The 42,105-nt window shown below is 65.4% G+C and carries 44 protein-coding genes, 4 tRNA genes and 1 pseudogene; 20 read left to right on the top strand and 29 right to left on the bottom strand.

The features are described 5' to 3' along the window. The 6 genes and pseudogenes from CH289_RS14960 to rplJ form a co-directional block, all read right to left on the bottom strand. Positions 1 to 204 (bottom strand): annotated as a pseudogene (locus CH289_RS14960) (MCE family protein); the annotation flags it as partial. After that, positions 201 to 1,061 carry an MlaE family ABC transporter permease gene (locus tag CH289_RS14955; RefSeq protein ID WP_019666423.1) on the bottom strand — a complete coding sequence of 287 codons (861 nt, stop codon included), beginning with the start codon at positions 1,059 to 1,061 and terminating at the stop codon, positions 201 to 203. The pseudogene CH289_RS14960 and the gene CH289_RS14955, both read right to left, overlap by 4 nt. A gap of 6 nt (positions 1,062 to 1,067) precedes the next feature. Continuing rightward, entirely contained in the window at positions 1,068 to 1,862 is a 795-nt protein-coding gene (locus CH289_RS14950; protein ID WP_019666424.1) for an MlaE family ABC transporter permease, read from the bottom strand. Positions 1,863 to 1,867: 5 nt separating this feature from the next. Then, positions 1,868 to 3,061, bottom strand: coding sequence for an ABC transporter ATP-binding protein (locus CH289_RS14945; protein ID WP_176458781.1), 1,194 nt, complete (start codon positions 3,059 to 3,061; stop codon positions 1,868 to 1,870). Positions 3,062 to 3,377: 316 nt separating this feature from the next. Next, positions 3,378 to 3,767 (bottom strand): 50S ribosomal protein L7/L12, encoded by a 390-nt coding sequence (gene rplL / locus CH289_RS14940; protein ID WP_019666426.1) that lies wholly within the window; start codon positions 3,765 to 3,767, stop codon positions 3,378 to 3,380. Positions 3,768 to 3,845: 78 nt separating this feature from the next. Next, complete coding sequence (rplJ, locus tag CH289_RS14935; protein ID WP_019666427.1) at positions 3,846 to 4,430, bottom strand: 50S ribosomal protein L10; 585 nt, start codon at positions 4,428 to 4,430, stop codon at positions 3,846 to 3,848. Between the two features lie 413 nt (positions 4,431 to 4,843). On the opposite strand from rplJ, the gene CH289_RS14930 reads away from it, so the two are divergent. Continuing rightward, a complete protein-coding gene (locus CH289_RS14930) occupies positions 4,844 to 6,811 on the top strand; it encodes a CocE/NonD family hydrolase (RefSeq protein ID WP_094728098.1) in 1,968 nt (655 codons plus the stop codon). A gap of 10 nt (positions 6,812 to 6,821) precedes the next feature. After that, positions 6,822 to 7,724: an alpha/beta fold hydrolase gene (locus CH289_RS14925; protein WP_019666429.1), complete on the top strand. Its 903-nt coding sequence runs from the start codon at positions 6,822 to 6,824 to the stop codon at positions 7,722 to 7,724. A 75-nt stretch (positions 7,725 to 7,799) separates the two neighbouring features. Here CH289_RS14925 and rplA read toward each other — a convergent pair whose 3' ends face one another. From rplA to CH289_RS14870, 11 genes are all read right to left on the bottom strand, one after another. Continuing rightward, positions 7,800 to 8,519 carry a 50S ribosomal protein L1 gene (rplA, locus tag CH289_RS14920; RefSeq protein ID WP_019666430.1) on the bottom strand — a complete coding sequence of 240 codons (720 nt, stop codon included), beginning with the start codon at positions 8,517 to 8,519 and terminating at the stop codon, positions 7,800 to 7,802. 86 nt (positions 8,520 to 8,605) lie between these two features. Further along, positions 8,606 to 9,040, bottom strand: a complete 435-nt coding sequence (gene rplK / locus CH289_RS14915) for a 50S ribosomal protein L11 (RefSeq protein ID WP_019666431.1) — start codon at positions 9,038 to 9,040, stop codon at positions 8,606 to 8,608. A gap of 78 nt (positions 9,041 to 9,118) precedes the next feature. After that, entirely contained in the window at positions 9,119 to 9,937 is an 819-nt protein-coding gene (gene nusG / locus CH289_RS14910; protein WP_019666432.1) for a transcription termination/antitermination protein NusG, read from the bottom strand. 67 nt (positions 9,938 to 10,004) lie between these two features. Then, on the bottom strand, positions 10,005 to 10,466 hold the full coding sequence (gene secE, locus CH289_RS14905; protein ID WP_019666433.1) for a preprotein translocase subunit SecE: 462 nt from the start codon (positions 10,464 to 10,466) through the stop codon (positions 10,005 to 10,007). A gap of 69 nt (positions 10,467 to 10,535) precedes the next feature. Then, a tRNA-Trp gene (locus tag CH289_RS14900) sits at positions 10,536 to 10,608 on the bottom strand. 157 nt (positions 10,609 to 10,765) lie between these two features. Continuing rightward, positions 10,766 to 11,191, bottom strand: a complete 426-nt coding sequence (gene hadB / locus CH289_RS14895) for a (3R)-hydroxyacyl-ACP dehydratase subunit HadB (protein WP_026348024.1) — start codon at positions 11,189 to 11,191, stop codon at positions 10,766 to 10,768. Further along, positions 11,178 to 11,663, bottom strand: coding sequence for a (3R)-hydroxyacyl-ACP dehydratase subunit HadA (hadA, locus tag CH289_RS14890; protein WP_196248810.1), 486 nt, complete (start codon positions 11,661 to 11,663; stop codon positions 11,178 to 11,180). Before hadA ends, hadB begins: the two co-directional genes overlap by 14 nt. A gap of 170 nt (positions 11,664 to 11,833) precedes the next feature. Then, complete coding sequence (gene rpmG, locus CH289_RS14885) at positions 11,834 to 12,001, bottom strand: 50S ribosomal protein L33 (RefSeq protein WP_019666436.1); 168 nt, start codon at positions 11,999 to 12,001, stop codon at positions 11,834 to 11,836. 60 nt (positions 12,002 to 12,061) lie between these two features. Further along, positions 12,062 to 12,134 (bottom strand) — tRNA-Met (locus tag CH289_RS14880). A 64-nt stretch (positions 12,135 to 12,198) separates the two neighbouring features. Continuing rightward, positions 12,199 to 12,271, bottom strand: a tRNA-Thr gene (locus CH289_RS14875). A 153-nt stretch (positions 12,272 to 12,424) separates the two neighbouring features. After that, a tRNA-Tyr gene (locus CH289_RS14870) sits at positions 12,425 to 12,507 on the bottom strand. 178 nt (positions 12,508 to 12,685) lie between these two features. Here CH289_RS14870 and CH289_RS14865 point away from each other — a divergent pair. Then, on the top strand, positions 12,686 to 13,186 hold the full coding sequence (locus CH289_RS14865; protein ID WP_019666437.1) for a YajQ family cyclic di-GMP-binding protein: 501 nt from the start codon (positions 12,686 to 12,688) through the stop codon (positions 13,184 to 13,186). 2 nt (positions 13,187 to 13,188) lie between these two features. On the opposite strand, the gene htpX is transcribed toward CH289_RS14865, so the two are convergent. Further along, on the bottom strand, positions 13,189 to 14,049 hold the full coding sequence (htpX, locus tag CH289_RS14860) for a zinc metalloprotease HtpX (RefSeq protein ID WP_019666438.1): 861 nt from the start codon (positions 14,047 to 14,049) through the stop codon (positions 13,189 to 13,191). A 100-nt stretch (positions 14,050 to 14,149) separates the two neighbouring features. After that, positions 14,150 to 15,169, bottom strand: a complete 1,020-nt coding sequence (locus CH289_RS14855; protein WP_019666439.1) for a polyprenyl synthetase family protein — start codon at positions 15,167 to 15,169, stop codon at positions 14,150 to 14,152. Between the two features lie 77 nt (positions 15,170 to 15,246). Here CH289_RS14855 and CH289_RS14850 point away from each other — a divergent pair, with 77 nt between their 5' ends. Next, the gene (locus CH289_RS14850; protein WP_141215427.1) at positions 15,247 to 16,545 is read left to right on the top strand and encodes a geranylgeranyl reductase family protein; all 1,299 of its coding nucleotides are present in this window, start codon (positions 15,247 to 15,249) and stop codon (positions 16,543 to 16,545) included. A 3-nt stretch (positions 16,546 to 16,548) separates the two neighbouring features. Here CH289_RS14850 and CH289_RS14845 read toward each other — a convergent pair whose 3' ends face one another. From CH289_RS14845 to CH289_RS14835, 3 genes are all read right to left on the bottom strand, one after another. After that, positions 16,549 to 17,241: a demethylmenaquinone methyltransferase gene (locus CH289_RS14845; RefSeq protein WP_026348028.1), complete on the bottom strand. Its 693-nt coding sequence runs from the start codon at positions 17,239 to 17,241 to the stop codon at positions 16,549 to 16,551. A 26-nt stretch (positions 17,242 to 17,267) separates the two neighbouring features. Continuing rightward, positions 17,268 to 18,404 carry a glycosyltransferase family 4 protein gene (locus CH289_RS14840; RefSeq protein ID WP_026348029.1) on the bottom strand — a complete coding sequence of 379 codons (1,137 nt, stop codon included), beginning with the start codon at positions 18,402 to 18,404 and terminating at the stop codon, positions 17,268 to 17,270. A gap of 247 nt (positions 18,405 to 18,651) precedes the next feature. After that, entirely contained in the window at positions 18,652 to 19,074 is a 423-nt protein-coding gene (locus CH289_RS14835) for a DUF3592 domain-containing protein (RefSeq protein ID WP_019666443.1), read from the bottom strand. A gap of 57 nt (positions 19,075 to 19,131) precedes the next feature. Here CH289_RS14835 and CH289_RS14830 point away from each other — a divergent pair, with 57 nt between their 5' ends. Then, on the top strand, positions 19,132 to 19,638 hold the full coding sequence (locus CH289_RS14830; RefSeq protein WP_019666444.1) for a DUF2505 domain-containing protein: 507 nt from the start codon (positions 19,132 to 19,134) through the stop codon (positions 19,636 to 19,638). A gap of 8 nt (positions 19,639 to 19,646) precedes the next feature. Here CH289_RS14830 and menD read toward each other — a convergent pair whose 3' ends face one another. After that, on the bottom strand, positions 19,647 to 21,323 hold the full coding sequence (menD, locus tag CH289_RS14825; protein WP_094728099.1) for a 2-succinyl-5-enolpyruvyl-6-hydroxy-3-cyclohexene-1-carboxylic-acid synthase: 1,677 nt from the start codon (positions 21,321 to 21,323) through the stop codon (positions 19,647 to 19,649). A gap of 73 nt (positions 21,324 to 21,396) precedes the next feature. On the opposite strand from menD, the gene CH289_RS14820 reads away from it, so the two are divergent. Beyond that, complete coding sequence (locus CH289_RS14820; protein WP_020112493.1) at positions 21,397 to 22,002, top strand: flavin reductase family protein; 606 nt, start codon at positions 21,397 to 21,399, stop codon at positions 22,000 to 22,002. Positions 22,003 to 22,026: 24 nt separating this feature from the next. Beyond that, positions 22,027 to 23,442 carry a DUF2252 domain-containing protein gene (locus tag CH289_RS14815; protein WP_179276809.1) on the top strand — a complete coding sequence of 472 codons (1,416 nt, stop codon included), beginning with the start codon at positions 22,027 to 22,029 and terminating at the stop codon, positions 23,440 to 23,442. Between the two features lie 92 nt (positions 23,443 to 23,534). On the opposite strand, the gene CH289_RS14810 is transcribed toward CH289_RS14815, so the two are convergent. The 3 genes from CH289_RS14810 to CH289_RS14800 are packed head-to-tail and all read right to left on the bottom strand — an operon-like array spanning position 23,535 to position 25,642. After that, complete coding sequence (locus tag CH289_RS14810) at positions 23,535 to 23,981, bottom strand: DUF6918 family protein (protein ID WP_019666448.1); 447 nt, start codon at positions 23,979 to 23,981, stop codon at positions 23,535 to 23,537. Between the two features lie 48 nt (positions 23,982 to 24,029). Beyond that, on the bottom strand, positions 24,030 to 25,016 hold the full coding sequence (locus CH289_RS14805; protein ID WP_094728096.1) for an o-succinylbenzoate synthase: 987 nt from the start codon (positions 25,014 to 25,016) through the stop codon (positions 24,030 to 24,032). Then, entirely contained in the window at positions 25,013 to 25,642 is a 630-nt protein-coding gene (locus tag CH289_RS14800; protein WP_026348031.1) for a PaaI family thioesterase, read from the bottom strand. Before CH289_RS14800 ends, CH289_RS14805 begins: the two co-directional genes overlap by 4 nt. Before the next feature lie 49 nt (positions 25,643 to 25,691). On the opposite strand from CH289_RS14800, the gene CH289_RS14795 reads away from it, so the two are divergent. The 4 genes from CH289_RS14795 to CH289_RS14780 all read left to right on the top strand — a co-directional run bounded on the left by CH289_RS14795 (position 25,692) and on the right by CH289_RS14780 (position 28,682). Next, on the top strand, positions 25,692 to 26,585 hold the full coding sequence (locus CH289_RS14795; protein WP_027498938.1) for a 1,4-dihydroxy-2-naphthoyl-CoA synthase: 894 nt from the start codon (positions 25,692 to 25,694) through the stop codon (positions 26,583 to 26,585). 7 nt (positions 26,586 to 26,592) lie between these two features. Continuing rightward, positions 26,593 to 27,729 (top strand): GGDEF domain-containing protein, encoded by a 1,137-nt coding sequence (locus CH289_RS14790; protein ID WP_256977232.1) that lies wholly within the window; start codon positions 26,593 to 26,595, stop codon positions 27,727 to 27,729. Positions 27,730 to 27,804: 75 nt separating this feature from the next. Next, entirely contained in the window at positions 27,805 to 28,242 is a 438-nt protein-coding gene (locus CH289_RS14785; RefSeq protein ID WP_019666453.1) for a hypothetical protein, read from the top strand. A 56-nt stretch (positions 28,243 to 28,298) separates the two neighbouring features. After that, positions 28,299 to 28,682, top strand: coding sequence for a VOC family protein (locus CH289_RS14780; RefSeq protein ID WP_019666454.1), 384 nt, complete (start codon positions 28,299 to 28,301; stop codon positions 28,680 to 28,682). Positions 28,683 to 28,703: 21 nt separating this feature from the next. On the opposite strand, the gene CH289_RS14775 is transcribed toward CH289_RS14780, so the two are convergent. Next, the gene (locus CH289_RS14775) at positions 28,704 to 29,984 is read right to left on the bottom strand and encodes a sensor domain-containing phosphodiesterase (protein ID WP_019666455.1); all 1,281 of its coding nucleotides are present in this window, start codon (positions 29,982 to 29,984) and stop codon (positions 28,704 to 28,706) included. Positions 29,985 to 30,092: 108 nt separating this feature from the next. Further along, entirely contained in the window at positions 30,093 to 31,382 is a 1,290-nt protein-coding gene (locus tag CH289_RS14770; protein WP_256977231.1) for a hypothetical protein, read from the bottom strand. A gap of 191 nt (positions 31,383 to 31,573) precedes the next feature. Here CH289_RS14770 and CH289_RS14765 point away from each other — a divergent pair, with 191 nt between their 5' ends. The 8 genes from CH289_RS14765 (at position 31,574) to CH289_RS14730 (ending at position 37,491) form a co-directional block, all read left to right on the top strand. Continuing rightward, positions 31,574 to 32,740 (top strand): inorganic phosphate transporter, encoded by a 1,167-nt coding sequence (locus tag CH289_RS14765; protein ID WP_019666457.1) that lies wholly within the window; start codon positions 31,574 to 31,576, stop codon positions 32,738 to 32,740. A 7-nt stretch (positions 32,741 to 32,747) separates the two neighbouring features. Beyond that, entirely contained in the window at positions 32,748 to 33,020 is a 273-nt protein-coding gene (locus tag CH289_RS14760) for a hypothetical protein (protein WP_019666458.1), read from the top strand. 11 nt (positions 33,021 to 33,031) lie between these two features. Beyond that, a complete protein-coding gene (locus CH289_RS14755) occupies positions 33,032 to 33,364 on the top strand; it encodes a DUF3349 domain-containing protein (RefSeq protein ID WP_179276808.1) in 333 nt (110 codons plus the stop codon). A gap of 16 nt (positions 33,365 to 33,380) precedes the next feature. After that, positions 33,381 to 33,683 (top strand): DUF3349 domain-containing protein, encoded by a 303-nt coding sequence (locus tag CH289_RS14750; RefSeq protein ID WP_019666460.1) that lies wholly within the window; start codon positions 33,381 to 33,383, stop codon positions 33,681 to 33,683. A gap of 10 nt (positions 33,684 to 33,693) precedes the next feature. Next, positions 33,694 to 34,845 carry an o-succinylbenzoate--CoA ligase gene (gene menE / locus CH289_RS14745; RefSeq protein WP_094728093.1) on the top strand — a complete coding sequence of 384 codons (1,152 nt, stop codon included), beginning with the start codon at positions 33,694 to 33,696 and terminating at the stop codon, positions 34,843 to 34,845. A gap of 40 nt (positions 34,846 to 34,885) precedes the next feature. Next, on the top strand, positions 34,886 to 35,659 hold the full coding sequence (locus CH289_RS14740; protein ID WP_020112499.1) for a PIG-L family deacetylase: 774 nt from the start codon (positions 34,886 to 34,888) through the stop codon (positions 35,657 to 35,659). 63 nt (positions 35,660 to 35,722) lie between these two features. Beyond that, on the top strand, positions 35,723 to 36,670 hold the full coding sequence (locus CH289_RS14735) for a daunorubicin resistance protein DrrA family ABC transporter ATP-binding protein (RefSeq protein ID WP_019666463.1): 948 nt from the start codon (positions 35,723 to 35,725) through the stop codon (positions 36,668 to 36,670). Continuing rightward, entirely contained in the window at positions 36,667 to 37,491 is an 825-nt protein-coding gene (locus tag CH289_RS14730) for an ABC transporter permease (protein WP_019666464.1), read from the top strand. Before CH289_RS14735 ends, CH289_RS14730 begins: the two co-directional genes overlap by 4 nt. Before the next feature lie 3 nt (positions 37,492 to 37,494). Here the strand turns inward: CH289_RS14730 and CH289_RS14725 are convergent, their stop codons facing one another. Next, entirely contained in the window at positions 37,495 to 40,755 is a 3,261-nt protein-coding gene (locus CH289_RS14725) for an ATP-binding protein (RefSeq protein ID WP_094728092.1), read from the bottom strand. A 142-nt stretch (positions 40,756 to 40,897) separates the two neighbouring features. On the opposite strand from CH289_RS14725, the gene CH289_RS14720 reads away from it, so the two are divergent. After that, a partial coding sequence (locus CH289_RS14720; protein ID WP_143545084.1) for an acetate and sugar kinases/Hsc70/actin family protein occupies positions 40,898 to 42,105 on the top strand: 1,208 nt, incomplete at its 3' end.

Raw genomic sequence — 42,105 nt, 5'->3', positions numbered from 1 at the left:
TTCACCGACGATCAAACCGCGAACCTTCACATCCGCGTTGCTGGGCAACGCATTACCCACCGAATCGGTCACCAGGTCGATACTGACGACTTTCTTGAAGGTCTTGTTGTACGAGGTGACCGACCATCCGAGGAAGAGGATCAACACCAGAAAGAACGCGAGGCCGAGCAGAAGTCGCTTCAGCCGCGACGGCGAGTCGATCATCCTGCAACCCTCACTGTCGTCGTGGTTCCCCAGATTGCGAGGCTGAGGAAGAAGTCCAGTACCGCCACCGTCACGATGGCCGTTCGCACGGCGCGGCCCACGGCTACCCCGACGCCTGCAGGTCCGCCCGATGCATGGAATCCGTAGTAGCAGTGGATCATGATCAGCACGAACGCGAAGATCAACACCTTGAGGAACGAATAGAGAACATCCTCGGGCGGTAGGAACAGATTGAAGTAGTGGTCGTACGACCCACCCGACTGCCCGTTGAATATCGTGCTGATTCCGCGTGATGCGATGTACGACGCCAGGAGTCCCACGATGTAGAGCGGGATGACGGCGACGAATCCGGCGATCATGCGTGTGGTGACGAGGAACGGAACGCTGGGCACCGCCATCACTTCGAGCGCGTCGATCTCCTCGGAGATTCTCATCGCGCCGAGCTGTGCCGTGAATCCGGCCCCGACCGTCGCGGACAGGGCGAGACCTGCGACGACAGGCGCGATTTCACGCGTGTTGACGTACGCGGAGAGGAAGCCGGTGAGGACCGAGCTTCCGAGCTGCTCGAGTGCGGCGTATCCCTGCAGACCCACGACCACACCGGTGGCACCGGACATCATGACGATGACGCCGATGGTGCCGCCGATGACCGCGAGGGCTCCCGAGCCGAAGGTGACCTCGGCGAGAAGTCGCAGAACTTCCTTCTTGTAGTGAACGAGCGTGCGCGGAATCCATCCGATGGCACGCACGTAGAACGACATCTGCTCGCCCGCGTTGTCCAACACGGTGAGCGGAGCACCGGCGATGCGCTTCGCGCGCATGAGAGTACGGTCGCCGCGACCTTTGGCGATGGTCATTGCGCGTCAGCTTCCCTTCGCCGGCACGACCTGGAGGTACACCAGGGTGAGAATGAGGTTGGCGAAGAACAGCAGCAGGAAGGTGATGACCACCGTCTGGTTCACTGCCTCGCCGACGCCCTTGGGGCCGGGGTTGGGATTGAGTCCCTTGTAGGAGGCGATGATGCCTGCGATCAGCCCGAAGATCGCTGCTTTCAGTTCGGCCACATACAGATCCGGCAGCTGCGCGAGCGCCGAGAACGAGGCGAGGTAAGCGCCGGGGGTACCGCCCTGCAGCACGACGTTGAAGAAGTAGCCGCCCGCGATTCCGACGACGGACACCAATCCGTTCAAGAGCAGCGCGACGAGGATCATGGCGAGCACGCGCGGTACGACCAGACGATGAATCGGGTCGATTCCGAGTACTCGCATCGCGTCGATCTCTTCACGAATGGTTCGCGAACCGAGGTCGGCGGTCACAGCCGACCCGGCAGCACCGGCGATCAGCAGCGCCGTCACGATCGGGCTGCCTTGCTGGATCACCGCCAGGACGCTCGCCGCGCCGGTGAACGACTCGGCGCCGAGCTGCTTGATCAGAGAACCCGTCTGCAGCGAGACGACCGCGCCGAACGGAATGGCGACGAGCGCCGTCGGCAGAATCGTGACGCTGGCGATGAACCAGGCCTGTTCGATGAACTCGCGAAACTGGAAGGGCCGTCTGAACGTGTTCCGAACGACGTCGACCAGTAGTTCTACGATGTTTCCGGCTTGCGCGAGTGCTGCGCCCGCCGGAGCAAGAGCGGACTTCTTCGATCCCCCCATGGTGCTTATTGTCCCCGCCCCTGCGCAGGACCGTGGCCCTGATCGCTACGTCCTGAAGTGTCATAGCCTGAATTGTCGTACCCGGATTGGTCGTAGCCGGAGTTGCCGTAGCCGGAGTTGTCGTACGCGGCGTTGTCGTAGCCGGCGTTGTCGTAACCGGTGTGGCCGTCGTTCTCGTACGTCTGGCTCCCCGCGTACGCGGGTGTCTGGCTGCCGGGGTCCGTGGTGTCGAGGCTTTCCTGAATGGCGACCTGAGCGCTCTGCGGAAGGGTGTGCATGATCTGACGCACCCGCTCCTGACGGCGACCGACTGCCTGCCGAACCGGCGTACCGGGAGTCGCTTTCATCTGCGGCACGATACCTTCCACGTCGTCGACACCACCAGCATGATGCCCGGCGTCGACAAGAGCTTGCTCGTGCGCCATCTGCGCCTCGTCCTTCTCCTCCGACATACCGATCGGCCCGATCATCGTGCCGTTCAGGAACTGCTTGACCACAGGTTCGTCGGAGGTCAGCAGCACCTCACGCGGACCGAACATGACCAACTGACGGCGGAACAGCATCCCGATGTTGTCCGGCACCGTCCGAGCCAGGTTGATGTTGTGCGACACGATCAGAATGGTCGCATCGATCTCGGCGTTGATGTCGATCAACGTCTGCGAAATGTAGGTCGTACGTACCGGATCCAACCCCGAGTCCGGCTCGTCGACCAGGATGATCTCCGGGTCCAACACCAACGCACGGGCCAAGCCGGCGCGCTTGCGCATACCTCCGGAGATCTCGCCGGGCAGCTTGTCCTCCGCGCCGATCAGGCCCGTCAGTTCGAGCTTCTCCATGACGATCTTGCGGATGTCGGACTCGGACTTCTTGGTGTGCTCACGCAGCGGGAACGCCACGTTGTCGTACAAGTTCATCGACCCGAAGAGAGCACCGTCCTGGAACAGCACTCCGAACAGCTTGCGGATCTCGTACAGCTCCCGCGAACTGCACTGCAGAATGTCGGTCCCGTCGATGAAAATCTTGCCCTGCTCGGGGCGAAGGAGACCGATCAGCGACTTCAGGAACACCGACTTACCGGTTCCCGACGGTCCCAGCAGTGCACTGACCTCGCCCGACGGCAACGTCAAAGTGACGTCCTGCCAAATCTTCTGGACACCGAAAGACTTGGTCAATCCCTCGACCGAAACCTCGACTCCCACGCTGACCTCCACAGTTCGTTCACATCGACCCGGATGTGGGTTGGGTCACTCTATCGCACACGAGTGTCCACACCGACACCGGAGCTTACTGCCCAGTAATAACTTCCCCGAGTCGGGCTGCGGTCCTTGCATCAGTGTGGCTCATCTCACCACGACACGCGTGCGACTCGCCCGATTTGTGATGAAACCCAACGGCACAGCGTTGTGAGAACGAACAGAACCGAGGCGAAGACATAGGTAACAGACCCGAACACGACACGACGAAGGGCCACCCCCGAGTGGGGATGGCCCTTCGTGTGTACGAGCTACGCCAGAATTACTTGACGGAGATCTTCGCGCCGGCTGCTTCCAGCTTCTCCTTGGCAGCCTCGGCTGCATCCTTGGCGACCTTCTCCAGGATTGCCTTCGGAGCGCTCTCGACGAGGTCCTTGGCTTCCTTCAGGCCGAGGCCGGAGACGACCTCACGAACGACCTTGATGACCTGGATCTTCTTGTCGCCGGCCGACTCGAGGACGACGTCGAACTCGTCCTGCTCCTCGGCAGCGTCAGCGCCACCGGCAGCCGGTGCGCCAGCAGCGGCGACGGCGACGGGAGCGGCTGCGGTGACCTCGAAGGTCTCCTCGAATGCCTTCACGAACTCGCTGAGCTCGAGGAGGGTGAGCTCCTTGAACTGGTCGAGCAATTCTTCGGTGCTGAGCTTCGCCATGGTGGCGGTCCTTCCTTTAGTACCGAGTCGCTGATCCGCGACACAGGTTGGTTGTGTAGCTGTCGCTGTGAGTGCGGATCAGCTTTCGGCGGGAGCTTCTGCTTCTGCCGGTGCCTCGGCTGCAGCAGCTGCGGGAGCTGCAGAACCTTCGGTGGCCTTCTTGTCTGCCAATGCCTGAGCCAGACGTGCAACCTGCGAAGCAGGTGCATTGAACAGTCCTGCAGCCTTCGACAGGTTGCCCTTCATGGCACCTGCGAGCTTTGCAAGCAAGATTTCGCGGGACTCGAGGTCCGCGATCTTGTTGATCTCGTCCACGGACAGCGTCGCGCCGTCCATGTAGCCGCCCTTGACGACCAAGGCCTTGTTGTCCTTCGCGAAGGCCTTGATGGCCTTCGCAGCGTCGACCGGCTCGCCCTTGATGAACGCAATGGCGGTCGGTCCGACGAACAACTCGTCCAGCCCGGTGATGCCGGCTTCGGCAGCAGCGCGCTTGACCAGGGTGTTCTTGGCGACGGAGTAGGTGGCACTGTCGCCGAGCGCACGCCGCAGCTGGGTCAATCCGGATACCGACAGGCCACGGTATTCCGTGACGACGGCAGCCGTCGAACCCTTGAACTGCTCGGTGATCTCGGAAACCGCTGAGACCTTTTCGGGCTTTGCCATACTTCGCCTCCTCTCGTGGAAGTTATGTCGATCGCGAGAGGTCCTGCAGAAACGACGAACGCCCCGGTGCAGGAGGCACACGGGGCGTAGACATGATGGCGGCGTGGAGTGATCCGAACCGTCGAACAGGTCCCTTACCTCGTTCTCCTGCGTGGGCCGTCCGAGTGTCTCGGACCTTCAACCGCAATCTCGTGAAAGAAATCCCCCGAGAAGGCGGTGACCAACGGTCTTGGGTAGAACTTGTTTGGGCGGATCCGAACCGAAATCCGATTCAGAGCCGTCGACCAGACTACAGCGCTGCGCCGCAAAGTCCAAAACGCGCTGCTGTGACGACGCACCGGCAACGCTGTCATCGTGAACAACAATCGGCGCACGCAGGACAAGACGGTACTCGGGGCTGTTGAATCGAGAACATGACGGCAGCGCAGCCACGCCCACTGCTCCTACCGGACTCCGCCGGATCGAGCCCGGAGCGGGACCCGAGCGGCGGCGACGCAGCTGCCGCCTGGCGCAGCCTCGTCGAATCTCCACCGTTGTACCCGCGGATCGCACGCACACGGAACGTCCCGGTCACGATGAGCGACGGGACGGTGCTACGCGCAGATGTCATGCGTCCGGCCGACGCGGCGGGTCGGGCCGTGGAGACCGCACTGCCCGCGGTCCTCAACATCACCCCGTACAACAAGCGGTTGATCACCGGCATAGACGCACTCCTCGGGGCGCCAGTCCTGGGACGTGCCCTTCGCGGTGCGTCGCGTCGATTCGACCTGAGCAACACCGCGTTCGACGGAATCACCGAGATCACGCGCATCGTGGACGGCGGTGCCGCCGATCTGCTGTCGGTCAACCGGCATCTGATTCGAAGCGGCTACGTCCAGGTCATCGTCGACGCACGTGGTACCGGCTCGTCGAACGGCACGTGGGACATCCTCGGGGATCGCGAGCAGCTCGATTCCGTCGAGATCATCGACTGGATCACCTCCCAGCCCTGGTGCAACGGCCGCGTCGGCATGACCGGTATCTCCTACTCCGCCATCAACGCACTGCAAGCAGCATCCAAGCGGCCCGACGGCCTGCACGCAGTGTTCGCCGTGGAGGGCTCCGTCGACATCGTTCGGGAGATCTTCGCGACGGGAGGTGCACCGTCACTGTTCATCCCGTTGTGGCTGACGGCGGTGAACGCGCTCAAATGGTTTCCGACGCTCCGCGGCGTCGACGCCCTGACGTGGCTTCGCGACCGAGCGGCATCCCCCGCGACCCACATGTTCGACCTTGCCAAAGGTTTCCTGACCGGTGGCGACACCCGGATCTACGACGACCCGTACTACGACAACATCGACGCGGACATCGAAGAGATCGACGTCCCCACGTTCGTGTACGGATGCTGGCACGACATCTTCGGTGGATCCGCACCCGACATCTACAACCGCCTGGCCCTCGAACGCGGCCGGAAACAACTCCTCGTCGGAGACGGCTACCACGGCAACCCCGGAATCGGCTTCGGCCGACCGGGTTTTCCGCCACGGCTGGACGTGCTGGAACGAGCATGGTTCGACCGCTGGCTACGCGACGAGGACAACGGTATCGAGCGATTCGGGCCCGTCACGCTCCGCAGCCAGGGCGGATCGTGGACGGCCCACGGCCGCTTCCCCGCACCCCACGCCGTACCGCAACGGCTGTACCTGTCCGCCGCCACGTCGGGAACGGCGCGGCACGCAGCAGCCGACGGCACACTCGGCGGCCGATCCGACGGCAGCAGTGGAACATTCACCGTCCGCCCCTCGCTTCGAGCCGTCGTCTCACGGGACACGACGCAGGTGCTCGCCGGAGTCACCGCCGTCCTCGGTGGTGGCTTCACCTACGACAATCGATTCGCCGAGGGCGCCGCGGTCAGTTTCACGACGATGCCGGCCTCGGTCGACACGGTGATCTCGGGACCGATGAATCTGCATCTGCGCGTCGTATGCCGTGCACGAGAAGCACTCTGGGCCATCATGGTGTGCGACGTCGCACCCGACGGCACGTCCACCGTCGTGACCAACGGGGCCCTGCTCGCATCGCGCCGAGCCGTCGACGACGAGAAGTCCTTGTTCGCCCCCAACGGTGACTACACCCGCCCGCACCACCCATTGACCGAAGCCTCGATGCTTCCGGTACCCGTCGGTGAACCGTTGACCCTCGACATCGACTTGCTCACCACCGAAGCCGCGATCTCCGTCGGACACCGCCTGAGAGTCGACGTATTCGCCGCCGACCCGCCTCGATTCATGCCCATCCTCCCCGACCTGCTTCGAACCCGAGCCCGCAGCCAGGACATCGTCATCGATCCCGAGAACCCCAGCTTCCTCGTCGTGCCCATGCTCGACGACCCAGGCTGGTGAAGGAGAACCAATGCAGACCCGCACCGGCTTCGCACCGTCGAACGGCATCGAACTCGCCTACGAGGACATGGGCAACCCCGACGACCCGGTAGTCCTGATGATCATGGGGCTCAGTGCCCAGATGACGCTGTGGCCCAAGGAATTCTGCGAGCGAATCGTCGACCTGGGATTCCGGGTCATCCGATTCGACAACCGCGACATCGGACTGTCCACCAAGATGGACGGGCTCCGCATCGAAGGCTCCGCCTTGCTCCGGCTGATCCGCACGGGCCTCGGCGCGTCGAGCACCGTCCCGTACACCCTGAAGGACATGGCACTCGACACCAAAGGCCTACTCGACCACCTCGACATCGAACAGGTACATGTCGTCGGCGCATCCATGGGCGGAATGATCGCGCAGGTCTTCGCCGGGCTGTACCCGAATCGCGTACTGAGCACCGCGATCATCTTCTCCAGCACCAACGAGGCCTTCCTGCCGCCGCCCGACCCGCGCGCACTCCTCCCCCTCATGAAAGGCCCTGGCCCGGGCGCCACCCGCGAACAGATCGTCGCCCACTCCGCCAACACCCGACGAATCATCGGCAGCCCCGCGTATCCCACGCCCATGGAAGAACTCCTCGTCACCGCAGGCGAAATGTACGACCGCAACTACAACCCCGCCGGCGCACTTCGCCAGATGGCCGCCGTGACCGGGACAGGCAGTCTCCGCCGGATCGCCGCGCAGATCTCCGCACCCACCGTCGTCGTCCACGGCCGCGCCGACCGCCTCATGCGCCCCTCCGGTGGCAAAGCCGTCGCCCGAGCAGTCCCCGGATCCTCACTCCACCTCATCGGCGGAATGGGCCACGACCTCCCCCGTCCACTGTGGGACGAAATCCTCGGCGAACTGTCGTCCAACTTCGCGCGAGCCTGATCGGTTCCGCGAGACGCACGAAATACGAAAGAGGGCCGCCCCCCGGTGGGGTCGGCCCTCTTTCGGTACTACTGCTTACGCTTCTGCGTCGTCCTCGAGGAGGTTACGCGTGCGGTTCGGGTCCACGGGGATTCCCGGTCCGGTCGTCGTCGAGACGGTGATCTTCTTGACGTAGCGGCCCTTGGCGGAGGACGGCTTCGCACGGAGGATCTCGTCGAGTGCCGCACCGTAGTTCTCTACCAGCTTGGCGTTGTCGAACGATGCCTTGCCGATGACGAAGTGCAGGTTGGCCTGCTTGTCGACGCGGAAGTTGATCTTTCCGCCCTTGATGTCGTTGACGGCCTTGGTGACGTCGTTGGTGACGGTGCCCGTCTTCGGGTTCGGCATGAGGCCACGCGGTCCGAGGACGCGGGCGATGCGGCCGACCTTGGCCATCTGGTCCGGGGTGGCGATCGCGGCGTCGAAGTCCAGGAAACCGCCCTGGATGCGCTCGATCAGATCCTCTGCGCCGACGACGTCGGCTCCTGCTGCCTCTGCTTCTGCAGCCTTCTCACCAGCGGCGAAAACGATGACCCGAGCGGTCTTGCCGGTGCCGTGGGGAAGGTTGACGGTGCCGCGCACCATCTGGTCGGCCTTACGAGGGTCGACGCCGAGACGAACGGCGACCTCGACGGTGGCGTCGAACTTGCTCGACGCGGTGTCCTTGGCCAACTGTGCTGCCTGAAGCGGCGAGTACAGGTTGTCTGCATTCACCTTTGCGGCCTGCTCGAGGTAGGCCTTGCTGCGCTTTGCCATTTCTTACTGTCCAATCATGAGTTCAGTGTGGTTGACAGGCCTGGCAGGCCCTCCCACGTGACGCTTCGTGTGTGACGAGGCCTAGGTCAGCCTTCGACCGTGATGCCCATCGAACGAGCAGTACCGGCGATGATCTTCGCGGCCTGGTCGATGTCGTTGGCGTTGAGGTCTTCTGCCTTGGTCTTGGCGATTTCGCGCACCTGGTCCATGGTCACCTTGGCGACCTTGGTCTTGTGCGGCTCGCCCGAACCCTTGGCGACGCCTGCAGCCTTGAGCAGCAGCTTGGCGGCGGGAGGAGTCTTGAGCTTGAAGTCGAACGTACGGTCTTCGTAGACCGAGATCTCGACCGGCACGACGTTTCCGCGCTGCGACTCGGTCGCTGCGTTGTACGCCTTGCAGAACTCCATGATGTTGACGCCGTGCTGACCCAGTGCGGGGCCGACGGGAGGAGCAGGGTTGGCCTGTCCTGCCTGGATCTGAAGCTTGATGATCCCGGCTAGCTTCTTCTTCTTCGGGGGCATTTCTTTTTCCTTGTATTCGCTCGGGTTTCTTGCGGTAACTACTGCAAGTTCTGTGTGGGCTCGCCCACGCGGCGCCGACTAGATCTTGGCGACCTGCGTGAAGCCCAGTTCGACCGGAGTCTCACGGCCGAAGATGGATACCAGCACCTTGAGCTTCTGCTGCTCGGCGTTGACTTCGCTGATGCTGGCCGGGAGTGTCGCGAACGGGCCGTCCATGACGGTGACGGACTCGCCGACCTCGAAGTCGACCTCGATGGCCGGCTTCGACGTGGTCTCGGTGGTAGCGCCCTCGGCTGCAGCAGCCGTGGCCTTCGCGTCCTTCTTCTGCCCGTCCTGCGGCATGAGGAACTTGACGACCTCGTTGATGGTCAGCGGCGACGGACGCGACGTGGCGCCGACGAATCCGGTGACACCGGGGGTGTTGCGCACCGCGCCCCACGACTCGTCGTTGAGTTCCATCCGGACCAGGATGTAGCCGGGCAGAACCTTGCGGTTGACCTGCTTGCGCTGGCCGTTCTTGATCTCGGTGACCTCTTCGATCGGGACCTCGACCTGGAAGATGTAGTCGCCGACGTCGAGGTTCTGCACACGAGTCTCGAGGTTGGTCTTGACCTTGTTCTCGTAGCCTGCGTACGAGTGGATGACGTACCAGTCACCGGGTGCGCGTCGGAGAGCTGCCTTGAACTCGGCGACCGGATCCTCGACCTCGGCGGGCTCGGCCTCTGCCGTCTCGTCGGCTACCGCGTCGTCACCGGCGGCAGCGGCGACGTCGGCAGCGATGGCCTCGTCGGTCTCGCGGTCCAGAGCGGCCTGCTCCGCTTCGAGGCCCTGTTTGGTCGCCTCGACATCGGCGTCGAATGCGGCCACTTCGGTGGCGTCGTTGTGCGGCGTGCTCACAGCAGGCACCCTTTCTGTCGTTTCATGCATGTCGTACTACTCATCGGACTCGGCCAGCGGATCGGTGTCAACCGAACAGCCACTCGACGCCTTGCGTGAATGCCAGGTCCAGACCGCTGATGTACGCGACCATGAACGCCACGAACACGAGCACGACGCTGGTGTAGGTGACCATTTGCTTGCGGTTCGGCCAGATGACCTTGCGCAGCTCTGCGACGACCTCGCGCAGGAACTGGATCAGACGCTTGAAGATGTTCGGGCGCTTCGCCTCGCGGGACTTCGGCGTGCGGGTGGCAACGGATGCCTTGCCTGCCGGCGCGGTGGACTTGCCGTCCGACGACTTGGAGATCGACACGGGCTCGGACGCAGCGCCTGCGGTCCGTGAACGTCGCGCAGTGCGCTTGCCGGAAGGCTTGGCGACAGCGGCGGAGGAAGTGTCGTTCTGGGATACAGAGGCATCCGGCGTCGACGAATCGGGCGTTGACGAATCCCCGGACTCGTCTTCGCGCTTGCCGCGCTCCTCGCTCACCCGTCGTTCCTCTCAGTAGCTGACACCGTCGCTCTCCTCACCGGAAATGCGGTGAGGGAGCCACATGGGCAGGGGCGACAGGACTTGAACCTGCAACCTACGGTTTTGGAGACCGTTGCTCTACCAATTGAGCTACGCCCCTTCGGTCCAACCCGATTGGAGTCGGACCGTTCTGGAGTCACACACGACGTACGCGCTACCTCACACCCTCGAAAGAGAGTCTTGGCAGCGCGCAGCGCTGAACAACCCCAGAAATCTCAGTGTACTGCACAGGCTATGGAAGTTTGAAATCAGGCAGGTCAGGCCAGACGGACGGTTGCCGTCGCCCTACCGAAGATCTTCTTGCCCTCGGACTTCGCTGTGATCGCGATGACCGCGGACTTGGATTCGGGGTCGACCGACTTCACCTTGCCGGTGTACTCGACCGACGCGGCCGAATCCGCGGGCACGTACACGGAGCTGGTGAAGCGGACGTTGTACTCGGTGACCGCACCCGGGTCGCCGAGCCACGACGTCACGAACCCAGCGCCGAGACCCATCGTCAACATGCCGTGGGCGATGACGTTGTCCAATCCCGCGAGCTTGACGACCTCGTCGCTCCAGTGGATCGGATTGGGATCACCGGACACGCCGGCGTAGTTGACCAGATCTCCGCGGGTCAGCTTGACCACGCGCTCGGGCAGCTCGTCGCCGACCGCCACATCCGCAAAACTACGAAGCGCCATGCATGATCACTTCCTTGACTGCGTGGGCGATGTTCTCGTCGACTTCGCCGCCGGTTCGGGCGACCAGCGTCGTCCAGGTCGTCTGTACCAGCTCGCCGTTCTGATCGGTCACGATGTTCTTGGTGGTGATGATGTCACTGCCGCTCATCTGGCGGAACGATTCGAGGTAGACCTCGCAGGACAACTCGTCACCGACCTGAATGGCCTTGTGGAATTGCAGCCTCTGATCGGTCTGCAGAATCTGACTCGGGTCGTACCCGGTGATGAATTCCTTGAACATCCGCGACTGCGCGATGATGCCGACCAACGAGATGAACGTCAGCGGGGCAAGCAGGCCGTCGTATCCGAGGCCTTTGGCTGCATCCTCGTCGTGGTGGGCGGGGTGCCAGTCCTGGACGGCACGGGCGTACTCACGCACCTTCTCACGACCGACCTCGTAGGCGTGGTCCACCTTGTAGTGGTGGCCCACCATCGCCGCCGCATGCAGAGCTGGATCTTGCACCAGCTCTGGGTCCTGCACTGACTCGGTCACGCTGAAAGAACCTTTTCTACCCAGGACGCAGATGCGGTTAGGGCACGAAAAGTAAGCCTAACGCGTGGCGTCGACTCCGAACGAGAACCAGCAGCCGATGAGGCTCGCGACTAGCGAGACTCGCGGTGCGCGCGATGCGTGCCGCAGTTCGAGCAGAACTTCTTCAGCTCGAGGCGGTCGGGATCGTTGCGGCGGTTCTTCTTCGTGATGTAGTTACGGTGCTTGCAAACCTCGCAGGCCAAGGTGATCTTGGGCCGCACATCGGTGGAGGAGGCCACTGGATGCCTACTTTCGGGTAAATCTGATCCGGTTAATCAGGACTGTGCATTCTTCTTGTGTAGCGGTGACCGGACTTGAACCGGCGACGCAACGATTATGAGTCGTTTGCTCTACCAACTGAGCTACACCGCCTCAGGTGCTCACCCCTACACCATCTCACTAACAAGGGTGTGGACGCGAACCATCCAATCCAGCGAGCCCCCTAACGGAATCGAACCGTTGACCTTTTCCTTACCATGGAAACGCTCTACCGACTGAGCTAAGGGGGCGTTCGCTTCTCTGCGCGGCAAGCCGTGCGTCGAAGCCTTCAAGAGGTTACACAGTCCGAGCGTCGAGTACCAAATTGCGTGCTCGCCGCGCCTTCTGCGGATCCTCTTACAGTAGAAACCCCAGCGAGAATTTCTCTCGCCGGGGCATCTGTGTGGCAGATGTAGGATTCGAACCTACGTAGGCATAAGCCGACGGATTTACAGTCCGCTCCCATTGGCCGCTCGGGCAATCTGCCGGGTGCTCGACGAGAACTTTCGCTCTCTTCGACGCGGAGAGAAGAATACAACGAACGTCCCCCGGAAACGCAAACCGGGTGGATAGCGCGGGTGCGAACGAGCTAACGTCGTCAGGACGAGCCTCACGGATCGGCTCACAGAAGCCGATCGAAACCGATTCGAGTACAGGAGTTGCACGTGGCTGATTCTTCCTTCGACGTAGTGAGCAAGGTCGACCGTCAAGAGGTCGACAACGCTCTGGGACAGGCTGCGAAGGAGCTCGCGACGCGGTTCGACTTCCGCGGTTCCGGCACCGTGATCGAGTGGTCGGGCAGCGGCGACAACGAGGTGATCGTGATCACCTCCGAGAGCGAAGAGAAGGTGAAAGCCGCCCTCGACGTCTTCAAGGAAAAACTGATTCGCCGCGATGTGTCGCTGAAAGCGTTCGAGACCAACGAGCCGGCGGCGTCGGGCAAGGTCTACAAGGTGACCGGGAAGCTCGTTCAGGGCATCTCGAGCGAGAACGCGAAGAAGCTGACCAAGAAGATCCGCGACGACGGCCCCAAGGGCGTCAAGGCGCAGATCCAGGGCGACGAGTTACGCATCAGCAGCAAGAAGCGGGACGACCTGCAGGCTGTGCAGCAGCTGCTCAAGTCCGAGGACTTCGGCCTCGCGCTTCAGTTCGTCAACTACCGCTAGTTCTACTCTCCCCTGGCCATTCGTTCGAGGCGATCGATACGGTCCGCCATCGGCGGGTGCGTGGAGAACAGTTTGCCGACCTTGTCTCCGGCCCGGAACGGGCTGGCGATCATCAGGTGGGACTCGGCAGCGAGGCGCGGTTCAGGCGGCAGCGGTGCCGCCTGAACGCCTCGCTCCAGTTTGCGCAGCGCCGACGCCAGAGCAAGCGGATCGCCCGTCAGCTCGGCTCCCGACCGGTCCGCCTGGTACTCGCGAGAACGCGACACCGCCAGCTTGACGACGGTGGCCGCGATGGGCCCCAGCAGTGAGACGAGCAGCAGCGCAAAGGGATTGGCGCCGCCGTTGCCGCGGCCGCCGAACATGGATGCGAACATCGCGAAGTTCGCGAGCCCGGAGATCACCGCGGCCATCGCGCCCGCCACCGACGAGATCAGAATGTCGCGGTTGTAGACGTGCGACAGTTCGTGGCCGAGAACGGCCCGCAACTCACGCTCGTCCAGGATCTGAAGAATGCCGGTGGTGCAGCACACCGCAGCGTTGCGCGGATTGCGGCCGGTGGCGAACGCATTCGGGTTGTTCGTCGGGCTGATGTACAGCGCGGGCATCGGCTGGTGCGCCGTCGTCGCCAACTCGCGCACGATGCGGAACATCGCCGGCTGTTCCACCTCGGTGACCGGCTGGGCGTGCATCGCTCGCAGTGCGAGCTTCGCGCTGTTGAAATAGGCGTAGCCGTTCATCCCGACGGCGAGCGCGATCGACACGAACAAGATCGTCGGACTGTTGAACAACGCCCCCACGAAGACGATGAGCGCGGACATACCGACCAACAGGCCGAACGTCTTTGCGTTGTTCGCGAAACCCATTGCAGCGCCTCTTCCCGAAGTTCTCTCGTTGCCCACGGGAAGAACGATCAGCGCACCCCACGAAGTTCCCCGTGGGTAGCGCGCCGGAGACGAGCGGGATCTAGCCGACCCGCTCGACGGTGTAGTCCACCAGTCGACCCAGTGCATCGTTGGCTGCACCCTGCGGGAGCTTCTCGAGCTCGGCGTGTGCTTTCGCGGCGAACTCTCCGAGTGTCTCCTTGGCCCGAACCATTCCCGGTGAGCGCCCCAACAGTTCGAGCGCCTCGGTGACCGACGCGTCGTCGGTCACGGGGCCGTCGAGCAGTACCCGCAATCGATCGCCGTCGGCGCCGTCCTCGCGGAGCGCGAACAGAACAGGCAGTGTGTGCACACCTTCGCGAAGGTCGGTGCCCGGAGTCTTGCCCGATTGCTCCGTCGCCGACGAGATGTCGATGATGTCGTCGGAGATCTGAAACGCCGTACCGACAGCGTCGCCGAGACGTTCCAGCGACGCGACGTGATCAGCGTCTCCGCCGGAGAACGTACCGCCGAAGCGGCCACACGCCGCGATCAACGAACCGGTCTTCTCCCAGACGACGCGGAGATAGTGTGCGACGGGATCCTCGTCCTTCTTGACGCCGATGGTCTCGCGCATCTGGCCGGTGACCAACTCCGCGAACGTCTCGGCGATGATGCGGACGGCCTCGGGACCGAGCGTCGACACCAACCGCGACGCATGGGCGAACAGGTAGTCGCCGGCGAGAATGGCGATGCTGTTGCCCCAGCGCGAGTTCGCCGACTCGGCGCCGCGCCGCATCGTCGCCTCGTCCATCACGTCGTCGTGGTACAGCGTCGCCAGGTGCACCAGTTCGACGACGGTCGCTGCGGTGACGATCGACTCGTCCGTCGGGTTGGGTCCGAGCTGAGCCGTCAGCACGGTGAACAGCGGACGGAATCGCTTACCGCCCGCTTTCGCCAAGTGCAGCGCGGCCTCGGTGAGAAAATCCTCGCCGTCGGACAATTCGGCGATCATCAGCTTCTCGACGCGTTCCAGCCCCGCGGCGACGGTGTCTGCAAGCTGCGGATCGACGAGGTCGACCCCGGCAACGACCGTCGATCCGGCCGCGTCGAAAGTGCTCACGATTGTTCGTCCTGTCCTCGTCGGGGGCGTCGTTTCGTCTCTACCGTAGTGAACCTGGCGCGGGCGAGCGCCGGAAGGTGCCACACACCACGCGAGAGGGGGCCGAAACCCCGCGGGAGCAGGCCCGTCGGCGCCACTGCTTTACTGGACGGGTGAGCGCTGTGCGAAGCACCGACGTCCTCGTCATCGGCGCGGGCCCTGCCGGGTCGTCCGCCGCGGCGTGGGCCGCAAGAGCAGGCCGGGATGTCGTCCTCGCGGACGCGGCGACCTTTCCGCGTGACAAGACGTGCGGCGACGGACTTACACCGCGCGCGATCGCCGAGCTGAATCGTCTGGGACTCGGCGACTGGGTTCGCGGACGAGCGGAGAATCGCGGCCTGCGGCTGTCCGGTTTCGGTCAGGAACTTCAGCTGGAATGGCCGGGCGGGTCCTTGCCGACGGTCGGGAGCGCAGTCCCGCGAACCGAACTCGACGACCGAATCCGTGTTGCGGCGGTCGATTCCGGTGCCACGATGATCGAGGGCGCGAAGGCCGTCGACGCAACCGGAGACGGCGCGAAAGTCACCTCGGTGACGTTCGCGAACGGTGAGGAGATCCGCTGCGAGAAGCTGATCGTCGCCGACGGTGTGCGTTCCACACTCGGTAAGAAACTCGGTCGACAGTGGCATCGCGACACCACGTTCGGGGTCGCTGCCCGCGCGTACATCGACTCCGACAGGTCGGACGATCCGTGGATCAGTTCCCACCTGGAACTGCGTGACGCCGCGGGCACCGTACAGCCCGGCTACGGCTGGATCTTCCCGCTCGGCACCGGTCAGGTGAACATCGGCGTCGGTACATTGGCGACAGCCAAGCGCCCCGGCCCCGGAGCGTTGCGGCCACTGCTGGATCTGTACACCTCGCAGCGTCGACAGGACTGGTCGTTGACGGGTGACCTTCGCGCAGTGGCGTCGGCTCTGCTTCCCATGGGCGGCGCGGTCTCGAACGTGGCCGGAGTCAACTGGGCGATCATCGGCGACGCCGCCGCGTGCGTGAACCCGCTCAACGGCGAAGGAATCGACTACAGCCTCGAAGGCGGCCGGTTCGTCGCCGACATGCTGAGCGAGAACGACCTCACACTGGCATGGCCGACGCTGCTGCGTGAGCACTACGGACAGGCCTTCTCCATCGCCCGACGCCTCGCCGGGCTCCTGACCGTCCCTCGCTTCCTGCCCGCGACGGGACCGATCGGTATGCGCTCGCGTGCGTTGATGACCGTCGCGGTGCGCGTCATGGGAAACCTGGTGACGGAGGCAGATTCGGACCTCGTCGCCAGGGCATGGAGAGCGTCGGGCACCGCGTCACTGAAGGTCGACAGCCGGCCGCCCTTCACCTGACGATCAGCGCACGGCGCGGTGCAGCGCGACGATTCCGCCGGTGAGATTGCGCCACTGCACTCCGGACCAGCCCGACTCGGCGATGGTGGTGGCCAACTGCTCCTGCGTCGGCCAGGCGCGGATCGATTCCGCCAGGTATACGTAGGCGTCCGGATTCGACGAGACGGCCCGCGCCACGGCAGGGAGCATCTTCATCAGATATTCCATGTACACCGTGCGGAACGGGGTGAACGTCGGCGTCGAGAATTCACAGATCACGAGGCGACCGCCGGGCTTGGTGACACGCGCGATTTCCTTCAGACCCGCCTGAAAGTCGGAGACGTTCCGCAGCCCGAAGGAGATGGTCGCGGCGTCGAAACTGGCATCGGCGTACGGCAGGTGCATGGCGTCGCCGGCCACCATCGGCACCGGCCGGGCAGCGCCGGCCTGCAGCATCCCCTTCGAGAAATCGGTTGCGACGCACCACGCGCCGCTACGCGCCAGTTCGACCGTGGAGACCCCGGTTCCAGCCGCGAGGTCCAGGACCTTCTCCCCCGGCTTCAGGTTCAACGCAGCGCGGGTCAGCTTCCGCCAACTGCGATCCTGACCGAACGACAGAACGGTGTTGGTGATGTCGTACCGACGGGCGACGCCGTCGAACATCGAGGCGACCTCGTGCGGTTCCTTCTCGAGGGTGGCACGTGAACTTGTAGGCACACGATCGAGTTTAGCCGCCGCCGGGATCAGGCCGTTCTCAGCGACCGCTCGCGCTGCCACCCGAGGACGTCGCCGTAGTGGCCGAGCAACTCGTCGCAGATCGCGGGCCAGGTGCGGTGCAGCACCGACGTGCGCGCGGCCTCACCGAACCGGGCACGCATGACAGGCGAGGCCAATGCCGCCACGGCGCTCGGCAGCAACTCGCAGAATCTGTCGACGGGCAACAGGTAGCCGTTGCGGCAGTGCGCCACCAGGTCGCGTGGGCCTCCGGCGTCGGGACCGATCACCGGGACCCCGCTGGCGAGTGCTTCCTGGACGGCTTGGCAGAACGTCTCGTGCTCGCCGGGGTGAACGAAGACGTCGAAGCTTGCGTACGCCTGCGCCAACTCGTCGCCGCCGAGCTGGCCGGTGAAGATCGCCGTCGGCATCAGCTTCTCGAGAGCGCCCCTGTCCGGACCGTCGCCGACGATCACCACCTGCACGTCGTCGGGCAGCGCGGCGAGTCGTTCGACGTGCTTCTCCGGCGCGAGCCGCCCGACGAACCCGACGATCAGCCTGCCGTCGGGCGACCACTGCGTACGCAGCGCCTCCCGGCGCGACGACGGCGCGAAACGGACGGCGTCGACACCTCGGGCCCAACGGTGGACCCGCGGAACACCGTGCAGTTCGAGTGCCTCGACGGCCGAGCTCGACGGGGCCAACGTCCGTGCCGCTCCGCGGTGAACTCGACGTGTCCACCGCCACGCCGCACGGGATGTCAGACCGAGGCCGTAGCTTTCGGCGAACCCTGCGACGTCGGTCTGGTAGACCGCCACCGCGGGCACACCGAGGCGGCCGGCCGCTGCGAGTCCGCCCGCACCGAGCAGGAATGGAGACGCGAGGTGAACGACGTCCGGAGCGAATTCACGGATCGTCGCCGTCAGGCCCGGGCCGGGCACGCCGACAGGAAGCGAGCTGATCCTGGGGACCATGACGGCCGGGACGCGATGGACCGGTACGCGATCGTGCTCGATCGAGGCTCGCGGCTTGCCCGCTGGATTGTCCGGGGCGACGACCATGGCGTCGTGGCCGGTGCGCTGGAGATGTTCGAGAACTCGAAGCACCGAATTCGTGACGCCGTTCATGTTGGGTAGGAACGATTCCGCAACGATGGCTACTCGCACGATCCTCAGTGTGAAGTCGGACTCGGACCATCCGGCAGCGCCGACGTTACGAGCGGGCGAAGTTCGCGCTAATGCTGCGCGGCGTCACGCAAGAGTCCCGGCGCGAGACGACGATGGATCCGCGAGAGCCGTCGTCCACCGCCTGACCCACGATCGCCCATGGTGCGATGAATTGCCCGATACTTCCTTCGATTGCTGCACTCCCGTCGATGCGCGGAGTATCGGGCAATGCGTCCCGCTCGGCCGATCAGGAAGCCGACGTCTCCCGCCGCCGGAGAAGGAACAACACTCCACCCGCAACGATCCAGGTCCCGCCGATGACCGAGCCGGCGGGAACGAGCGCGACGCTTGCGTCACGCCCGGCCACGCGGACGAGATCGGGATCTTCGCGCGCGTACTCCACGTCGATGCGTTGTCCTGCAATGAGATTGGTTGGGTACAGCACACCCAGTTGAGGATTGTGGGTGACACCGTCCGGGGTCACGAAGCTGACTGCGGAACGCAACTTTCCCGCCGACAGCACTTCCGCCGTCGCGCGTCCCTCGTCCGAGGTGATGGTGCGATCGTTCTGCCACGCCGCGACCACCAACAGGAACGCCAGAACGGAAATCCCGGTAGCGACGATCAGGACGGAGATCCGCGCTCGATGCGTGACTTTCGGGGTGCTCACGCCGATAAACGTTACTGTGCGCCCACCGGCTCGCCTCTTTAGGTAGCGTCTGCTGGCATGTCTCGCGACTTCGAGTTCACGATCGTCTCCGAGTACCCTCCCGCCGACGTCCACGAAGCACTGACCAGTGAAGATCAGTGGCTGGCGCGGTTCGAGAAGGCCAAGAAGACCGACGGATACGAAATGATCCGCCACGAGGACGGCGCCTTCACCGTCGACATCTCCGAGGAGGTCGGCACGTCCGAGCTGCCGGGGTTCGTCAAGAAGGTCATCAAGGGCAAGTTGCTGATCACCCGCACCGACCATTGGGGGCCACTCGACGGCGATGCAGCCGACGGCACCCTCGCGGGCGGCTCGTCATCGTTGCCTGCGAAGGTCGAGGGCACGTTGGCGCTTCGACCCGACGGTGACGGGTCGATCCTGACGGTGCGCGGCCGCTCGACCGTCAAGATCCCTCTGATCGGCGGCAAGATCGAGTCGCTCATCAACGACATGATCAAGGACATGGTCGACCAGGAAACCCGCGAGACCGTCGAGTGGGCCGAAGCGAGAGACACCGACTGACCGAACTCCTACAGCCGAGCGCGAATCCCGGCGTGCAGTTCACGTAGGCCGGAGCGTTCGGTCGTCACTTCGAGTACCCGGATGCCGGCAGGAGTGGAGCCTGCGGAACGACCATGGGGAGCAGGAGTGGAGCCTGCGGAACGACCAAGAGGGGCGGGAGCGGGGCCGGCGAGAGCGTCGGCCAGTTCGGTCACGTCGACGCGGGAGTGCGGAATTCGGTAGGCCGCGCAGAGGGCAGCGAGATCCATGCCGTGCGGGGTTCCGAAGACACGCTCGAATGCACCGGCGTACTGCGGATCGCCCTGTTCGAGCAGTTCGAAGATGCCGCCGCCGTCGTCGTTGGCGACGACGATCGTCAAGTCCTCCGGCCTCGGCTCACCGGTACCGATGAGCAGGCCCGACGCGTCGTGCAGGAACGTCAGGTCACCGAGCAACGCGATGGTGCGTCCGGGGCTCGTCAGTGCCGCACCGACCGCCGTCGACACGGTGCCGTCGATTCCGGCGACGCCGCGGTTGGACCGGACCCGGACTCCCGGCGTCGGATACGCCACGAGTGCGGCGTCGCGCACCGGGTTGGATGCTCCGAGCAGCAGTTGGTCACCGTCCCGCAACGAGGACATGACCGTTGCGGCGACGTGGAGGCCGGTGGGTTTCGGGTGCGCCGCCAGCTGGTCCCGCACGGCGATGTCGGCGCGCGCGGACAGTTCGCCGCAGCGTGCGAGCCATCCCTCGCTCGGGTTTCCCGTCACCACAGCCCGCGTTCCGGTGGCCAGAACGTTGCCGGAGACGTCGGGCCACCGCGGACCCGTCGTGATCGCGAAGACGTCGACATCGGGGTTGGCGAGGAGGGCGGAGACCGGGCGATGAAGCGTCGGGCGGCCGGTGATGATCGCCTGCTTCGGCCGCAGTTGTGCCAGCGCGAGCGGATGCAGCGGCAGCCCGTGCAGCGGAGCTGTGGGTTCGGCGACGGTCGGCAACCCCGCCAACTCCGGCCGCAGGGCCGCGCCGTGCCCGGAGACGACGACGGTGTCGATCGACAGATCGATGTCGACGGGTACGTCGAGCGTCGCCTGCTGGGTCGTCGTCCAGGCGGACCCGTCCACACGGCCCGCGGGTGCGGCGGTGGCGTCGGCGAGATCGGGCACGAGGGGCTCGCGCAGTGGGATGTCGAAGTGGACGGGGCCGGCGTTTCCCGACCTGGTTCCGCGGGACGCGGCAAGGACACGGCACACGGCGCTGCGCCACTGACTGTTCTGCGAATCGGTCTCGGCGAGCCCGAGGCTGATGGTCGCGCGCACCTGACTGCCGAACAGCCCGAGTTGTTCGACGGTCTGGTTGGCGCCGGTCCCGAGCATTTCGTACGGGCGGTTCGCGCTGAGCACGATCAGCGGTAGGCGGGCGTAGTTGGCTTCGAGTACAGCGGGGCCGAGGTTGGCGACGGCGGTGCCCGACGTCATCACCACGGGTACCGGGGCACCGCTGCCGAGAATCAGGCCGATCGCGAGGAACCCTGCAGTCCGTTCGTCGATGCGCATGTGCAAGCGAAGCAGTCCGTCGGCGTCGGCTTGCTGCAGAGCGAACGCGAGCGGCGCGTTCCGCGAGCCCGGGCAGAGCACGACGTCTCGAACACCACCGCGGACGAGTTCGTCGACGACAGCTGTGGCCTGAGCACTGGACGGGTTCACCACTTCAGATTGTCAGATTCTCGCGTCGGCGCCCTAGTCGGCCCGCATGTGTCCTGTTTGACACGATGGAGAAGTGAGAACTGTCTTCGATCCGTCCGAGATGCCGCCCGGTGGCTTCTATCCCCTGCTCACAGCGTCCGTGGTGCCGCGTCCGATCGCCTGGGTCTCCACGGTGTCCGCCGACGGTGTGGCCAATCTCGCGCCGTACAGCTTCTTCTCGGTGTCCTCGTCCAACCCGCCCGTCGTGCAGTTCACGTCCGTGGGCCGCAAGGACAGCCTGCGGAACATCGAGGCGACGGGCGAGTTCGTGATCAACGTGGCCACCGACGCGATGGTGGAGCAGATCAACGCGTCCTCGGCCGGCTACGAGCACGGCGTCAGCGAGCTCGAGGAGCTCGGTATCGCGAGCGAACACAGCGAGAAGGTGGCCCCGCCCCGCGTCGCGGACTCACCCATCGCGATCGAGGCGACGCTGCACCGAATCGTCGAGGTCGGGGACTCCTTCGTCGTCATGGGCCGCGTCGTCGCCCTCGCCGTCCGGACCGATGCCCTCGCCGACGACGGGCTGCCGTCGTTCGCCGCCGTCGCCCCGGCCAGTCGACTCGGCCGCAACGAATGGGGTCTTCCTCCCGAGGTTCGTCTGCTCGATCGACCCGGGCGTCCCGCGACCACGGACTGAGGCACAGGTCATACAGTTCTAGTCATGCCCGATGCTCGAAAAGGTCATGCAGTGCTTCCCGAGATCGGCGAGATGGGTCGTCAGGCCTACGCCTCGCTCCGATCACGGCCTACGCCACGTGCCGAACGCTACGGACTCGGCAGGCAGTTGCGTGACAAGGTCTCCCGCGAGTCGATGGGCGACTGGACTCCGCCCGCGGATCGCTACGACCCGATCCGCCAGATCGAGTTCTCCCACGACGGTCGAATCGACTGGCTGATCCCGGTGCGGGCCGAACGGATGGTGGAGTCGCCGTACGGGTTCCTGCGCGGCACCGCCATCGTCATGGCCCGAGACGTGGCGCTGCTGCCGTCGACCGGCATCAATCCGGTGATCAGCGGAGACTCACATCTCGGCAACTTCGGTTTCTACGCATCTCCCGAGCGTGATCTGGTGATCGACCTCAACGATTTCGACGAGGCGCACCCCGGCGGCTGGGAATGGGATCTCCGACGCCTCGTCGCGAGCATCTGGGTGGCGGGCCGCCAGAACGGGCGCACCGAGGCCCAGTGCGAGGAAGCCGTCGCGGCATGTGTGCGGGCGTACCGTGTCGAGGTGTCACGCCTGGCCGACGAGCCGCTGATGTCGCGGTCGTTCCAGCGGCTCACTGCGGAGAAACTGCAGGCCGACGCCACCGAGGGTTCGCTGCGCAAGGAGATCAAGCGGGCCACGAAGAAGGCTCGCCGGCGCACCAGCGACCGCGTCCTTCCCCGGTTCACCGAGGAACACGAGGGCACCCGCAGGCTGGTCGAGGAGCCCCCGATCACCACCCGCATCTCGGCCCGCGACGAGGATCTCCTGGCCGAGGGGCTGGACGAGTATCTGACGACGCTCTCCCCGCACTGGCGTCGGGTGCTCGGTGGGTACACGCTCATCGACGTCGCGCATCGAGTCGTCGGCGTCGGAAGCGTCGGGCTGCGGGCGTACGTGGCGCTGCTCGAGGGATCGAGCCCGGACGACGTGGTGTTCCTGCAGCTCAAGCAGGCGAGGCGTTCGGTGTTGGCTCCGTACGTGCACGGCAAGGATGCGTGGCACGCGCATCAGGGGCAGCGGGTGGTGGAGTACCAGCAGGATCTGCAGACGGTGAGCGATCCGCTGCTGGGGTGGACGACCATCGACGGCAGGCAGTACTACGTGCGGCAGTTCCGGAACATGAAGGGCACGATCGACCTGGGTTCGATCGATGCTCCGGCCCTCGTGGACTACGCGGGAGTGGTCGGTCGGCTGCTGGCCAAGGGCCATGCGCGTACCAGTGGTGCGTCGATGATCGCCGGTTACGTGGGCACGTCCGACACGCTCGATGTCGCTCTGTGCAGGTTCGCCCGGCTGTACGCCGATCAGACCGAGGCCGATCACGCGTTGCTCGTCGACGCCGTTCGCCGGGGCCGCTTCGCGTTGTGAGTGGAACTGTTGTGAGCGGAACTGTAGGCCCTGGCCTAGTGGGAGCGGAGCCTGCGGAGTGACCCGCCGGTTCCGCTCCACTCACGTGAGGCTCAGGCGGCGTACTTGGTGACCAGCGCGCCCAGACGCGGGAGTGCCTCGGCAACGTTCTTCTGCGCAGAACCGCGCAGGCTGCCGTAGAACTTCTTCACGACGCTCTTGTCGGTGTCCTCGATGCGCGAGTCCGTCACCGACAGCAGCGCGTTCGACACCTGGTCCGAGTTCGCGACGAGGTAGTCGGAGAACGTCCCGGTGGGCGCGGCGTTGTAGGACTGCCAGAACGGCTCGAGCTGATCGACGAAATCGGGCCACAGTGTCTCGACGGCCTTTTCGATGTACGACGGTCCGACCTTCTTGACGGCTCCGTAGCCGCCCTTGACCGCCAGGCCACTGGCGCCCTTCTTGTCCGACACCTCGGCGTCGATCAGCGCCAGGACGTCGGGCAGCAGAACATCGCGCTTCGACTCGTCGAGCAACGATTCCCTGAGTGCAGCAACCACTTCGAATTCCTCCCGGAGGTTCAGTTTCTTCCTTCGAACCGGGGAAGACTACCGCAGGTAGGTGTATGTTCGCCGAACTCGCTCGTGCCACCACTGCACCCGCTCGGGTGCGGCGGCGAGTGCCGTCAACCTGTCCGGATCGGGTTCGACGGGCACGGCCGCGATGGCTCCGTCCACGATGTCGTGCCCGTCCGCGACGTCACCGGTGAACAGGCTTCCGGTCCCGAGGCCACACGCGAACTCCAGCCTGGGGATCGCGGCCGCAGCGGCGAGACCCGACGCCATCCCCACCGCGGAGTCGAGTGCACTCGACACCACGACGGGCACCCCGTACTCCTCGAGTTCACCGGCGAGCTCGAGGAGCGCCCGCATGCCACCGAGCGGCGCGACCTTGACGACGGCGACGTCCGCTCCGCCTGCGCGGACCACCCGCAGCGGGTCCTCGGCGCGTCGGATGCTCTCGTCGGCCGCGATGCGCACTCCGGGAAGAAGGCGTCGTAGTTCGACGAGCTCGGCGACCGTCGCGCAGGGCTGTTCCACGTACTCGAGGTCGCCGTCCTCCAGCAGCGCCGAGATGGCAGTCACCGCCTGCGGGACGGTCCACCCGCCGTTGGCGTCCACTCGGACGTGTGGAACGAGCGCGCGGACGGCTCGAACCCGTGCGACGTCGCCTGAGACGCTCGTCTCGAAACCGACCTGGCCTTTCTCGGCGACCTTGACCTTGGCGGTGTCGACGCCGGGGTACCGGGCCAGGATGCCGGGAACCTCGTCGGGGGTGACGGCGGGGACTGTTCCGTTGACGCGGACGCGTTCGCGATACGGCTGGGGAGGTCCGTCCCACGCTGCTTCGACGGCCGAGCGCAGCCAGTTCGACGATTCGGCGTCGTCGTATTCGACGAAGGGTCCGAACTCGCCCCAGCCGGCGGGCCCGCGGAACACCACCACTTCGCGTGTCGTGATGCCGCGGAACTTCGTGCGCATCGGCAGGGACAGCACGTGTGAGGACGCGAGAAGCTCCTCGAGAGGCGGTGTCACGGCTGGCCCTCGAGAAGTTGCACCATCAGGGCGTCGGAGTCCGCGAGTACGTTTCCGTCGAGGTCACGCAGGACGGCACTGATGAACGTCTTGCGGCCCTCCACTCGGTCGACGCTGCCCTCGACCACGAGTTCGGTGTTCAGTGGGGTGATCTTGCGGTAGTTGATGTGCAGGTATGCGGTTCGGCTGATCGGGCGTCCGTACGCGTGCTGGATCAGCCCGAACATCTCGTCGAACAGCAGCGGGAGTGTTCCTCCGTGCGCGGCGCCGTTCCCACCCAGGTGATAGCGGCGGAACACGCCTCGGCTGCGCACGCCTTCCGCGTCGAATTTCTCGATGCGCCACGGCAGCATCAGCAGTGATCCGCGGCCCGGCAGACGGATGGCCCGCCCCGCCGGAGATTCGCCTTCGGGAACTTGGAACGGGGCAAGTTCGGCGTTCATCGCCTCGACCTGCTCGGCGAGCTTCTCGGTCAGTTCCGGAGTGGGAGCGGTACTGACGGCGAGGTCCTGCAGTGTCCGCAGCGCCTCGACGAGGCGTCCCCACTCGGGGCCGACGTTCGCGGGGGTGAACTTCGGGAATCCGCCGTGGTGGGAGTACTCGTCCTGGCGTGCGTCTTCACTCATCTCTGCACCGTATCGTGCGGTCCGAAGCACTGGCTCTATCGTGGCCCAGGTGACCTTTACTCCTTCGCTCTGGCAGCCGGTTCCCGGGTTCGACGACCTCACCGACATCACCTATCACCGCCACGTCACCGACGACACCGTGCGGATCGCGTTCGACCGTCCCGAGGTCCGAAACGCGTTCCGGCCCCACACCGTCGACGAGCTGTATCGCACGTTGGAACACGCGCGCGTCAGCTCGGACGTCGGCACGGTGCTCCTCACCGGCAACGGACCGAGCCCGAAGGACGGTGGCTGGGCGTTCTGCTCGGGCGGAGATCAGCGCATCCGTGGACGCAGCGGCTACCAGTACGCCGAGGGAGACACGGCGGACACCGTCGACAAGGCCCGGGCCGGACGGTTGCACATCCTCGAGGTGCAGCGCCTGATCCGGTTCATGCCCAAGGTCGTCATCTGTCTGGTCAACGGCTGGGCTGCGGGCGGAGGCCACAGCCTGCACGTCGTCTGCGACCTGACGCTCGCGAGCCGCGAGCACGCGCGGTTCAAGCAGACCGACGCCGACGTCGGTAGTTTCGACGGAGGTTACGGCAGTGCGTACCTCGCGAAGATGGTGGGACAGAAGTTCGCTCGCGAGATATTCTTCCTCGGCGACACGTACACGGCCGAGGAGATGCATCGAATGGGCGCAGTCAACCGCGTCGTCGATCACGACGAACTCGAGAACGTGGCCATCGAGTGGGCCGCGAAGATCAACGCCAAGTCTCCGCAGGCGCAGCGGATGTTGAAGTACGCGTTCAACCTTCAGGACGACGGCCTGGTCGGCCAGCAGCTCTTCGCCGGTGAGGCGACGCGTCTGGCGTACATGACCGACGAAGCCGTCGAGGGCCGCGATTCGTTCCTTCAGAAGAGGGATCCGGACTGGTCGCCGTTCCCCCGCTACTTCTAAAGGTTTCATGTCCGTTTCTCGAAATCCCCTCACGCATCGACGCCGCGCACCGGACAGTGCGTGGTCGTCGGTGACGTCGTGGTTTCTGCAGAAGCACGACTACGAGTGGATGCGCGAGTTCCAGAACTCGCGGCCGACGGGAAAGATCGTTCGGATCATCGTCGCCCTGTCGATGATCAACATCAGTGCGATGTCGTTCACGTCGCTGTTCGCGATCGGCGGCCCGACGGGTACCGCGGCGACTGCGCTGACGTTGACGCTGTGCACCGTCAACCTGATCATCGCTGCACTGTGGGTACTGCGGCCGTTCCCCGGGCGTCTCGGCGTGGTGTCGTTCGCGATCTACTCCGACCTGGGCGTCGCCGCCGCGCTGTCGGTCCTCGATCTCCGTAACGCGCTGCTCGGCTGTGTCCTGTACGCAGTGATCGGTGCGTTCGTGACGTTCTTCCTCAGCCCGCGCTGGGTGGTGGCGCACCTGATCTTCGCCTCCGGAATCGCGATCGGCTTCGCAGTCGCGATCTACGTGCGCGGCGACATGGACACGATCACCCTGCTCGTCCAGACCGACGTGGTGCTGCTCGGCATCATGAGTGTGCCCGTCACCTCGCACATCTTCCTGACGACGCTGTCCGCCGACGCGCGGAGTTCCAAGCTCGACCCACTGACGGGCCTGCTCAACCGTCGGGGTCTCGACGCCGCCCTCGAGGACCTGTGGCCGCGGGGACGCCGCGAAGGTCAGTGCGCTGCGGTGATCGTCGTCGACATCGACAACTTCAAGTCGGTCAACGACATCCACGGCCACGACGAGGGTGACGCGGTGATCTGCCGCGTCGCCGAGCGCCTCACCATGCACGTGTCGCGGTACGGAGCGCTGGGACGCACGGGCGGTGAGGAGTATCTGGCTGCGGTGGTGACGTCGAGACTGCACATCGACGCGCTTATCCACGGAATCAGGCGTGCCCTGCACGGTGAGGGCGATTCCGTTCCGGTCACCGTCAGCGTCGGCGCCGCGATTCTGTACGCCGAGTCCCCGCTGTGGACGACGAGCACGGACACGGTGAACACTGCGTCGAGAGTGGCCGACTCGATGATGTACGAGGCCAAAGCGTCCGGGGGCAACCGAGTGGTCACCACCCTCATCTGACCGTGTGCCGATCGACACCGTGCTTGATTGACACCGTGCCTGATTGAAACCTGACGAAGCGGCAATACACCGATCATGACGACCGACCGCCAGACCCCGTCTCCCGAACACCGACGACCGGACGGACTGTCCGACGACACCGTCGCTGCCGTCGGCAAGGTCTCCGAGGCACTCGAGACGATCGAACGCGCCCGCGGTCACCTGTACTCGTTCCACCAGCTGATGGGACACGCGGACCTGCAGCTCGGCGAGGCCGTCGATGCGCTGCGAGATGCCGGCAACACGTCGGCAGCCGACCGACTGTCGGAGGAGATGATCGGTCGCAACGCGATCGACGGCAGGTGGTCGTTCCAGATCGTGGAGGAGTTCGACGATCTCTACTGGTCGGCGTTCCGGCAGCACGAGAAGCAGACGAGGGACGAACTGCAGGAAGGGAAGCGACACGTCTTCGAGGCGGAAATGAAGGAGTCGCGGCGCACACACGAAAAATCGGGCCACGAAGCAACGCCCTGATGCTCACACACGTCGTGCAGGCTGTGGTATCGATGAGGCTGTGGTATCGATGAGGCGTGGAGATACTCAGCGGCCGAACGATCCTGCGTCCAGTCGACTACGAGAAGACTCTCGCGTTCTACCGAGACGGCCTCGGGCTCGCCGTGCATCGCGAGTACGGGGCGGGGACGGTGTTCTTCGCCGGGCAGTCGCTGATCGAGATCGCGGCTCACGGTAGTTCGGGCTCGGCGCAGGTGTTCGACGGGGCGCTGTGGCTGCAGGTCCGCGACGCGGAGGCCGCTGCCGACGAGCTTCGTGGTCGGGGCGTCCCGATCGAGCGTGACGCGAAGCAGGAGTCGTGGGGCCTGATCGAGATGTGGCTTCGTGATCCGGACGGGGTGCCGATCGTTCTGGTGGAGATTCCCGCGGACCATCCGCTCAGGCGGGACACGCGGGGCTGACGCCGGGAAGATCGCCGGTTCTCACGACCGTGTCGCGGCGACGACCCTGCGCACGGCTGCTGCCGACTGGGGCCGCGACCACAGAAACCCCTGTGCCAGAGTGCAACCCAGCTCCAGTGCGACGTCTGCCTGAGCTCGCGTCTCGATGCCTTCGATGATCATGACCAGACCGAGGTCGAGGGCGACGGTGGACAGGGCACGCAGCAGTGCCCGCCCGCGGGGGGTGTCGATGTACTTCGTCAGGTGTCCGTCGATCTTGATTCCGTCGGGCTCGAACGTGACGAGGCGTTCCAACGAAGACCAGCCGGAGCCGAAATCGTCGAGCAACACCCGGAATCCGAGCGCGTGCACATCGTCGATGTGTCTGCGGATGAGCGGTCCGTCGCTGACGGACGACGTCTCGGTCAGTTCCAGCGAGATCGAGCTCGGCGCGACGGAAGACATGGCGACGGCGCTCTGCAACTGAGCGACGGCGTCGGGGTGCGCGAGGTGGCGACCGGACAGGTTGACGCTCAACCTCAGGTCCGGTCGTGTCGTATGCCAGGCTTCCGCTTCTTTCACCGCGAGGCGCAGTACTTCGAGATCGATGTCGATGATCAGTTCACTCGACTCCGCGAACGGCACGAAGTCGGCGGGCGAGACGAGGCCTTTCCGCGGGTGGTGCCAGCGTGCCAGTGCCTCGAACCCGATGATCTCCCCGGTGCGCAGATCCACGACGGACTGAAACCACGGCACGATCTGGCCCGCATACAGCGCACCCGCAAGGTCGTGGTCGTTGTCGAGCTTCGCGGCCGTCGACCCGACTCTGCGATGCAAATCCAGCTGTTCTTCCAGGACGGACCCGTACTGCTCGAGCTCCTGCAGCTGACTGTCGCTGAGCTCGCGGGGCATTCTGTCGAGCAGACACAAGGTGCCGATGACCAATCCTTCACGCCCGCGCAGCGGAACCGACGCGTAGGACGCGACCCCGTTCTGGTCGAGAATGTTGCGTTGCCGCACCGTGGCGTCGACGCGATTGCGGGTGAACACGGCGGCCTTCTCACTGCGGACGACGTCGTCGCACAGGGTGTCCGAGCGTTCGACCGTCGACACCGGCGGCCCGCCGATGTTGACGAGCGTGTACTGGGTTGTCTCGTCGAGGACGTTGAGCTGGGCGATGGCGAAGCCGACACTGCGTGCCGCGAGCTCCACCGTCGACCGCAACGCCGGGGTGGTCGCCTCGAGATCGAGATACCGGCGGGCGGAATCGCTCTGCCTGCGAGCCTGCGGCCGACGGGCAGCCGAGGACGGATCGTGCTCCATCGTCGTCTCCTGTCCCGCAGTCCCGGCCCTGCTGTTCGAGCCTTCTCGAAATCCGGCCGCACGTCAGCTTAGCGTCGGATTCCGGTCACACCGCCCGAACCCTGCCGATCACACCGACGGAATTCGGGTGTGAAGCAGTCTCCGCCGCAGAACAGCGGCCGCGAGACGCATCCCGTCGGGCGTGGGAGCGGGATCGTCGCCGTAGACGAGGAGGCCGAGCGCCGCCAGATCCTGCAGAACGTCGTCGCCGAGGGGTAGATCCTTGTCGGCAGCGTCGGGGCCGCCGACGTGCGACCACCCCTCGGCGGCCAACAGCTCGGTCACCAGAGGAGACGGATCGTCCGAGCAACTGCCTCGAGCGACGTCCGCCAACACGACCTCGGCCGCGATGGACTCCGGGTGGTACTCGGCGCCGACGAGCCGTTCGACGAGCGTCGACCACAACCGATCCGCGCTCATCTCCTTGGCGCGTGCCGTCGGCAGCAGGCGACCGTGGCGTTTCCGGACCAGACCCAACCGGAGCAGGAGTCGTCGGACACGGAGGACGGGCTCGGTTCCTCGTTCGTCGCCGACGGGAAACGGCCATTCCCGCGGTGTCCACAGTGTCCCGAGTGCCTGTTCGACGACCGGAGCGGGGAGATACCCCTTGTCGGTCAACGTGATTCCGTCGCCGACGATGGCGAGCATGCCTTCGAGTCGCCGGACGCAGCCGTAGGCCGGGGCGATCGCGTCGTGCAGCGCGGTGTTCAGGTCTCGGTAGAGCTCGACACGCGGCGGGCTGTACCTCGTCCAGAGTGCGATCCGATGGTCGAGCAGTTGCTCGAGCAGAACACCACCGGCACGCTCGGATCGGAGGACCGAGTCGGTGATCCGTCGACGTTTCGCGGCGACCGCCGAGTCCCGCAGAGGCTTGCCGTCGATACCGGAGGACTGGAATTCTCCTGCGACGGAAGCGACTTCGAGGGTTTCTCCGATGAGGTCGACCATGGCGCGTTCGGCACCTTCCGGAACGTCCTGCCAGGTGATCAGGTCGCTGTCCTCGGGTGCGACACCCGAGGCGTTCACGGCGCGTTCGAAGCGTTCCTGCCGACTGCCTTCGTCTGTGGTCGTCAGTAGCTCGCGCGTCCGTTCGCTGCGCGCGATGTCGGCGTACCGGGCGTGCCCGAGCCGATCGAGAAGTTCCGCGAGCGCTTCCGCGATGTCCCACGCACGATCCGGGTCCCCCACCGATTCGCCGAGGTAGGACCACAGAAACGTCTGCACCGAGATCTGCGTCGGACCGCCGGGTGGCGAGACCGCACGCAGCCCCTCCCATCCCAGCGCCGCATCCGCTGCCGACGCAGGGTCGACGGAGTCCAGATACGACAGGGCTGCGGCCACTGCGTCGTCGATCTGCATGCCGTCCACTGTCCCACAATCGTGCGGTCCGACCCGCCTTCGGAGCCGAGTGACGCACGCCTCTCACAAATCGGGCAATTAGTGCAAAAAGGTGAACGGAAGATGAACCAGAGGCGTCGTCGAAGAACCCGAGAAGAACACTCTGAGCAAAATTATCCGAACGGGCACTCGGTACCCCACACTTTCAAGACGTGAGCGCAGAATTCCTCGTACTTCTCGTGGTGGTCGTAACGGCACTGGCCTTCGACTTCACCAACGGTTTCCACGACACCGCCAACGCCATGGCGACGTCCATCGCGACCGGGGCACTCAAGCCCAAGGTTGCCGTCACGTTGTCCGCCGTCCTCAATCTCGTCGGCGCCTTCCTGTCCGTCGAGGTGGCCGCCACCGTGGCCAAGGGCATCGTCAACCTCGGCGACACCGGCGGACAATCCCTCCTGACCATCATCTTCGCCGGCCTCGTCGGCGGCATCCTGTGGAACCTCGCGACGTGGCTCCTCGGAATCCCCTCGAGCAGTTCCCACGCTCTGTTCGGCGGCCTCATCGGCGCCACCATCGCCGGCCTCGGCACCTCCGGTGTCGTGTGGGACGGAGTCTGGAGCAAGATCGTCCTTCCGGCCGTCCTCGCGCCGGTCGTCGCAGGCCTCGTCGCCGCCGTCGGAACCTGGGGTGTCTACCGCATCACGAACGCCATCCCGGAGAAGAACAAGGAACGTGGATTCCGTTGGGGCCAGATCGGTTCCGCCTCACTCGTGTCGCTGGCCCACGGAACCAACGACGCACAGAAGACCATGGGGGTCATCTTCCTGGCGCTCGTCGCCTACGGAACCGTGACGCCGGACTCGGAGATGCCCCTGTGGGTCAAGGTCACCTGCGCACTCGCCATCGCGCTCGGTACTTATCTGGGCGGCTGGCGTGTCATTCGCACGCTCGGCAAGGGACTCGTCGAGATCGCGTCACCGCAGGGCATGGCGGCGGAGTCGTCCTCGGCAGCAATCATCCTGACCTCCAGCCACCTCGGACTTCCTCTGTCGACGACGCAGGTCGCGACCGGATCGATTCTCGGATCCGGCATCGGCAAGCCGGGAGCTCAGGTCCGCTGGGGTGTCGCCGGCCGCATGGCCGTCGCCTGGGTCATCACCCTTCCTTCAGCGGGCATCGTCGGAGCCGTCTGCTGGTTCCTCGCTCACATCGTCGGCGGCCTGCCCGGAATTCTGCTGGTGTTCGCCATCCTCGTCGCACTGTCGGCGCTGATGTACATCCGCTCGCGCCGCCAGCCCGTCGACCCCGACAACGTCAACGCCGAGTGGGACGGCGGCCTGATCCCGGCCGACGAGAACACCCCGAGCAAGGTTTAGGACTGACATGGAAACCCTCACCCACACCCTCGATTCGCTCTGGCAGGTAGTGCTCGTCGGACTGCTGCTCGGTGCAGGACTGCCCGCCATCTTCGCTCTGGGGCTCAGAGCACTCTCCACCGGCGACATCGCCGAGGACGGCACCGTCCGCGCTCGCCCGGCCGCGGCCACCGCAGCCGGCATCCTGTGCTTCGCCGTCGTCGTCGTCGCCATCGTCGCGGGAATCCTCTTCATCATGAAGAACTTCCTGGACAGCACCTTCGGCATCTCCGTCTTCTGAGAGGCATGACCATGACCGAGACAGCAACCTTCCAGGCGTCGGTGCTTCAGTGGCTGCGCGCGGGCTACCCGGAGGGCGTTCCACCGAAGGATCGTTTTCCTCTGGTGGCGCTGCTTCGCAAGGCGGCACTGACCGATGCTCAGGTCCACGAAGTCGTGCTCGGCCTCGTCGCACCCAACGGCGGCGCGCTCGAGGACGGTGCCATCACCAACTCCGAGATCACCGACTACATCCGCGAACTCGTCGACCACGAGCCGACGGCAGACGACATCGCCCGCGTCTCGGCGAAGCTGGCGTCGGGCGGTTGGCCTCTCGCGGAACGCCCCGGGTTCACCCCAGAGTGACGGACGGTGGGGTGTGATGGCTGTGCCCTCGTTTCTCCAGTCGATTCTGGAGTGGCTTCGAGCGGGGTATCCGGAAGGTGTGCCGGATGCGGATTACGTTCCGCTACTGGCTCTTCTGACCAGGCGGTTGACCGAGGACGAGATCCAGGCCGTCGTGGATGCGCTCATCGCGGGAGGTCAGTTGCCCGCCGACAAAGCGGGTATCGCCGTCGTCATCACGAAGGTCACCAACGAGATGCCTCGCGAGGAGGACATCTCGCGAGTTCGATCGAAGCTGGCTGCGGGCGGTTGGCCATTGGCGGATCCGTTCACGATCTAGAATTTCGCCTGTGAGCGTGCTCGAAGAACTGAAGATCCCCACCGGCGACGCCGCGGCAGACATCCTGCCGCGGCTCGTCGACGTTCTGGGTGGCTCGTCGCCCGCGGTGCTCCCGGTTCCCGCTTCGGATCCACGCGAGACGCAGAGGCTGCGCGACGCTCTGGCCCCGGGAACCGAGATCGAGGACGGCGCAGCGCTCGTCGTCGCCACTTCGGGTACGACGGGCACGCCGAAGGGCGCGATGCTGTCGGCGTCGGCGCTGCGCGCGAGCGGTGAGGCCACGGCGGTTCGGCTCGGTGGTCACGGATCGTGGCTTCTGGCGCTGCCTGCGCATCACATCGCTGGGCTCCAGGTCCTGATGCGCAGTGTGTTGGCGGGCACCGATCCGGAGATCGTGGATGTCACAGGCGGGTTCGACACGTCGTTGCTGCCCGACGCGATCGGGCGGATGCGCGGTCCTCGATACACCTCACTGGTGCCGACGCAGTTGGTCAAGGTTCTCGACGATGCGACGGCGACCGAGGCGGTCGCCTCTCTCGACGCAGTACTGCTCGGCGGTGCGGCGATACCGATTCCGTTGCGCGAGCGCGCTGTTGCCGCGGGTATTCGGCTGATCCGAACGTACGGGATGAGCGAGACCGCAGGCGGATGCGTCTACGACGGAGTTCCGTTGGACGGCACTCTGCTTCGTATCGACTCGGGACGAGTGGTGCTGGGTGGGAGCACGATCGCTCTGGGGTATCGAGGCATGCCGGATCACCCTGCGTTCGCCGAGCCCGGTTGGTTCCGAACCGACGACGCCGGGGCGGTCTCCGGCGGCGTGCTGTCCATTTCCGGGCGTCTCGACGAGGCGATCTCCACCGGTGGGCTCACCGTCGTACCTCAGGTGGTCGAGGCGGCTCTCGCGACGCATCCGCTGGTACGCGAGTGCGCAGTTCTCGGATTGCCGGACGAGCGACTCGGCCAGAAGGTCGTGGTGGCAGTGGTAGCCGATGGGCCACTGACACTCCACGATCTGCGTACGCACGTTGCCCCGACTCTGGATGCCACAGCCGCACCGCGGGAGCTGTATCTCGTGGACGCCCTCCCCACCCGCGGACCGGGCAAGCTCGATCGTGCCCGCCTGCGCGAGATACTGACCGCGTCGAGCCCGAGCCGGTGAAGTCGACCGCCCGGCGCACGGTGTGCAAGCATTTCCGGTCATGAGCACATTGGTTTGCTTTCACGCCCATCCCGACGACGAGGTCTTCACGACCGGTGGCGTCATGCGTCTCGCGGCGAACGCCGGCCACCGCGTCGTACTGGTGACGGCGACGGACGGAGCACTGGGCGAGTTCCCGGACGGCATTCTGTCCGACGGCGAGTCGCTCGCGGAACGCAGGAGGACCGAGTTGCAGAAGTCGGCCGACGCTCTCGGTGTCAGCCGAATCGTGCTGCTGCACTATGCGGATTCCGGCATGGCGGGCACTCCGCAGAACGATCTGGGCACGGCGTTCTGCAACGCCGACGTCGACGAGGCGGCAGGCCAGCTCGCGGCCGTGTTGGAGGAGGAGCGGGCGGATGTGTTGACCATCTACGACCCTCACGGTGGTTACGGGCACCCGGACCACATCAAGGTGCACGTCGTCGGGCTCCGGGCGGGCGAGCTGGCCGGCACGACGCACATCTACGAAACGACCACCAACCGCGATCACATGAAGCGGCTGATGGAGGCCAACCCCAATTGGTCGGACGACAGCACCCCGCCGGACGTGGAGAGCTTCGGTCTGCCGGAATCGGAGATCACGACCGTCGTCGACGTCAGCTCGGTGATGGATGCGAAGCGACGAGCAATGGAAGCGCACGAGACCCAGGTCGGCGATTTCGGCCCGTTCCTGCAGATGCCACCGGAAATACTGGCGAGTGTGTTCGGACGCGAGTGGTTCCGACGCGTCGGCGGTGGCCCGGGGCTGACGGAGACGGCACTACCGCTCTGACCGCGCGCACGGTGCAAGCGTCGTGCATGCACCATGCAAGCGGCTGGGTTCACGCTGGTCGACATGAACCCAGCCATCGAGGCAGACGGCCTCGTCAAATCGTTCGGCGCACACCGCGCCGTCGACGGTGTGTCCCTCACCGTCCCCACCGGCTCCGTGTACGGAGTCCTCGGCCCCAACGGAGCAGGCAAGACCACCACCGTCCGAATGCTCGCGACTCTCCTGCGTCCCGACGCAGGTTCGGCGCGCATCTTCGGCCACGACGTCACCCGCGAGTCGACGGCTGTCCGGTCCCTCGTCGGTGTGACCGGGCAGTATGCGTCCGTCGACGAGGATCTTTCGGCGACGGAGAATCTGATCGTCTTCGCGAGGCTGCTCGGTCGTAGCCGGAGGGACAGCCGACTGAAGGCAGCCGAGCTGCTCGAGGAATTCGGTCTGACCGAGGCCGCGACCAAGCCGCTGAAAAACTTCTCCGGCGGTATGCGTCGACGCCTGGACTTGGCGGCGAGCCTCATCTCCTCCCCTCCACTGCTGTTTCTCGACGAACCGACCACCGGGCTCGATCCCCGCACCCGCGCCCAGATGTGGGACACGATCCGACGCCTCGTCGCCCAGGGATCGACGGTCCTGCTCACCACGCAGTACCTCGACGAGGCCGATCAGTTGTGCGACCGCATCGCGGTCATCGACCACGGCAAGGTCATCGCCGACGGCACGGCGGACGAATTGAAGTCCTCCGTCGGATCGTCGTCGTTGCAGTTGACGTTGCGTGAACCGACACGGTTCGCCGAGGCGCGGTCCATCGTCGCCCAGCAGTTGGGAGTCGAAGTTCAGATCACCCCGGAATCGGGTCGTCTGACCGCACCCATGACCGATGCGTCGCAGACACCGGACATTCTGATTCGTCTGCGCGACAACGGTATCGATGTCGACGAGATCACCGTCACCAAACCCAGCCTGGACGAGGTCTTCATGACCATCACCGGCCGCGACGAGAACGAGGCAGCATGACCACGACAATCGACCGACCAGCCGCGGTACAACCGGACCTGAATCCGACGCGCCACATCTCGCTACGCCAGTCCTTCGCCAATTCGTTCACGATGGCGTACCGAGGACTGCTCAAGTTCAAGCACAACCCGGAGCAACTGTTCGACGTGGTGTTCCAACCCGTCATCTTCACGTTGATGTTCAGCTACATCTTCGGCGGCGCGATCAGCGGCGACGTGTCGAGCTACCTCCCGTTGATCATTCCCGGCATCCTCGCGCAAACGGTCATCACCACATCCGTCGTCACCGGTACGCAGTTGCGAGAAGACATGGACAAGGGCGTGTTCGACCGTTTCAAATCGCTTCCCATCGCGCGCATCTCACCGTTGGCCGGTGCGTTGACCGCCGATGTGGTGCGGTACTTCATCGCCACCGTCATCACGTTCGCAACGGGTTTCGCGATGGGCTACCGACCGGAAGGCGGTGCACTGGGCCTCGTCGCCGCGGGGGCTCTCGTGATCTTCTGCGCCTGGGCCATCAGCTGGATCTTCGCCCTGATGGGTGTCCTGATGAACAAGGCGTCGTCGGTGCAGGGCATCTCGATGCTCATCCTGTTCCCGCTGACATTTCTGTCCAACGCATTCGTTCCCGTGGACACGATGCCGGGCTGGCTGCAGGCATTCGTCAAGGTCAACCCTGTCTCGCACCTGGTCACCGCGGTGCGTGACCTGGCGAACAACGGCACCGTCGGCATGGACCTGGTGTGGTCGCTCGTCGGCGCGGCGGCTGTCGTCGTGATCGTCGCCCCGCTGACGGTCAAGGCCTACATGCGCAAGGCGTGAGCCTCAGAGCCGGAGCAGTTCGCACACTTCCGCGAGCGCTCCGGCTCGGCTCGTCGACTCGGTTCGTGTCAGTTCGGCATCGACGACGTCCGCGCCGAGCATGGCTCGGGCTGCGTCCAGGTGCCGATCGATCCGCATGGACGGGTAGTCCTGCCTCGCTCGAAGCTTGCGGGACAGCGCGATCAGCGAGACACCGCCACCGGCGTCGCGCCCGGATTGCACCAGGTACGAGCCGAGCGCACACGCCACCGCACCCAGTTGCGGCAGATCCTGAAAACCCACCGGTCCCAACCGCAGCGAGGCCGCGGCGCCCAGATCGGCTGCCTGCGAGTCGATCTCACCGGTGGCGCCGTGCAGGGCGTGGGCGGCGACGGACGCGCTGGCGAGCATCGTGATGTACGGGTCGCCGCGTCGTTCCTCCTCGAACCGTGCACTGTCGATCGCCCGCCGGTACAGCAGTAGCCCGCTGGCGATCTTCCCCTCTGCCAGATCGGCTTCCGCCCGCGTCGCGCCGAGGGATACTGCCCGCTGATCCGCGTACTCTGCATCCGAGGACAACGCCGAGCCGGATCCGGAGCCCAACTCGGTGATTCGATCGAGCACGGCCCGCCCCTCGTCGACACGTCCGGCCGCGATCATCGACGCACCGGCGAATCCTCGGGTCTGCACCGATTCGTCGTAGGCGTGCATGTCCCACAGCAGATCCGCGGCGAGAGTGTAGTTCTCGATTGCGTCGTCCGCCGCTCCCGCCTGGCCGTGGATGCTGCCGAGAGCCTGCGCCGACGACGCGACACTCCACAGGTCTCCGCGTTCGGCAGCCAGTAGTTTGGCTGCCTCGGCGTCGGATGCCGCCTCGTGGAGGTGGCCGTAGTTCTCGTGCAGCGACGCTCTGATCATGAAGGCTGCGTTGCGCACTGCCGGATCCGCCGACCGCGTGCCGTGCGCGAGCATCCGAGCGAGCCCACGTCCGTCGGATCGTCCGAGCAGCGCCGCGGCGACGAACCTCAGGCTCGCGTCGATGCCGTTCCTGGACCCGACAATTCGACGCAGCCGCACACGCATTCGAGCCGATGACCGAACGTCGGCGTTGTACCCGACGTGCGCAAGCAACACCAGATGGGCGAGCACCATCGAATTGTCGTCGACATCGCGCACGCCGTCACCGTCGAACGGGGCCTCCGCCATCCGCGGCGCCCAGTTCAACACCTCGGTGTGCGCGCCGCGCATGGACCACGAGCAGGCCAGTATCGCGAAGACCGAGTACGCTGCGGCCCAACGCTTCTCCTGCAACGCACTGCGCAGCACGTCGACGATGTTGTCGTGCTCCGCCTCGATGGAGGCGGTCGCCACCATCTGCCTCGACGCCCGGAAGTCGACCTCGGCGACACCGGCAACGTGCACACCCCACTCGATCAGCCGGTCGGTCACCAGCGCCGAGTCGGTGGCCGAGAGATGCTCCTCGCCGAACTCACGCACGGTCTCGAGCATGTGGTACCGAACTCGACCGTCCCGGTCCTCGACCGTCAGCAACGATTGTCCGACGAGCCCGTCCACCGCGTCGGCGACATCGGCGATGTCGATGTCGCCGAACCCGGCCACGCGAGCCGCAGCGTCGGCGGTGAAGCCCGCCGGGAAACGGCACAACCGGCTGAGCACCGCACGATGCGCGGGGAGCAGGAGGTCCCAACTCCAGTCGATCACCGCGCGCAATGTGCGATGCCGCTCGGGCCTCGTCCGATCACTGCTGCGCAGCAACGAGAATCGGTGCTCCAGACCGGCGCCGATGTCCGCGACACTCATGGTGCGGACCCGAGCCGCGGCAAGTTCGATCGCGAGCGGCAACCCGTCGAGCGACCGGCACAGGCTCGCGACGTCACCCCGGTCGAACGTCACGCCGGGACGCACGGCCCGAGCACGCGCGACGAACAACTGCGTCGCGGCCGAGTCGTTCCCGTCCGTCTCGAGTGCAGGCAGTTGGTACGTCGCCTCCGCGGTGATCGCCAACGGTGATCGCGACGTCGTCAGGACCGTGACGTACTCACTGGCGGCGACCAACTCGTCGACGACCTGCGCGACGTCGTCGACGACGTGCTCACAGTTGTCCAGGACCAACAGACCGGGCGTGACGGACAGCGCGTCACGCAGACGTTCACCCGCGGTCTGCACCCGCGTGATCGGAAAACCGGTCATCTTGAGGTCGGATTCGCTCAGGCCGAGGGTTCCGGTGATCGCCGACGCGACGTCCTCCCCTCGCCTCAGGGACGCCAGTTCGACGAAGGCGACCGGCATGCTCGCGGCGGCACGCCGACCCAGTTCGTGTGCGATGCGCGTCTTACCCGCGCCGCCGGGCCCGACGATGGTCGTCACGCGCGCCTCTCGCATCGTCGCTTCGATGGCATCGATGTCCGCACCGCGGCCGATCAGGGCGTTCGGCGATGCTCTGAGCCCGACCGCGGCTTGGCTCCTCGGCGCAGGAGCAGGAGCCTGCAGGAGCTCTACGTTCAACTCCACCAGCGCGGGCGACGGATCCGCACCCAGGGTGTCCACGAGGAGGCGTCGAACACGGGCGAACACGGCCAGGGCCTCGTTGGTCCGATCGAGCGCGCGAAGGCAGCGCATCAACTCCGCAGCGACCCCCTCGTCCAGTGGATCGTTCTCGTGCGACGCGGTCAGCAACGGCAATGCGGCCCGGTGGTCACCTCTCCCGAGGTGGGCCGCGATCTCGACCGAGGTGAGGTCCACGGAAAGAGCGTCGGACCGACGGCGGAGATCCTCGACGATCGGGAGATCACCGAGGTCGGCGCCCGGCTCACCGCGCCACAGTTCGCGGGCGTCGGCGACGGATGTCAGCGCCTCCGTGTGGTCACCGCGTTCGACGTGGCGTCGGGCAGCCGACAACAGCGACGTCGCCCGCGTCAGGTCGACGCTGTCGACGCCGAGAACGAGCGCATAGCCGCTCGGGCCCACATCGAGCGCCCCGGAGGGAAGCAGTGACCGAAGCCGCGAGATCTGGGTCTGCAGGGCGTTCTTCGGTGAGCGGGGCGGCTCACCCGGCCAGACGTCGTCGACCAGCGCAGCAACGGACCGTCGGCGACCGGGATCGAGGGCCAGCGCCACCAGCAGAGCCCTCGCACGAGCGCCCGGCACCGACACGAGCACACCGTCGATCCGTGTCACGACAGCACCGAGCAACCCCACCTCGACGTCGGGACGTGGGGTCGGCCTGATGTCGGCCGCGCGCTGGTCGACGGGTTGCGTGTGCACTGCGGGCAATCGTAGTCACCGGGCGACATCACCTGCATTTTCACCTTTCAGTCGGTTATGAGTCGGAAAACAAACCGATTGACGGTATGGTGTGACGGGTCGGGGATCGGAACGCTCACTGGACGGGAGGCCACGAGCAACGATGGGTTCGTCAGTCGGCATGTCCATGGGTGCGAGCGGCATCCGCGCGGTCCGGACGTCGGACGGGCATTCGTTCACCGTCGAGACTTTCCCGTCGGCGCGATCCGTCCCGGACGCCGAGGACGTCGCGCACGCAATTCGCGCCATCGTCGATCGGCCGGATGCACCGACGTCGCTCGGTGTCGCCTTTCCGGACCCGGATTACAGTTCCGCCCTCAAGACCGCGCTGGTCGAGGAGTACGTCTCCGAGGTGCACATCATCTCGGAGATCTCCGGCACCATCGAGAAGCTGCGGGCCGATCCGGAGTTCCGATATCGCACGGTCGCGTTGTACGACCTGGGCGCCACCGGCTTGGAGATGACCATCGCGGACATCGACAGCGGGACGATCTACGCGGCCACCCGATCCAACGAGCTCAGTGGCTCGTCCATCGACTGGACCGTTCGTGAACACCTGCTGACGCTCGACATCCTCGCGGAACCTCGCAACCACGAGGAAGAAGCCTCACTGCTGGATTTCAGCCGGGAGATCAAGGAAGCCCTCACCACCCACGAGGCGACGCAGACCTCCGACGGTCAGTTCCGATTGATGGATCGGCGCATGTTCGACCTCCAGATCATCCGCCCCGCCGAGCGAACGGCCATCGCGCTGCGCGATCTGGCCGAGATGTCGGAGATACCACCCGAGGTCGTCGTCGCCATCGGCGGCGGCGCACGAATTCCGCTCATCCGGGACGTCCTGAGTCGCTACCTTCGCATTCCCGTCGTGGTGCCCGACGCCCCGGAGCTCATGGCCGCCGAGGGTGCTGCGCTGTACGCGACGAGAGTGGACGGTGCCAGACCGCCCGCGCCGACGGTCGCGAAACGCAGCGCTCGCACGTTGTTGACGCCGTTGCTCAGGTTCGGCTTGCCGTCGATCGTCGCCATCGGCTTTCTGTCCTGGATGGTGTGGCCCGACGACGGCACCGACCGCACCGTGGCGGGTACCCCGGTGACCACCATCGCCGACACCGCGTCGACGACGAAGGTGACCGCGTCCGACGAGCCGACGGCGTCTGCAGCCGACAAGTCCGCGCCGCCGGTCGCGCCGACTGTCACGGCAACGACCACCGCGGCGCCGCAACCGGACCCCGAAGCACCGGCGCCGCACTCCGGCAACGGTGGCGGTAGTTACGGTGGTGGTAGCTACGGCGGCGATAGTTACCGCCT

The sequence above is a fragment of the Rhodococcus sp. RS1C4 genome, from assembly GCF_002258225.1.
Lineage (GTDB): Bacteria > Actinomycetota > Actinomycetes > Mycobacteriales > Mycobacteriaceae > Rhodococcoides > Rhodococcoides fascians_E.
Note: the sequence above shows the minus strand (reverse complement) of the source record. Positions and strands in the feature narration are given on the sequence as shown.

Excerpts from the sequence above, each read along its gene's own strand:
- CH289_RS14955 (WP_019666423.1), bottom strand. The coding sequence starts at position 1,061 with ATGACCATCGCCAAAGGTCGCGGCGACCGTACTCTCATGCGCGCGAAG.
- CH289_RS14950 (WP_019666424.1), bottom strand. The coding sequence starts at position 1,862 with ATGGGGGGATCGAAGAAGTCCGCTCTTGCTCCGGCGGGCGCAGCACTC.
- rplL (WP_019666426.1), bottom strand. The coding sequence starts at position 3,767 with ATGGCGAAGCTCAGCACCGAAGAATTGCTCGACCAGTTCAAGGAGCTC.
- rplJ (WP_019666427.1), bottom strand. The coding sequence starts at position 4,430 with ATGGCAAAGCCCGAAAAGGTCTCAGCGGTTTCCGAGATCACCGAGCAG.
- CH289_RS14930 (WP_094728098.1), top strand. The coding sequence starts at position 4,844 with ATGACGGCAGCGCAGCCACGCCCACTGCTCCTACCGGACTCCGCCGGA.
- CH289_RS14925 (WP_019666429.1), top strand. The coding sequence starts at position 6,822 with ATGCAGACCCGCACCGGCTTCGCACCGTCGAACGGCATCGAACTCGCC.
- rplA (WP_019666430.1), bottom strand. The coding sequence starts at position 8,519 with ATGGCAAAGCGCAGCAAGGCCTACCTCGAGCAGGCCGCAAAGGTGAAT.
- rplK (WP_019666431.1), bottom strand. The coding sequence starts at position 9,040 with ATGCCCCCGAAGAAGAAGAAGCTAGCCGGGATCATCAAGCTTCAGATC.
- hadB (WP_026348024.1), bottom strand. The coding sequence starts at position 11,191 with ATGGCGCTTCGTAGTTTTGCGGATGTGGCGGTCGGCGACGAGCTGCCC.
- hadA (WP_196248810.1), bottom strand. The coding sequence starts at position 11,663 with ATGGTGGGCCACCACTACAAGGTGGACCACGCCTACGAGGTCGGTCGT.
- htpX (WP_019666438.1), bottom strand. The coding sequence starts at position 14,049 with ATGGGTTTCGCGAACAACGCAAAGACGTTCGGCCTGTTGGTCGGTATG.
- CH289_RS14830 (WP_019666444.1), top strand. The coding sequence starts at position 19,132 with ATGTCTCGCGACTTCGAGTTCACGATCGTCTCCGAGTACCCTCCCGCC.
- CH289_RS14815 (WP_179276809.1), top strand. The coding sequence starts at position 22,027 with ATGCCCGATGCTCGAAAAGGTCATGCAGTGCTTCCCGAGATCGGCGAG.
- CH289_RS14800 (WP_026348031.1), bottom strand. The coding sequence starts at position 25,642 with ATGAGTGAAGACGCACGCCAGGACGAGTACTCCCACCACGGCGGATTC.
- CH289_RS14790 (WP_256977232.1), top strand. The coding sequence starts at position 26,593 with ATGTCCGTTTCTCGAAATCCCCTCACGCATCGACGCCGCGCACCGGAC.
- CH289_RS14785 (WP_019666453.1), top strand. The coding sequence starts at position 27,805 with ATGACGACCGACCGCCAGACCCCGTCTCCCGAACACCGACGACCGGAC.
- CH289_RS14775 (WP_019666455.1), bottom strand. The coding sequence starts at position 29,984 with ATGGAGCACGATCCGTCCTCGGCTGCCCGTCGGCCGCAGGCTCGCAGG.
- CH289_RS14770 (WP_256977231.1), bottom strand. The coding sequence starts at position 31,382 with ATGCAGATCGACGACGCAGTGGCCGCAGCCCTGTCGTATCTGGACTCC.
- CH289_RS14760 (WP_019666458.1), top strand. The coding sequence starts at position 32,748 with ATGGAAACCCTCACCCACACCCTCGATTCGCTCTGGCAGGTAGTGCTC.
- CH289_RS14755 (WP_179276808.1), top strand. The coding sequence starts at position 33,032 with ATGACCGAGACAGCAACCTTCCAGGCGTCGGTGCTTCAGTGGCTGCGC.
- CH289_RS14750 (WP_019666460.1), top strand. The coding sequence starts at position 33,381 with ATGGCTGTGCCCTCGTTTCTCCAGTCGATTCTGGAGTGGCTTCGAGCG.
- CH289_RS14740 (WP_020112499.1), top strand. The coding sequence starts at position 34,886 with ATGAGCACATTGGTTTGCTTTCACGCCCATCCCGACGACGAGGTCTTC.
- CH289_RS14735 (WP_019666463.1), top strand. The coding sequence starts at position 35,723 with ATGAACCCAGCCATCGAGGCAGACGGCCTCGTCAAATCGTTCGGCGCA.
- CH289_RS14730 (WP_019666464.1), top strand. The coding sequence starts at position 36,667 with ATGACCACGACAATCGACCGACCAGCCGCGGTACAACCGGACCTGAAT.